53 protein-coding genes (2 of these 53 only partly in view) are annotated in these 57,671 nt (G+C 54.8%); 25 read left to right on the plus strand and 28 right to left on the minus strand.

Features of this window, described 5'->3' with window-relative positions; genetic code table 11:
• The 5 genes from AACY09_RS17320 to AACY09_RS17340 all read right to left on the minus strand — a co-directional run.
• Nucleotides 1-416 carry the 5' end (the start) of an SdiA-regulated domain-containing protein gene (locus AACY09_RS17320; protein WP_339489772.1) on the minus strand. It extends 493 nt beyond the left edge of the window, so the window shows 416 of its 909 coding nt (coding positions 1-416); its start codon is at nucleotides 414-416; its stop codon lies off the left edge, out of view.
• A 136-nt stretch (nucleotides 417-552) separates the two neighbouring features.
• A complete protein-coding gene (locus tag AACY09_RS17325; protein ID WP_339489773.1) occupies nucleotides 553-900 on the minus strand; it encodes a NirD/YgiW/YdeI family stress tolerance protein in 348 nt (115 codons plus the stop codon).
• A gap of 88 nt (nucleotides 901-988) precedes the next feature.
• On the minus strand, nucleotides 989-1,876 hold the full coding sequence (locus AACY09_RS17330) for an SdiA-regulated domain-containing protein (protein ID WP_339489774.1): 888 nt from the start codon (nucleotides 1,874-1,876) through the stop codon (nucleotides 989-991).
• A gap of 140 nt (nucleotides 1,877-2,016) precedes the next feature.
• Nucleotides 2,017-2,682 carry a fumarylacetoacetate hydrolase family protein gene (locus AACY09_RS17335; protein WP_339489775.1) on the minus strand — a complete coding sequence of 222 codons (666 nt, stop codon included), beginning with the start codon at nucleotides 2,680-2,682 and terminating at the stop codon, nucleotides 2,017-2,019.
• A gap of 76 nt (nucleotides 2,683-2,758) precedes the next feature.
• Nucleotides 2,759-4,153, minus strand: coding sequence for an FAD-binding oxidoreductase (locus AACY09_RS17340; protein ID WP_339489776.1), 1,395 nt, complete (start codon nucleotides 4,151-4,153; stop codon nucleotides 2,759-2,761).
• 187 nt (nucleotides 4,154-4,340) lie between these two features.
• On the opposite strand from AACY09_RS17340, the gene serA reads away from it, so the two are divergent.
• A complete protein-coding gene (gene serA, locus AACY09_RS17345; RefSeq protein WP_339489777.1) occupies nucleotides 4,341-5,570 on the plus strand; it encodes a phosphoglycerate dehydrogenase in 1,230 nt (409 codons plus the stop codon).
• A gap of 105 nt (nucleotides 5,571-5,675) precedes the next feature.
• On the opposite strand, the gene AACY09_RS17350 is transcribed toward serA, so the two are convergent.
• From AACY09_RS17350 to AACY09_RS17360, 3 genes are all read right to left on the minus strand, one after another.
• A complete protein-coding gene (locus AACY09_RS17350) occupies nucleotides 5,676-6,038 on the minus strand; it encodes a DUF4399 domain-containing protein (protein ID WP_445323875.1) in 363 nt (120 codons plus the stop codon).
• A 145-nt stretch (nucleotides 6,039-6,183) separates the two neighbouring features.
• A complete protein-coding gene (locus tag AACY09_RS17355; protein WP_339489780.1) occupies nucleotides 6,184-6,675 on the minus strand; it encodes a DUF523 domain-containing protein in 492 nt (163 codons plus the stop codon).
• A 38-nt stretch (nucleotides 6,676-6,713) separates the two neighbouring features.
• A complete protein-coding gene (locus AACY09_RS17360) occupies nucleotides 6,714-7,337 on the minus strand; it encodes a 2OG-Fe(II) oxygenase (RefSeq protein WP_339489782.1) in 624 nt (207 codons plus the stop codon).
• 85 nt (nucleotides 7,338-7,422) lie between these two features.
• Here AACY09_RS17360 and AACY09_RS17365 point away from each other — a divergent pair, with 85 nt between their 5' ends.
• Nucleotides 7,423-8,190, plus strand: coding sequence for a hypothetical protein (locus AACY09_RS17365; RefSeq protein WP_339489783.1), 768 nt, complete (start codon nucleotides 7,423-7,425; stop codon nucleotides 8,188-8,190).
• 47 nt (nucleotides 8,191-8,237) lie between these two features.
• Here AACY09_RS17365 and AACY09_RS17370 read toward each other — a convergent pair whose 3' ends face one another.
• On the minus strand, nucleotides 8,238-9,179 hold the full coding sequence (locus AACY09_RS17370) for an alpha/beta hydrolase (RefSeq protein ID WP_339489786.1): 942 nt from the start codon (nucleotides 9,177-9,179) through the stop codon (nucleotides 8,238-8,240).
• Between the two features lie 120 nt (nucleotides 9,180-9,299).
• Between AACY09_RS17370 and AACY09_RS17375 the strand changes: the two genes are divergently transcribed.
• Nucleotides 9,300-9,878, plus strand: coding sequence for a DUF6436 domain-containing protein (locus tag AACY09_RS17375; protein WP_339489788.1), 579 nt, complete (start codon nucleotides 9,300-9,302; stop codon nucleotides 9,876-9,878).
• A 38-nt stretch (nucleotides 9,879-9,916) separates the two neighbouring features.
• Here the strand turns inward: AACY09_RS17375 and AACY09_RS17380 are convergent, their stop codons facing one another.
• The gene (locus AACY09_RS17380; RefSeq protein WP_339489790.1) at nucleotides 9,917-10,936 is read right to left on the minus strand and encodes an AraC family transcriptional regulator; all 1,020 of its coding nucleotides are present in this window, start codon (nucleotides 10,934-10,936) and stop codon (nucleotides 9,917-9,919) included.
• A gap of 143 nt (nucleotides 10,937-11,079) precedes the next feature.
• Between AACY09_RS17380 and AACY09_RS17385 the strand changes: the two genes are divergently transcribed.
• Together AACY09_RS17385 and AACY09_RS17390 are read left to right on the plus strand one after the other, a co-directional pair.
• On the plus strand, nucleotides 11,080-13,461 hold the full coding sequence (locus AACY09_RS17385) for a penicillin acylase family protein (protein WP_339489791.1): 2,382 nt from the start codon (nucleotides 11,080-11,082) through the stop codon (nucleotides 13,459-13,461).
• A gap of 73 nt (nucleotides 13,462-13,534) precedes the next feature.
• Nucleotides 13,535-13,975, plus strand: coding sequence for a YtoQ family protein (locus tag AACY09_RS17390; protein WP_339489794.1), 441 nt, complete (start codon nucleotides 13,535-13,537; stop codon nucleotides 13,973-13,975).
• A gap of 142 nt (nucleotides 13,976-14,117) precedes the next feature.
• Here the strand turns inward: AACY09_RS17390 and AACY09_RS17395 are convergent, their stop codons facing one another.
• On the minus strand, nucleotides 14,118-16,331 hold the full coding sequence (locus AACY09_RS17395) for a TonB-dependent receptor (protein WP_339489797.1): 2,214 nt from the start codon (nucleotides 16,329-16,331) through the stop codon (nucleotides 14,118-14,120).
• Nucleotides 16,332-16,852: 521 nt separating this feature from the next.
• On the opposite strand from AACY09_RS17395, the gene AACY09_RS17400 reads away from it, so the two are divergent.
• Genes AACY09_RS17400 through argE form a run of 4 tightly spaced genes read left to right on the plus strand, consistent with a single transcriptional unit; the run spans nucleotide 16,853 to nucleotide 20,453 of the window.
• Entirely contained in the window at nucleotides 16,853-18,184 is a 1,332-nt protein-coding gene (locus AACY09_RS17400) for a flavin-containing monooxygenase (protein WP_339489798.1), read from the plus strand.
• Nucleotides 18,184-18,603, plus strand: coding sequence for a RidA family protein (locus AACY09_RS17405; protein WP_339489799.1), 420 nt, complete (start codon nucleotides 18,184-18,186; stop codon nucleotides 18,601-18,603). Before AACY09_RS17400 ends, AACY09_RS17405 begins: the two co-directional genes overlap by 1 nt.
• Complete coding sequence (locus AACY09_RS17410) at nucleotides 18,600-19,277, plus strand: DUF1028 domain-containing protein (RefSeq protein WP_339489800.1); 678 nt, start codon at nucleotides 18,600-18,602, stop codon at nucleotides 19,275-19,277. Before AACY09_RS17405 ends, AACY09_RS17410 begins: the two co-directional genes overlap by 4 nt.
• A 24-nt stretch (nucleotides 19,278-19,301) precedes the next feature.
• Nucleotides 19,302-20,453, plus strand: a complete 1,152-nt coding sequence (gene argE, locus AACY09_RS17415; protein WP_339489801.1) for an acetylornithine deacetylase — start codon at nucleotides 19,302-19,304, stop codon at nucleotides 20,451-20,453.
• A 69-nt stretch (nucleotides 20,454-20,522) separates the two neighbouring features.
• Here argE and AACY09_RS17420 read toward each other — a convergent pair whose 3' ends face one another.
• Entirely contained in the window at nucleotides 20,523-21,425 is a 903-nt protein-coding gene (locus tag AACY09_RS17420) for a LysR substrate-binding domain-containing protein (RefSeq protein ID WP_339489802.1), read from the minus strand.
• Nucleotides 21,426-21,801: 376 nt separating this feature from the next.
• On the opposite strand from AACY09_RS17420, the gene AACY09_RS17425 reads away from it, so the two are divergent.
• From AACY09_RS17425 to AACY09_RS17445, 5 genes are all read left to right on the plus strand, one after another.
• Complete coding sequence (locus AACY09_RS17425) at nucleotides 21,802-23,292, plus strand: aldehyde dehydrogenase (RefSeq protein WP_339489803.1); 1,491 nt, start codon at nucleotides 21,802-21,804, stop codon at nucleotides 23,290-23,292.
• A gap of 55 nt (nucleotides 23,293-23,347) precedes the next feature.
• Nucleotides 23,348-24,730, plus strand: a complete 1,383-nt coding sequence (locus tag AACY09_RS17430) for an aspartate aminotransferase family protein (RefSeq protein WP_339489804.1) — start codon at nucleotides 23,348-23,350, stop codon at nucleotides 24,728-24,730.
• A 138-nt stretch (nucleotides 24,731-24,868) separates the two neighbouring features.
• Entirely contained in the window at nucleotides 24,869-25,852 is a 984-nt protein-coding gene (locus AACY09_RS17435) for an ABC transporter substrate-binding protein (protein WP_339489806.1), read from the plus strand.
• A gap of 61 nt (nucleotides 25,853-25,913) precedes the next feature.
• Nucleotides 25,914-26,717, plus strand: coding sequence for an ABC transporter permease (locus tag AACY09_RS17440; RefSeq protein ID WP_339489807.1), 804 nt, complete (start codon nucleotides 25,914-25,916; stop codon nucleotides 26,715-26,717).
• Nucleotides 26,705-27,532, plus strand: a complete 828-nt coding sequence (locus AACY09_RS17445) for an ABC transporter ATP-binding protein (protein ID WP_339489808.1) — start codon at nucleotides 26,705-26,707, stop codon at nucleotides 27,530-27,532. The genes AACY09_RS17440 and AACY09_RS17445 overlap by 13 nt, the downstream gene beginning before the upstream one ends.
• 62 nt (nucleotides 27,533-27,594) lie before the next feature.
• Here AACY09_RS17445 and AACY09_RS17450 read toward each other — a convergent pair whose 3' ends face one another.
• The 9 genes from AACY09_RS17450 to AACY09_RS17490 form a co-directional block, all read right to left on the minus strand.
• Nucleotides 27,595-28,914 (minus strand): methyl-accepting chemotaxis protein, encoded by a 1,320-nt coding sequence (locus AACY09_RS17450; protein WP_339489810.1) that lies wholly within the window; start codon nucleotides 28,912-28,914, stop codon nucleotides 27,595-27,597.
• 399 nt (nucleotides 28,915-29,313) lie between these two features.
• Nucleotides 29,314-30,192: an ABC transporter permease subunit gene (locus AACY09_RS17455; protein WP_339489811.1), complete on the minus strand. Its 879-nt coding sequence runs from the start codon at nucleotides 30,190-30,192 to the stop codon at nucleotides 29,314-29,316.
• Entirely contained in the window at nucleotides 30,189-31,070 is an 882-nt protein-coding gene (locus tag AACY09_RS17460; RefSeq protein ID WP_339489979.1) for an ABC transporter permease subunit, read from the minus strand. The genes AACY09_RS17455 and AACY09_RS17460 overlap by 4 nt, the downstream gene beginning before the upstream one ends.
• Before the next feature lie 26 nt (nucleotides 31,071-31,096).
• A complete protein-coding gene (gene potA / locus AACY09_RS17465) occupies nucleotides 31,097-32,239 on the minus strand; it encodes a polyamine ABC transporter ATP-binding protein (protein ID WP_339489812.1) in 1,143 nt (380 codons plus the stop codon).
• A gap of 53 nt (nucleotides 32,240-32,292) precedes the next feature.
• Nucleotides 32,293-33,390 (minus strand): polyamine ABC transporter substrate-binding protein, encoded by a 1,098-nt coding sequence (locus AACY09_RS17470; RefSeq protein WP_445323865.1) that lies wholly within the window; start codon nucleotides 33,388-33,390, stop codon nucleotides 32,293-32,295.
• Nucleotides 33,391-33,716: 326 nt separating this feature from the next.
• A complete protein-coding gene (locus tag AACY09_RS17475) occupies nucleotides 33,717-34,811 on the minus strand; it encodes a polyamine ABC transporter substrate-binding protein (RefSeq protein WP_339489813.1) in 1,095 nt (364 codons plus the stop codon).
• Nucleotides 34,812-34,973: 162 nt separating this feature from the next.
• Complete coding sequence (locus tag AACY09_RS17480) at nucleotides 34,974-36,347, minus strand: aspartate aminotransferase family protein (RefSeq protein WP_339489814.1); 1,374 nt, start codon at nucleotides 36,345-36,347, stop codon at nucleotides 34,974-34,976.
• A 60-nt stretch (nucleotides 36,348-36,407) separates the two neighbouring features.
• Nucleotides 36,408-37,766, minus strand: coding sequence for a glutamine synthetase family protein (locus tag AACY09_RS17485; RefSeq protein ID WP_339489815.1), 1,359 nt, complete (start codon nucleotides 37,764-37,766; stop codon nucleotides 36,408-36,410).
• Between the two features lie 44 nt (nucleotides 37,767-37,810).
• On the minus strand, nucleotides 37,811-38,563 hold the full coding sequence (locus AACY09_RS17490; RefSeq protein ID WP_339489816.1) for a gamma-glutamyl-gamma-aminobutyrate hydrolase family protein: 753 nt from the start codon (nucleotides 38,561-38,563) through the stop codon (nucleotides 37,811-37,813).
• A gap of 277 nt (nucleotides 38,564-38,840) precedes the next feature.
• On the opposite strand from AACY09_RS17490, the gene AACY09_RS17495 reads away from it, so the two are divergent.
• The 8 genes from AACY09_RS17495 (at nucleotide 38,841) to aguA (ending at nucleotide 46,617) form a co-directional block, all read left to right on the plus strand.
• Entirely contained in the window at nucleotides 38,841-40,220 is a 1,380-nt protein-coding gene (locus AACY09_RS17495; RefSeq protein WP_339489817.1) for a glutamine synthetase family protein, read from the plus strand.
• Nucleotides 40,221-40,389: 169 nt separating this feature from the next.
• Nucleotides 40,390-41,445 carry a polyamine ABC transporter substrate-binding protein gene (locus tag AACY09_RS17500; RefSeq protein WP_339489818.1) on the plus strand — a complete coding sequence of 352 codons (1,056 nt, stop codon included), beginning with the start codon at nucleotides 40,390-40,392 and terminating at the stop codon, nucleotides 41,443-41,445.
• A gap of 189 nt (nucleotides 41,446-41,634) precedes the next feature.
• Nucleotides 41,635-42,246, plus strand: a complete 612-nt coding sequence (locus AACY09_RS17505) for a LemA family protein (protein WP_339489819.1) — start codon at nucleotides 41,635-41,637, stop codon at nucleotides 42,244-42,246.
• A 1-nt stretch (nucleotide 42,247) separates the two neighbouring features.
• Complete coding sequence (locus AACY09_RS17510) at nucleotides 42,248-43,108, plus strand: TPM domain-containing protein (RefSeq protein WP_339489820.1); 861 nt, start codon at nucleotides 42,248-42,250, stop codon at nucleotides 43,106-43,108.
• Nucleotides 43,108-43,611, plus strand: a complete 504-nt coding sequence (locus AACY09_RS17515; RefSeq protein WP_339489822.1) for a TPM domain-containing protein — start codon at nucleotides 43,108-43,110, stop codon at nucleotides 43,609-43,611. The genes AACY09_RS17510 and AACY09_RS17515 overlap by 1 nt, the downstream gene beginning before the upstream one ends.
• A gap of 89 nt (nucleotides 43,612-43,700) precedes the next feature.
• Nucleotides 43,701-44,369, plus strand: a complete 669-nt coding sequence (locus AACY09_RS17520) for a TetR/AcrR family transcriptional regulator (RefSeq protein WP_339489824.1) — start codon at nucleotides 43,701-43,703, stop codon at nucleotides 44,367-44,369.
• A gap of 184 nt (nucleotides 44,370-44,553) precedes the next feature.
• Nucleotides 44,554-45,432 (plus strand): N-carbamoylputrescine amidase, encoded by an 879-nt coding sequence (gene aguB / locus AACY09_RS17525; protein WP_339489826.1) that lies wholly within the window; start codon nucleotides 44,554-44,556, stop codon nucleotides 45,430-45,432.
• 78 nt (nucleotides 45,433-45,510) lie between these two features.
• Complete coding sequence (gene aguA / locus AACY09_RS17530; protein WP_339489828.1) at nucleotides 45,511-46,617, plus strand: agmatine deiminase; 1,107 nt, start codon at nucleotides 45,511-45,513, stop codon at nucleotides 46,615-46,617.
• Between the two features lie 237 nt (nucleotides 46,618-46,854).
• On the opposite strand, the gene AACY09_RS17535 is transcribed toward aguA, so the two are convergent.
• From AACY09_RS17535 to AACY09_RS17565, 7 genes are all read right to left on the minus strand, one after another.
• Nucleotides 46,855-48,114, minus strand: a complete 1,260-nt coding sequence (locus tag AACY09_RS17535; RefSeq protein WP_339489829.1) for an OprD family porin — start codon at nucleotides 48,112-48,114, stop codon at nucleotides 46,855-46,857.
• A gap of 476 nt (nucleotides 48,115-48,590) precedes the next feature.
• Entirely contained in the window at nucleotides 48,591-49,562 is a 972-nt protein-coding gene (locus tag AACY09_RS17540; protein WP_339489831.1) for a GGDEF domain-containing protein, read from the minus strand.
• 122 nt (nucleotides 49,563-49,684) lie between these two features.
• A complete protein-coding gene (desA, locus tag AACY09_RS17545; protein WP_339489833.1) occupies nucleotides 49,685-50,872 on the minus strand; it encodes a delta-9 fatty acid desaturase DesA in 1,188 nt (395 codons plus the stop codon).
• A 321-nt stretch (nucleotides 50,873-51,193) separates the two neighbouring features.
• Nucleotides 51,194-51,718, minus strand: coding sequence for a chalcone isomerase family protein (locus AACY09_RS17550; protein ID WP_339489835.1), 525 nt, complete (start codon nucleotides 51,716-51,718; stop codon nucleotides 51,194-51,196).
• A gap of 44 nt (nucleotides 51,719-51,762) precedes the next feature.
• On the minus strand, nucleotides 51,763-53,109 hold the full coding sequence (chrA, locus tag AACY09_RS17555) for a chromate efflux transporter (protein WP_339489837.1): 1,347 nt from the start codon (nucleotides 53,107-53,109) through the stop codon (nucleotides 51,763-51,765).
• Nucleotides 53,110-53,194: 85 nt separating this feature from the next.
• Complete coding sequence (gene ppk2 / locus AACY09_RS17560; protein WP_445323876.1) at nucleotides 53,195-54,001, minus strand: polyphosphate kinase 2; 807 nt, start codon at nucleotides 53,999-54,001, stop codon at nucleotides 53,195-53,197.
• 142 nt (nucleotides 54,002-54,143) lie between these two features.
• A complete protein-coding gene (locus AACY09_RS17565; RefSeq protein WP_339489839.1) occupies nucleotides 54,144-55,748 on the minus strand; it encodes an inorganic phosphate transporter in 1,605 nt (534 codons plus the stop codon).
• 411 nt (nucleotides 55,749-56,159) lie between these two features.
• Between AACY09_RS17565 and modA the strand changes: the two genes are divergently transcribed.
• The 3 genes in view from modA to modC are tightly spaced (at most 16 nt apart) and all read left to right on the plus strand, a layout consistent with a single transcriptional unit that may run on beyond the window.
• A complete protein-coding gene (gene modA / locus AACY09_RS17570) occupies nucleotides 56,160-56,918 on the plus strand; it encodes a molybdate ABC transporter substrate-binding protein (RefSeq protein ID WP_339489841.1) in 759 nt (252 codons plus the stop codon).
• Nucleotides 56,919-56,934: 16 nt separating this feature from the next.
• Complete coding sequence (gene modB / locus AACY09_RS17575; protein ID WP_339489842.1) at nucleotides 56,935-57,618, plus strand: molybdate ABC transporter permease subunit; 684 nt, start codon at nucleotides 56,935-56,937, stop codon at nucleotides 57,616-57,618.
• Nucleotides 57,615-57,671: the beginning of a molybdenum ABC transporter ATP-binding protein gene (gene modC / locus AACY09_RS17580; RefSeq protein WP_445323866.1), read on the plus strand. 1,077 nt of this gene lie beyond the right edge of the window; only the first 57 of its 1,134 coding nucleotides appear in the window; the start codon lies at nucleotides 57,615-57,617; its stop codon lies off the right edge, out of view. The genes modB and modC overlap by 4 nt, the downstream gene beginning before the upstream one ends.

Genomic DNA, 57,671 nt, shown 5'->3' on the forward strand with positions numbered 1-57,671 from the left:
TTGACTTTCAGCAGCAACTGACGGCGTTCATCGGTGATCACAAAGACATTTGGGCTGATGTACTCAACCGCCTCGGCATCACCAAATCCCTTTAGAGCGATGCTGCGCAGTACCCGTCCGTCGAGTGATAGCTCGATTAACTGGGGGTTCTGGTTGGTGACTGTAAACAGCGTGCGCCTATCAGGATCGAACGTCAGGGCGGAGATATCCTCCTTGAGACCCTCGATTTCTTTGGCCTCAAGACTAACGCGGTAATCTGGCAGCCAGACCGCTTCCATGTCGGTGCTGCTCGCCGATGTTGCGTTAAACCAAACCCGTTCAAACAAGCGAAATTGCTGAGCGGCGACCGCCAGCACTATCACCAGCAGCACTATGAAGGCCAGCAACACACGTTTAATCGAAAACAAAGAACGCATCTTTGAGTTACTCAGAAATTACGCACAAAAAACGCCGCTCAAGCTCCGCTTGCAGCAGCGTATCACCCTAGAGGCTGACTCCGGGTGCACCCTGTAATGTGCACCCGGAACGCCAATCACAGAAAGCGCGCGAGGCTTACTTGACCAGCTCTACGCGGTCGACTTCAACTTCGACGCCGCTACGGCCCTGATCAACTTCACCAAACAATTTGACGGTAGCTTTATCGTCAACGCTCTGGCTCGGCCAGTCTTCATCATCGATTTCTACTTCGACGGAGCCAGTGGAGTCTTTGAAAGTGTAGTGTTCGCCGCGCAGACGCTCAACAATTTGGCCTTGCAACACCACCTGAGTATCATCAGTAGCCTTCAGGGCCTCAGCGACTGTGGTCACTTGAACGTTGGCGCTAGGACCGTTGTAGCTCTGAGCCATAACGGCAGTGGAAAACAGCGGAGCAATAAGCAGTGCAAGAGTAGTGCGTTTCATAGTCTGAATCTCTAATCAGTGAATGACAGGGTCAGATTAACGAGCCTAGCTGAAGCCTTGCTGAATTTTGCCTTAAGCCAAACTTAAATCACTCCACCTTATTCTCAGACTTAGTCAGCACATAAAACAGATTTGGCTCGCTGATGATATAGATGCTGCCATCAGCGCCGATAGTGACACCCTCGGGCTGTTTAATACCCCTCCCCAAACCGTTGAACCCAGCCGCTAAGCTGATAAAGCTGCGCGGTTTTGCATTGGCATCAAGCTCAACCAGCACACGGGACTCGTCAGATAGCATCAATGAATGGCCCGTACGCGAATCAAAACTCACAGAAGAAATATCGCGGACGAAGACATCATCAATGTTGATTGCTTGAATGCCCTGCGCTGGGCCACTCTTGCTTGGCAATGGCAAGCTATAAAAGCCACGAGGGTCTCGCTCTTTAGCCAATATCACACGCTGTCGGCGACTGTCCCAACCGAGCCCTTCAAAGCCTTTGTTGCCAGCTTCCGGAAACCCCAGGTCCACCTGAATTTGCTGCCTAGCGTTAACTTCAGTAGTGGTATCGGTTAACGGGAAAACCGTTAGCGTGCGCTGACGTTCATCGACAATACCCATCAGGTCGCCGGAAAGTACTTCAACCCCTTCCGGGTTTTTCAAGCCGGTCATAGGGATACGCCGCAGCACATTACCAGTCAGTGACAGCTCAACCAACTCGGGATGCTTACCCAATATGGTAAATAAAGTATTACTGCTTGCCCGGTAGGTCAGCCCAGAAACTTCACCCTCTTCAAGCCCCGCAATCGGCTTACCCGGCACCGTCACGTGGTAGCTGGGCAGCCAGATGCTCGCCGCTTGCGCCTCAGCTGTGACTTGCAGTTCGCTGATCCAGAACAGAAAACGTTCATCCCAGCGTTGGTAGAGACCCACACTGACAAACACCACAAGCATTAAAACCAGCAGACTGCGAAACACAGTGCTGAACACCTTTGAGCTTTGAGGCACCGCTACTACTCGATGAAAACGATACCGCTCAGGCTAGGCGTATCCTTCGGTTCAAATACCGCTCAACGTGCATCCGTGCACGTATCAAGAAAGGTGGTTAAGGCCAGTTACTAAAGGACTTTGCTGGTAAAACTGCTAAAGCCAACCAACTCTAGCTGCAAGTCATCGCCCTTGTTCAGAGGACCAACACCGACAGGCGTTCCGGTGAGAATGACATCGCCAGGTTGCAAATTGAAGTTAGCCGCCATGTTCTGAATCATAGGCACGATCGGGTTAAGCATGTCGCGGCTGTTGCCGTCTTGGCGAACCTCACCATTAATGCTTAAGCGGATACCCATATCAGTCAGGTCATCAATGGCATCGCCGCTGACGAAAGGGGCGAGAACGCAGGCGCCATCGAATGACTTGGCGATTTCCCACGGATAACCCTTCTCTTTGAGCTTGGCCTGAACATCACGCAGGGTCAGGTCCAAAGCCGGGGCGAAGCCAGAAATGGCATCTCGCACTTCTTCGTTGCTCGGCGAGCGTGACAGGGGCTTGCCGATTAACACGGCAATTTCGGCTTCGTAATGCACCGCGCCGCGGTCATCAGGGATGCTAAAGCCACTATTGATCGGCACCACACAGCTGCCCGGTTTAATAAACAGCAGCGGTTCAGTGGGAACCGGATTGTTCAATTCTTTAGCATGCTCGGCGTAGTTACGGCCTATACACACCACCTTACCTAATGGAAAATGAATAGACGTGCCGTCGACATACTGATGTTGGTAGCTCATAAACACTCCTCAAAAGGCAAAACTGCCTGAACCGCACCCAAGGATACTGGCAGCGGCTCAGCGGTTATCTAAACAATCAAAGTGGAAAAATCTTACCGGGGTTCATGATGCCATTCGGATCAAACACCGCCTTGATGGCTTTCATGTAGCTAATCTCTGCAACTGAACGGCTGTAGCCCAAGTAATCGCGTTTGGTCATGCCGACACCATGCTCAGCGGAGATTGAGCCGTTGTACTTCTCCACGATCTCAAACACCCACTTATTAACAGTTGCGCACTTGGCGAAGAATTGGTCTTTAGTCAAATTCTCCGGCTTAAGGATATTCAGGTGCAGGTTGCCATCGCCGATATGGCCAAACCAGACAATTTCAAAGTCGGGATAGTGCTTCCCGACTATCTCATCAACCTCTGCGAGAAATGCCGGGACTTTCGAGACAGTCACCGAGATATCGTTTTTGTACGGCGTCCAATGGGAAATGGTCTCGGAAATATATTCGCGCAGCTTCCACAGGTTTTGCAGTTGCTGCTCGCTCTGGCTCATCACACCATCAAGCACCCAGCCTTGTTCAACGCAGTGCTCAAAGGTTTCAAGCGCGGCATTGGCAACGTCTTCAGTGCTGGCTTCAAACTCCAGCAATGCATAGAAGGGGCAATCGGTTTCGAAGGCTGGTGGCACATCGCCGCGCGCCATGACCTTGGCCAGGGCTTTGTCGGAGAAAAATTCGAACGCGGTCAAATCAAGCTTATTCTGGAAGGCATGCAGCACGGGCATGATCGAGGCGAAATCAGCCGCGCCAAGCACCATCGCGGTCAGGTTCTGTGGGGCACGATCAAGACGCATGGTTGCTTCGACAACAAAGCCAAGCGTGCCCTCGGCGCCAATAAACAACTGACGCAAATCGTAGCCAGTGGCGTTCTTGATCAAATCCTTATTCAGCTCAAGCAGATCACCGGTGCCCGTGACTACCTTGAGGCCGGCGACCCAGTTACGGGTCATGCCGTAGCGAATTACTTTGATACCGCCAGCATTAGTGCCGATATTGCCGCCAATCTGGCTTGATCCTGCAGATGCGAAGTCCACCGGATAGTAAAGGTTTTGCGCTTCAGCGAAGTTCTGCAGTTGTTCAGTGACAACCCCTGGCTGGCAGACCACGGTGCGGTCAAATTCATTGAATCCGAGAATTTGGTTCATATAGTCAAATGACACAACAACCTCGCCATTGGCCGCGACCGCAGCAGCTGACAAGCCCGTTCGGCCGCCCGATGGCACCAGAGCAACCTGCTTCTGGTTTGCCCAGCGAACAATGGCCTGCACCTGCTCAATGCTCTTGGGAAAGGCGATAGCCAGCGGTGCCGGGGCAAAATGCTTGGTCCAGTCTTTGCCATAGGCTTCAAGGGAGTCGGCGTCCGTCAGGACTTTTCCGGCTTCAACGAGGGACTTCAACTCATCAATCAGGGCAGGGTTGGTCATCTACAGAACTCTCAAACGATTCATGGTCACCCTGAGCACGCTTCATCTGTCAGGGTAGGTGTTTCGCGGGGTACGTATGCTAGCATACGCACCCCGTTAATCAGTGCCCAGCACTAACCCACGGGCCTATCAGCAGTCGCTGCTGAGAACTTTCCTGACACTCTATTGTGGGACTACAGGTACTCCGATGAGCAAGACCTCACTCGACAAGAGCAAGATCAAGTTCCTTCTTCTCGAAGGCGTCCACCAAAATGCTGTGGACACCCTCAAGGCTGCCGGCTACAGCAATATCGAGTACCTCACCGGCTCGTTACCTGAGGCTGAACTAAAGGAAAAGATCGCCGAGGCGCATTTTATCGGCATCCGCTCACGCACCCAGCTGACCGCTGAGGTGTTTGATTGCGCAAACAAACTGGTTGCAGTGGGCTGCTTCTGCATCGGCACCAACCAGGTTGACCTCGATGCGGCCCGCGAGCGCGGCATTGCTGTATTCAACGCACCGTTCTCGAACACCCGCTCGGTCGCCGAACTGGTATTGGCTCAAGCCATTTTGTTGCTACGCGGCATTCCAGAGAAGAACGCCTCTTGCCACCGTGGCGGCTGGATCAAAAGCGCGGCGAACTCCTTCGAAATCCGGGGCAAGAAGCTGGGTATCGTCGGTTACGGCTCGATCGGCACGCAGCTGTCGGTACTTGCCGAAGCCTTGGGCATGCAAGTGTTCTTCTACGACGTGGTCACCAAATTGCCGCTGGGCAACGCCACTCAAGTTGGCAAGCTGCACGACTTGCTGGGCATGTGCGACATCATTTCCCTGCACGTTCCTGAGTTGCAATCGACTCAGTGGATGATCGGCGAGAAAGAAATTCGCGCAATCAAACAAGGCGGGATTTTGATCAACGCCGCACGCGGTACTGTGGTTGAGCTGGATCACTTGGCGGCAGCGATCAAAGAAGAACGTTTGATTGGTGCGGCCATCGACGTGTTCCCGATTGAGCCACGTTCAAACACTGAAGAGTTTGAAAGCCCGCTGCGCGGCCTGGATCGGGTAATTCTGACCCCGCATATCGGCGGTTCAACGGCTGAAGCCCAAGCTAACATCGGCCTGGAAGTGGCGGAGAAGCTGGTCAAGTACAGCGACAACGGCACCTCGGTGTCCTCGGTTAACTTCCCGGAAGTGGCTTTGCCGTCACATCCTGGCAAGCACCGTTTGCTGCACATCCACGAAAACATTCCGGGTGTGATGAGCGAGATCAACCGCGTTTTTGCCGAAAACGGTATCAACATCTCCGGTCAGTTCCTGCAGACCAATGAGAAAGTGGGTTACGTGGTCATCGATGTCGACGCCGAGTACTCCGACCTGGCATTGGAAAAACTGCAGCACGTAAACGGCACTATCCGCAGCCGCGTTCTGTTCTAAAACTGAACGGCGTTGCACAAAAATGGGAGGCCTCGGCCTCCCATTTTTTATTGCTCGCGGTATAAGTCTGGATCGACTAGCTCCGCGTTGTCACAACCGCCTCGTTTATTTAACCGTGACGGTGATTTTTTTCGACATCAATGGCGGATCTAACGGCACGTGGTTCTTATCGCCCACCAGCAGTTGCAAGGTGTGCTTGCCCGGCGCGAGGGTCAGCTCCGTTTCAGTCTGACCTTTACCGAAGTGAACCAGGTTCTCTGTAGCTGGCAGCGGTGCATTCATGGCCGGCAGCTTGTCGAGGTCGATCAGCAAGTGGTGATGGCCGGTATCTGGAACATCAACCCCCGCAGGGGCAACGCCCATACCTTTCAAACCAAAACGCACGGTGAAGGTCTTGTCGACGGTGGCACCGTCCTTGGGCTCAACGATATACACCGATGCATTCGCCGGTGCGGCTGTGCGTGGCATTTCAGCGAGGGCAACAAAGCTCGCCCCGAGCAGGCCAAGACTTAGCGCGAAAGCAGGTACTAACTTATTCATCATGAACACCTTGTGAATTGATTCATGCGATTGACGCTGCTTCAAACAGGTTTGTTCCCTGCAAACAGCAGCTCTAGTCTAGTTCAAGCTCAGCCAGCCTCTGCATTGCAGCGTCTAACTGCTCCTCGTTGAACACTGCAACCCCCGCACGCCTTAGCTGAGCGGCAGTTACTCCCTCGCCCGCGACCTTGGTGCCGGTGAAGCTGCCATCGTAATTCTCAATATTTCCGCAAGACGGACTGCGCGCCTTTAGCAGCGCCATGCGAATGCTGTGTTGCTTGACCAGCACCAAGGCCTGTTCGGCACCTGAGACAAATTGAGCAGTGAAATCCTCACCCTCAATACTGATCACCGGCAGCAATCCATCCAGTACCTGCGCACCTTGGCCAGTTGGAATTTCAGCAGCTGGGCGCGGGGTCGGCAAGCCGCCAGCGACTTCTGGGCACAGGGCGACAATCCGCCCCTCAGCCTGCCAGCGCGTCAACACATCATAGGGACCATGCGCACCGCCGTCATAGCGCACGCGATGGCCCAACAAGCACCGACTGACCAAGATTTTCTGCATGTTCATTTCCAGCATTTATTGGCCGCGAGGCAACCTTGCTAAAGTACGGAGGCTCCGCGCCGCCGAAACCAACCGGTTAGCGACAAACGCTCGCGCTGGGCGGGTAAGACCTCATGGGGCATATCGGCAGAAAGAAATACCGCGAGCACACCAGCTTGCGGTTGCACATCACGCAGTTCGCCATCTGGCAGGTGCAAGCGCAACTCGCCCCCCTCTTCCGCCTGCCACTCCTGATTAAGGTATAACACCACTGAAACCGCCCGCCGGTCGTCATCACGAAAGCGGTCCAGGTGTTTTTTGTAGAATGCCCCCGGTGGATACAAGGCGAAATGGCTTTCGTAATCTTCAAGCCCCAGATACAAACCTTGATTAATGGCCACGCGCAGCAATTCGAGTTTGCTTAAATACTGATCACAGGCCTGCGATTGCCCGGGTTCCAGCCACTGAATATGATCACCCCGAATGCCTTCCAGCACCGCCAGTGCTTGGCCACGGCCTATACTCGCAGGCAGCAATGCACCCTGCGCGGCACGTTTACGGCACTCTTGCGCTAGTTCGAGGGTCAGAGCCTGTGAGATAAACGCAGGCTGGAGTGACCAGCCCTGCTCTGCCAGGTCGTCGACAATGCTCGATAGCTGCTCTAGGGAAGGATGTTCAGACATGCAGATATTCTATCAGCGACGCTTCTGCTTCTCGACAAGCATCGACCGGCCAATGAAAATAGCCGCACGCCAGACAGGAGTCCTTATGCGCGCCCTATGTGTTGTACTTTTTATGTTTATCAGCCTGCCATCGTTGGCGGCTTCATCTGTCGAGCTGTATCAGGCTGCGGGCTGGCCCGAACAACGCGCGCACTTCAACGACGCCCTGACTGCCGCGCAGGCGCGCTATCGCAGCACTCTGCCGCCTGCGGTTTATCAAGCGCTCGTCGATAACAGCAATAAGCGTTTTGCGCCACAGGCAATGGACCAGCGTGCGCAAAAAGCCATGCAAGACAACTTGGCGGACCCGGCGCCAGCGCTCACCTTTTTCGATTCGCCGCTGGGCAAGAAAATCGTCACCGCAGAAACACTCGCCACCCGCAAAGACCAACTCGCGCGATACGCCAATGGTTTGCCGCAAGTTGAAGCCTCGGATACCCGGCGTTTGCTGATTGGCCATTTGGCGCAGGCCTTGCCCGCCAAGGAGGCCGGTGCCGAAGTGAGCCTCGCACTGGCTGGCGTTGCGGCGGATAGCCTTAGCCAGATGATTCCCGGCCTGCTTGGCGGCGGCGCGGCACAAGCGCTGCTCAGCTCGCAACGGCAGAACCTGATGAGCCAGATCGGGGCTGAGCTGGATAACACCTTGCTGTTTGTTTACCGCGACCTCAGCGATGCTGAGCTGGAAGAGTTTGTCAGCTTCACTCAATCAGATGCGGGCAAAGCCTATTACCAGGCCGCACTGGCCGCGATGCGCGCAGGCTTGGCCGTCGGCCAGAACACCTCTGACCTGGCGCCCGCCCCGCAAGGCATCTAAGGATGCATCCAACAGCAGGGCGCCGCAGCCGCGCCTTGCTGTACTTATCAGGCTGAGTCTTTGAGCTGCTCGGTCAGATAAGCAAAGAACTGGTCTCGAAACAGCGGTGACTCATTGGCCATATGATGGCGCCCCTCCGCCAAGCGTAAAATTTTCGGCTCGGTGAACTTGGTCTTGAGCATCTCGAGGTTGTATTCCCAATCAACCGTCATATCGCCTTCGCCTTGTACGATCAACGGGCTTCGCGGACTGCGCGGAGCTGCCTCGATATGCGGCACCCAGCGGGTTAGCGCGCCCACCCAGGCAGTCGGCAAGCACAGTGGTTGCAACGAATCGTGATGATGTAGAAAGTCGATAAACTCGGCATCGTGCGAGTTCTCGGTAAAGCGTCGGGATATCTGACGAACAAATGGCTTGAGTACGCGATAACTCAGCTTCGACCAGCCCCAGGCACGGGGCCGCACCAGCGGCGAGAACAGGATCGACTGGCCAATTTCCGGCCCTGGATTGCCGGTGAGCAAGTAATCAATGACAATCGCCCCGCCCGTACTCTGACCAAACAGGTGCCAAGGCTGCGGAAGTTCCAGCTGGGCGGCCTGCGCCAACGCTGCCTTGAGTACAACCTGATACTCCGCAAAGTCGCCGATACTGGCCCGCGCACCACTGGATAAGCCATGCCCCGGCAGGTCAAACGCCAGCACTGCATAATCCATGCTCAGTGCCCACTCAATCACATGGCGGTACAAGGCTGTGTGGTCATAATAACCATGCAGCAACACCAAGGTTGCCTTGGGAGCGGACGGCCACCAGACCTGAGCCGCAATGCGGTAACCGGCAGCATCAAAAAAACCCAGGCGCACCTGCTGCGCCGTTAGCTTGTCGAGACCATAGAACGAGCGGTACATCTGCTCGTGCGGCAGGCTCATCGCGGCGGCAGCTAGGGGGCGTAGTCCGGCGACCACGCTGTCAGGGGCGAAACGCTCTGGCATTAGACTTTCCAAGATTAATAGGCCTGTACTGCGATTATTTCACGTCATTGGTTACACTGCGGATAATTTGCTGCCACTTACATCGTGGCAAGCTACACAGCCTTGAACAGACGCCTAACCATGCCAGCAAGCCGCCGTAAAATCATCATTGCCACTACCGCCGCCGTTGCAGTGATTGTCGCGCTAGGGTCGGCGTTCTTGTGGTTCGAGGCACGTTACCTGCGCCCATTCAGCGAACGCACAGCGATATTTTCGGGCGCAGCTATACGCTTGCCTGCTGATATTGCCGGTCCGGGACCAATCCGACTGGTGCATTTCTGGGACCCGGCGTGTCCGTGCAATGTCGGCAATCAACAGCATTTGGCTGAATTGGTCGAGCACTTCTCCGCACGAGGAGTTGAGTTCTACGGGGTGCAAAAACCGGGGAGCCACGGCCAATTGCCGGAAACTCTGAAGGACTTGAAACCCTTGGCACAACTGCCCGGCAGTGAAAAGCTGCCAGCCAGCCCAGCGGTAGCAATCTGGGACAAAGCAGGCAACCTCGCCTACTTCGGCCCCTACAGCTCGGGGCTGACCTGCAATTCAAGCAATAGCTTTATTGAGCCAATCCTCAATGCATTGGCTGAAGGGCGCTCAGTCAATGCCAGCAATAATATGGCGGTCGGCTGCTTCTGCGACTGGACCGTTGAGGCTGAATAAACCCGTCCATCAGGCATGCACCGAGCAACCACCCAGAACTAACCTTGATGCTTTGGCGTACAGCCCTGCCAGCGTTTGAAGGCCCGGTAGAAGGGCGACAACTCAGCGAAACCACACGCCCGCGCAACATCTCGCGTGACCATGCCTTGCTCGAGCAGCGCCAGCGCACGTTGCCTGCGCACCTCATCATGGAGCTGGCGAAAGCTACTGCCTTGGACTGCCAATTCGCGCTGCAACTCAGCCGGTTTTAGATTCAGCGCCGCAGCGCATGCCCCTAAACCACACAGTTGCTGCCCTAGGCTCGCCTCCAACCAGTTACGTACCCGGTCGAGCAACAGGTTTTCACTCAACTCGGCCAGCTCCAGAGTCGCTTGTTCGCTCAGCAATTTGAACAACCGCGCATTAGCACTGCGCGACGGACGCGCCAGCAAGGCTTGGGGAAATAACAACGCATCGTGGCGCTGGCCAAAGTGCGGGGTAATCCCAAACAGCCGTTTATGTTCACTGATACGACGCGGCTGCGGATGCCGAAACTCGACACCCGTCAACCTGAACTCATCATCGGTCACACTCTTGAGTTGCTTCTGCCAAAGCAGCGCCAAACACTCTATTTGCTGACGGAGCGAACCGAAGCCTCGGTAGTTAAGATCGATAATCAAGCGGACAGAGTCGCCCTGCTCTTCCAGCCGGGCAGCAAAACCACCAGAAAGAATGTGCTGAAAGCGTACAAAACTGTCCAGCGCTTGGCGCAAATCACGACTGGCCAATAGCAGGTAACCCACTACATCCATCGGACGCGGCTTCATCACCTCACCGAGATGCAGGCCTATATCCGCATCACCGGTTAGTTGCTCCAGCGCCTGCCAGAAGCGGGGCGCGTGGTCATGCTCCTGACGACTATCCAGTAGGGGTGGCGATAAACGCGCACCGTCATAAGCGCGTCGATAAGTATCGGTAGGATCGAAACCGAGGCTGCTCAACCCTTCGTACAACAGGCGGCGCATGGTTGCCGAGTGCGTCAGGCTAATAGTGGCTGGCAGCGATTGATCAACTGTCATGGATGCCTTACAGATAAACAGTGACTAATTGACCAGATAATTTCAGTAATTATGTATTTGGTCAATGTCGTGCAGCTGTCTATTCCGCACAATAGCTGGATAAAGCGCGGCTAAAAGCGCCACACAATAATAAGGACAATTACATGAAGCGTTCCCTCACTGCACTCGCCGTTGTTGTTGCGCTAGCCGCTGCTGGCGGCGGTTGGTATTACACCAGTAAGCAACCACAGCGCGGGGGAGACGTTGCGCTGCAACACTTGCAAGCAGCTGTCAGCGTGCGCTACGACGAACGTGGCGTGCCACATATCAAGGCCCAAAACGAGGCGGATATGTACCGTGCACTGGGTTTTGTCCATGCCCAGGACCGGCTATTCCAGATGGAGCTTATGCGCCGATTGGCGCGCGGCGAACTGGCCGAGGTGTTAGGCAGCAAGCTGGTAGACACTGATCGCTTATTCCGCACCCTGGAAATCCGTCAACACGCCGATGAATATGTGCAGAAGATGGATAAAAACAGTGCATCTTACAAAGCACTGGCAGCCTATCTCGACGGTATCAACCAGTATCAAGCCAACAACCCGGCACCGATCGAGTTTGACTTACTGGGTATTAACAAGCGCCCCTTCACCGTCGCCGATACCATCAGCGTCGCGGGATATATGGCGTATAGCTTTGCCGCTGCCTTTCGCACCGAGCCTGTATTGAGCTACGTGCGCGACCAACTGGGCGCTGACTACCTCAAGGTGTTCGATCTCGACTGGCACCCGCAAGGCGTCATGCAGCAAGGGCTGGCTGGCAATGATTGGAAAGACCTCAACAGCATCGCCCGCCTGAGCAACGAAGCACTCGCTGAAGCCGGTTTGCCACAGTTCGAAGGCAGCAACGCTTGGGCTGTATCAGGCAGTCGTACCGCCAGTGGCAAGCCCCTGCTGGCGGGCGATCCGCATATTCGTTTCTCGGTACCGGCGGTGTGGTATGAAGCTCAGTTGAGTTACCCAGGCTTTGACTTATACGGCCACCATCAGGCGCTTAACCCAGTTGCGTCCCTGGGCCACAACAAGGACTTCGCCTGGAGCATCACCATGTTCCAGAACGATGACCTCGACCTGATCGCTGAAAAAGTTAACCCTGAAAACCCCAATCAGGTCTGGTACCACGGCCAATGGGTTGATTTGCAGACCCGCACCGAGACGATCCAAGTCAAGGATGCCGAGCCCGTCACCCTGACTTTGCGTCACTCACCCCATGGCCCAATCATCAATGACGCCTTGGGCGAGTCAGCGGGCAAAACGCCAATCGCCATGTGGTGGGCATTTCTGGAAACCGACAACCCGATTCTCGAAGGGTTTTACCAGCTCAATCGCGCCGATACGCTGGAAAAAGCACGCAACGCCTCCGAGAAAATAGAATCACCGGGGCTCAACATCATATGGGCCAATGCCAAGGGTGATATCGGCTGGTGGGCAGCAGCCAAACTGCCGAAACGACCTGCTGGAGTGAACCCAAGCTTTATCCTTGATGGCGCCACGGATGAGGCAGACAAACTCGGCTTTTACCCCTTCACCGATAACCCGCAGGAAGAAAACCCGCAGCGCGGCTATATCATCTCGGCCAACTTCCAACCGGTGGCGCCCAACGGCATGGAAATTCCCGGTTACTACAACCTCCCAGACCGCGGCCAGCGCTTGAATCAACGCCTGGCTGATAACGCCATAAAGTGGGATCTGAAAAACAGCCAAGCCTTGCAGCTTGATCTCGGCACCGGCTACGCGCCGCGCCTGCTCGCGCCGATCATCGATGATTTGCGCAAGGCTGCTGGTGATGATCAGGAACGGGCGTTGGTTGAGCAATTGGTGACCTGGAACGGTGATCACACACTCGATGCCACGGCACCCACCTTGTTTAACCAGCTTGTCTACGAGTTAGCCAAGCAAGCCATGGGCGATGAACTGCAAGGGCCGTTTTTCGAAAACTTGCTAAGCACCCGTGTGCTTGATGTTGCATTACCGCGCCTGACTGCAGATGCGAGCTCGCCTTGGTGGGATAACCGCAGCACAGACGCCGTCGAGACGCGCGCGCAAACCGTCAAAGTGGCATGGCAAGCGAGTATTGCCCACCTCAAGCAAATCCTCGGCGACGACCCGGCGAACTGGAAATGGGGCACCGCACACACCCTTACTCACAACCATCCACTGGGCCAGAAAAAACCCTTGGATCGCCTCTTTAACGTCGGCCCATTCGCTACGCCTGGCGGCCATGAAACGCCGAACAACCTGTCACACCGCGTGGGTCCGGCGCCATGGTCAGTAGTCTATGGCCCATCAACCCGCCGCTTGGTCGACTTGGCCGATGCCAGCACCGCATTGGGCATCAACCCTGTTGGACAAAGCGGCGTGCCGTTCGACAGCCATTACAGCGACCAGGCCGAACGCTATATGCAAGGTGTTTACCTGCCTATGCACCTGAGTGACAGCGATGTCGCCGCCCACACCAGCAGCACGCTGACCTTAGAACCAGCTCGCTGATCCACCCGGCGCGCCGTCATTGGCGCGCCATGCTTGGTATAGTGGTGGTTTTCCACAAAGCATTGAGGTTCTGATGACTTGGACAGTCTACTTATCCGGTGAAATTCACAGCGATTGGCGTGAACGCATCATCAACGGCGCAGCCCAAGCGCAGCTTGATATCCGCTTCACTTCGGCCAACACCGACCATGAAAGCAGCGACGCCGCGGGGGATGTACTCGGCGCAGAAAGCCAAAGCTTCTGGCGTGATCACAAGTCCTCCAAGGTCAACGCGATTCGCACCAAGACACTGCTGGAACAGTGCGACGTGGCGATCATCCGCTTCGGCGACAAATACAAGCAATGGAATGCGGCCTTTGATGCGGGCTTCTGCGCCGCACTCGGTAAGCCATTTATCACCTTGCACGCAGACGACATCATCCACCCGCTAAAAGAAGTCGATGCCGCCGCAATGGCTTGGGCGCAAACCCCTGAACAAGTGGTTGAACTGCTTAAGTACGTGACGCAGAAATAAAAGCCGGCACCAGCCTCTGCAAAGATCCCTAGCCTCGCCATTGCGGGGCTTTTTATCGCCTCAGTTATCGCAGTCTTTACCCCGCCAATGAAAAGGCCCCGTTACGGTGAAGCAGCGGGGCCTTTTCACCATGCGCTGGTGGTCAGAAGTCGATGGACCCCGATAACTTGGCTATCCGTGGCTCGCCTTGTGTCAGGTAGCCACCCTGGGCCGATTCCCAGTATTCCTTGTTCGCCACGTTCTCCACGCCAAAGCGCAGGGTCACGTCTTTTTCCTGGGCCTTGAAGGCGTAACGGGCACCAATGTCGAAACGGTTCCAAGTCGGCAGGCTAAGGTTGTTGGCGGCATCGGCGTACTGACCACCGTTGCGCAACATCCGTCCATTCAGGGCGACCCCTTGTAAGCCTGGAACATCCCAATCGACACTGGCGTTGAACTGGAAAGTCGGCACGCCAATCGCGTGATTGCCATCATTAAGACCGCCCTGGGTTTTCTTCAGCTCGGTGTCCATCACCGTCACGCCACTGAGCAAGCGCAGGCCATCGATCGGCTCGCCAAACACATTGAGTTCGACGCCTTTGTTGACCTGTTCACCTTCTCGTACATAACGCGCAGTGTTGGCGTCAATGATTTCGGTGTAGCCATCAGCCGGTTGTTCGATGCGGTAGACGCCGAGTGTGGCGCCGTAACTGCCCATATCGACTTTAACGCCGGCTTCAATCTGCTTAGAACGAGCCGGGGCGAAGACTTCGCTGCCGTTGACCACCACCCGCGAGCCGGAAGTGGTCGGTGAAGTCGGGCCTTCGGCCAAACCTTCGATGCGGTTCGCGTAAAACGACACCTGCTCCCAAGGTTTAAAGACGATGCCATACACCGGGGTCGTGATCGACTCATCGTAGTTGGAGGTACGGCTGCCGGTACCATAAGCGTAGCCTTGGACCACCAGCTGCTGGCGGCGAACGCCGACGGTCACCAGCAGGCGATCGTCAAAGAAACCAAGGGTATCGGACACTGCTCCGCTCCGGACGAAGGTTTTGCCGGTAATGCCCGGGTCGTTCAAATCGCCGCCGGAAAATCCGCCCTGTGGCTCCGGAACCTCGACCGGGTGGTAAATATTGTTCGGGTAGCGGGTCAGATCGAAATCGTAGGCGCTGCGCTGTTCGGCCCAGATGCCGGTCAGGCCGAAGTTGAGTTGATGACTGACCGGGCCGGTGGCGAATCTGCCGTTGAGTCCGGCCATGACGCTTGTGTTGTCCTCGTCATGGGGGATAAACGAGCCGGTCGTCACAGAGTTACCATCGTTGCCGACCAGGGTCGTGGAGTTATAGTTGCCCACTTCACGGGTATGTTTGGCACCGCCGGCGGCATAAGCGGTCCAGCTGTCGTTCAGGTCGTACTCGGCGCGCAGCATGCCGAAGGTGTCTTCGATCTGAGTGAAGCCCCATTTCTGCGCATAATTGGTGTCGGCCGATGGCGCATCCGGAATGTGCGTCGCATTACCCAGATTGACCGAGTTGCGGCCGCCATTGATACGTTGTTTCGAATAAACAAAATCGCCGGAAAGGCGCAATGCATCGCCACGATAGTCGAGGCCAACGGCGAACAGTTTAGAACGCTGGTTTTCATCATCAATGGCGGTGTCGCCTTCGCGCTGGGACAGGTTGATCCGCGCGCCGAACTGGTTGCCCTCGCCAAAGCGCTGGCCGAGGTCCAGGTGTTCGCCGATGCGCCCGTCATCACTGATGTCGGCGCTGAAACGACGCAGCGGCACATCACCGGCACGCTTGGGTTGCAGGTTGACGCCGCCACCGATGCCGGAACCGGTCGGGGTTACCCCGTTGATGAACGCGTTCGGGCCTTTGAAAACCTCAACACGCTCAAGCGCATCTGTGGAAATGATCTGCCGCGGCAATACGCCGTACAGCCCGTTGTACGAAATATCATCACCGTTCAGCGGCAGGCCGCGAATCATGAACGTCTCGGCTTGGTTGGAAAAGCCCGATGCTTGACGCACCGACGAATCGTTGAGCAACACATCGCCTACGGTTTCGGCCTGCTGATCACGGATCAGTTCTTCGGTATATGCGGTCATGCTGAACGGCACGTCCATGATGTCCTGGTTGCCCAGAACGCCCAACTGTCCGCCTCGCGCAACTTGACCGCCGGCATACACCGGGGGCAGATCGCTTGGCAGAGGCGCTTCGGCACTGATGTAAACATCACCCAGCTCCACTGGCTTTGCGTCGCTTTCAGGTGCGGTCGCAGGAGTTTCGGCATAAGCGGTGGCGGATAACGAACAGAGCAAGGCGAGCAGTGTTGGGCGAAATGGAACGCCAAGTCGGGCTGGATTGGTCAAGTTTGGTTCCAGGGCGGCGCGCCGCCATTAAAGAAAAATTGAACGGCGCCGGAACTCCTTGCGCAAATAAGACTCCACGCGCAAATGATAGTTGTTCTCAGTAGAGCCATGCAATCAGTTTGTCATCACACTAGGCCGGCGGTGAAGTTCGATGCCTGCGCCTGAGTCCATGGCGTAGGGCTAGCAAGCACCTGGGGATTGAGCACAGGTAAATCTTCTTCCCTGAGTCTTTCACGACCGGCGCTTTTCCGACTCAACTGCATTGGCGGTTTCTTGTTCGCATGGAAGCTATTGACGATAAGTTTCCTCTGCGGTGACAAAAGTCATCCCTCCACACGTTCGGCTACCCCGCACAATCACTGGTCTTGAAGCACATAAGCCCAAGGCAAAGCAGCTTTTAGATAAGCAACAACGACAAAAAACATAATTTCGCTAATCCCTCCCTGTGGACAGAATGCGGACGTAGACAGTTTGTCGCCTTCGCGCAATACCGCGTAGACGCAACCGACCCCGCTTTCCACATGGGCGCAGATATGACAGTTGAAAAAATTCAAATCGATACGCTTGTAGTGGGCGCCGGTCAGGCAGGCGTGGCCATGAGCGAACACCTGACCACGCTTGGTGTTGAGCATCTGGTTCTGGAGCGCAAGCGCATCGCCGAACAATGGCGCACGGGACGCTGGGATTCACTGGTCGCCAATGGTCCTGCTTGGCACGACCGTTTCCCCGGTCTGGAGTTTGATCTCGACCCGGATGCCTTTGCCTCCAAAGAGCAGGTTGCAGATTACTTCGTTGATTATGCCAATAGCTTTAATGCACCGATTCGCACTGGCGTGGAAGTGAAGCAGGTTGTGCGTAACAGTGACCGTCCTGGCTTTACCATTGAGACCTCGATCGGTGTGATCGAGGCCAATCGCGTGGTTGCCGCAACGGGCCCTTTCCAGCGCCCGGTCATTCCGGCGATTGCGCCGACTGACAGCCCAATTACTCAACTGCATTCAGCGGCCTATCGCAACCCACAACAATTGCCAGAAGGCGCTGTGCTGGTGGTCGGTGCCGGCTCATCCGGGGTGCAAATCGCTGACGAGCTGATGCGCTCGGGCAAACAGGTTTACCTCTCGGTCGGCGCCCATGATCGTCCTCCGCGCGCCTATCGCAACCGTGATTTTTGCTGGTGGCTGGGCGTGCTTGGCCAGTGGGATGCAGAAGCAGCACAGCCGGGCAAAGAGCACGTAACCATTGCGGTGAGTGGCGCTCGCGGCGGCCAGACCATTGATTTTCGCAACTTGGCTAACCAAGGTATGACCTTGGTCGGACTGACCAAAGCCTTCAGCAATGGCGTCGTGACTTTCCAGCCGGACTTGACCGACAACCTGGCCCGAGGCGATGAGAACTATCTGGCGTTGCTGGATGCCGCCGATGCCTATATTGAACGCAATCAACTTGACCTGCCGGAAGAGCCCGAGGCGCGGCACAAGTACCCGGACCCGGCATGCGTCACTCAGCCGATTCTTGAACTGGACTTGGCAGGGGCTGGGGTGACTTCAATCATCTGGGCCACTGGTTATTCGGTCGATTTCAGCTGGCTCAAGGTCGATGCCTTCGATGCCCAAGGCAAGCCGCAGCACCAGCGTGGCGTGTCCAGTGAACCAGGCATTTACTTTCTCGGTTTACCTTGGCTGTCCCGTCGTGGCTCGACCTTTATCTGGGGCGTGTGGCACGACGCCAAGCACATTGCCGATCACATCGTCACCCAGCACAAGTACCGCGACTACCGCGATGCAGCGCAACGTCAGGCTGACGCTGATGACGCGCCACCACCACAAGCACTTCGTATGATGGGAGCCAGCTGATGCCCACTCACACTCGCATCCGCATGTTTAACACTAAGGACACTTATCCTAATCAGACGTTGGATAACGACCTCTGCCAAGCCGTTCGCGCCGGTAATACCGTGTATGTGCGCGGCCAAGTCGGCACCGATTTTGACGGCAACCTGATTGGTCTGGGCGACCCACGCGCGCAAGCTGAGCAGGCGATGAAGAACGTCAAGCAGCTGCTTGAAGAGGCCGGCAGCGACATGAGCCATATTGTGAAAACCACCACCTACCTCACCGACCCACGCTTTCGCGAGGCGGTCTATCAGGAAGTTGGCAAATGGCTCAAAGGGGTGTTCCCGATTTCAACCGGGCTGGTGGTATCGGCACTTGGCCAACCGCACTGGTTGATGGAAATTGACGTTATTGCAGTCATCCCGGAGGAGCTCCTATGACCTTTTCAATTGTCGGCCGTTGCCCTGAAACCGGCCAGCTAGGCATTGCCATCAGCTCATCAAGCATAGCGGTTGGCGCCCGTTGCCCTTGGCTGAAAAGCTCTGTTGGTGCGGTATCGACTCAGAACATTACCTTGCCAGCCCTTGGCCCGGAAATTCTCGACCTGCTGGAGGCAGGAGAATCGCCGGCCAGCGCACTCGACAAGGCCTTATCACGTCACGGCTATAGCCAATACCGGCAAGTGACCGTGATCGATATGCAGGGTGAAACCGCGCATTTCACCGGCAATCAGGCGCTCGGCGTAAACCATGCTTTCGCGGGAGATAACTGCGTTGCAGCGGGCAATCTGTTAAGTAATCAGGCGGTGATCGAAGCCATGGTCGCGGCCTTCGAACACAGCGCTGGCGAACCCCTTGCCGACCGCTTGTTGACTGCGATGAAAGCAGCAGTCACGGCGGGTGGTGAAGCCGGGCCGGTTCATTCGGCGGCGCTTTCAGTGGTCAGTGATCTGCTGTGGCCAATTGTCGACCTGCGCGTAGACTGGTCAGAGCAAGATCCAATCGCTGATCTGGATAAGCTCTGGCAAGCCTACCGCCCGCAGATGCAGGACTACGTAATCCGCGCACTTGACCCTACCCAAGCACCGACCTACGGCGTGCCCGGCGACGAATAACAGCAGCACCGGGAGAAAGCACTGATGCATAACAGTCGCCAATTGCTGGCCAAACTGATCGAGTTCAATACCGTTAGCCGCGAGTCTAATCTGGCGCTGATCGAGTTTATCGGCGCCTACCTGAAGGGCTTTGATATTCCCTGTCAATTGTTCTTCAACGACGAGGGCAGCAAGGCTAATTTATTTGCCACCATTGGCCCGGATATCGCAGGCGGCGTGGTGCTTTCCGGGCACACCGATGTGGTGCCGGTTGACGGCCAGGCATGGACCTTACCCCCCTTCTCAATGACTGAGCGAGACGGTGATTTATTTGGCCGCGGCAGTGCTGACATGAAAGGCTTTATCGCCTGTGTGCTGGCCGCGGTGCCGCAGTTTCTGGCAGCGCCTCTTAAGCAGCCGGTGCACTTTGCGTTTTCCTACGATGAAGAAGTCGGCTGCTTGGGTGTTCGTTCATTACTTGCCGATTTGCAGCAACGGCCGCACCAGCCACGTGTGTGCATCATCGGCGAACCAACGCTGATGAAACCCGTATTGGGCCACAAGGGCAAGCTGGCCATGCGCTGCAATATTCAGGGAGCAGCCTGTCACTCGGCCTATGCCCCTCAAGGCGTGAATGCCATCGAATATGCTGCGCAACTGATCAGCAAGCTCGGTGAAATTGGCCAGGGCTTGCGGGCGCCAGAGCTACAGGACACCCGTTTCGACCCGCCTTTCTCAACGGTTCAGACTGGACTGATCAGTGGCGGTCGCGCCTTGAACATCGTCCCGGCTGAATGCCAGTTTGATTTCGAAGTGCGGGCCTTGCCGTCGGATAATCCACAAACAGTCGCCGATCAACTGGAGCAATACGCCAACAGCGAACTGTTGCCGATAATGCATGCCGTCAATCAGCAAACGGCCATCGAATTCAGCCAACTATCAGCCTACCCGGGCTTGGCCACCGCCGCCGAAAGCCCGGCCGCGCAATTAATCGCCCTGCTCAGCCAGTGCGATGAATTCAGCACAGTCGCTTTCGGCACCGAAGGCGGTTTATTTGATCAAGCGGGGATTGCCACCGTAGTCTGCGGACCTGGCAGCATCGAACAAGCGCACAAGCCCGACGAGTTCATCAGCATTGAACAGTTGGAACAATGCGACGCCATGCTCGGCCGGCTCGCCCAATGGCTCCAAGCCTAGGACGGACAACGCTCTTTTGTCCGCCGTTCAGTCAGCTAATCCTGGCGGGCAAGCTGCGCGCGTCGCACGCTAGGATGCCAAATGTTCTTTGCAATAATCGACAAACAATTGCGCCGGTTTGGTCAGCTGCGCACGCTTTAGCCAAGCAGCAACTAAGCCGGAACCGGTAACTGACTCACTGATGTCGACCATCACCACTTTTTGCCCGTCGTAGGTGCATTCCGAGCGCGGCCGGGTAACCAGTACCGAGAAACCAAAACCCTGGCCAACCATGCCGCGCACCATCTCGATTGAAGGTGAGCTAAAACCAATATTCGGGCTCAGGCCAAGCTCTTCAAACAGGCTGACAAAATAGGTACGACTCGGCTGCACATCGAGCAGGATCATCGGTTCAAGCACCAAATCACGCAGTGAAACCTGAGCCTGCTGGGCAAACCGGTGATGCTCTGGAAGCAATGCATACGGCGGCTGCGGTGGCATTAGCGGCTCTACCTCGATGGTCGCGTCAAGGTCATGGTCATACAAAATCGCCAAATCAAAGCGGCCACCGGTTAGCCCTTGCACCAGCTCTTGCTGTTCGCCATCAAAGATGCGGATTTCCACACCGGGATACAGCTTACGAAACCCAGCAATCAAACCCGGCAAATACAGCGGTGCGACGGTTTCGAAACAGCCAATATCAATCTGTCCGCAAACCACATCGTTATCCGCCAGCGCGTTCTGCTCAAACTCATGGGACATGCGCAGCAGCTCTTGAGCCTTGCGATAAAACCGTGCGCCGCTGGGTGTTAGCGATACGCCTTGCGCGTGATGGCGAATAAACAGCTGCACGCCAAAGCTTTCTTCCAAGCCCTTGATAGCGGTGGAGATAGATGGCTGCGCGATGTAAAGCTTGCGCGATGCTTCAGCCACGCTGCCGCATTCGACAGTGGTTACAAAGTACTTCAATTGACGCAGGGTATAAGCCGCCACGGTAAACCTCGTCTGCCACTCCAACGACCCGCAATGGGGCATTGCAGGGGTTAATTATGGGTTTTCAAACATCCACAGCTGCAAGCAATTTACGCGCCCTGAACCGCAAAACACTTGAATAGGCCACTGTTTTTATTGAATTTATTAGCTATTTCCAACCCATAACACCAGCCACGATTGCCAGTGCGCATGAATAAAACCACCTTACTGCACAATCACCCGGCGTGGCGCGCCTTATTGGTGCTGCCTTAACCAGCTTTTTCATATACCCCGAAGACATATTTAATAATTTTCCTTGGGGCGCGCTTCAGCCACCATCAACCTACTGCAATCAATAACGCCTATTCAGTGTGGGCAGTGATCGAGGGTTAATCCGGTGTTTGAACTCAGTGACTGGCAACAACGTGCGCAGCAGCAGCGCTTTATAACCACCGCACTGATTGCAGGCCAGCCGGTAACCCCTGCGTCTGGATTGACCTTCGCCGCTATCAACCCGGCCACACAAGAGGTACTTGCAGAGGTGAGTGCCTGCGCAGAGGCTGAGATTGATCTCGCCGTAAGCGCTGCACGTGAGGCCTTCGAGAACGGCCCCTGGCCGCGCATGGCCCCAGCGGAACGCAAGGCCGTGCTGCAAAAGCTGGCGGCCTTGATTCTAGACAACCGCGATGAACTGGCGCTGCTCGACTCATTGAACATGGGTAAGCCGGTAATGGATGCCTGGAATATCGATGTACCAGGCGCTGCGAACGTCTTTGCCTGGTACGCTGAAAGCATCGACAAACTCTATGATCAGATTGCGCCCACCGCCGCCAATACCCTAGCCACTATCACCCGCGAGCCCCTTGGTGTAATTGGTGCCGTCGTGCCGTGGAACTTCCCGCTGGATATGGCTGCATGGAAGCTGGCACCGGCATTGGCCGCCGGTAACAGCGTGGTGCTCAAGCCAGCAGAACAATCACCTTTCTCCGCGCTGCGTTTAGCCGAACTGGCAATTGAAGCGGGTATTCCCGCCGGTGTGCTCAACGTCGTACCGGGTTTGGGTGAGACCGCAGGTAAAGCCCTGGGCTTGCATGCCGATGTCGACAGCCTGGTTTTCACCGGTTCCACCGAGGTGGGCAAATATTTTATGCAGTACGCCGCGCAGTCCAACCTCAAGCAGGTGTGGCTCGAATGCGGCGGCAAGAGTGCCAACCTAGTGTTTGCTGACTGCCAAGACCTTGAACTGGCAGCAGAGAAAGCGGCCTTCGGTATTTTCTTTAATCAGGGCGAAGTCTGCTCAGCCAATTCACGCTTGTTGGTTGAGCGCTCAATTCATGATCAATTCGTTGAGTTACTGATCGAAAAATCTCGTGCTTGGTTGCCGGGGGACCCGTTGAACCCTGCAAGCACGGCGGGCGCCATTGTTGATGCACGCCAGACCCAACGCATCCTCGACTACATCGGGCAAGCGCGCAGCCAAGGCGCACAGGTGGTGTGTGGCGCCAAGCAACTTGAGTTCAACGGTTCATCTAACTTCATTGAGCCAACCATTTTGTGCAATGTCAGCAGTGATATGCAGATCACCCGCGAAGAGGTGTTTGGCCCCGTGCTGGCGGTGATCCCATTCGACACTGAAGAACAAGCCATCAAGCTCGCCAACGACAGCATTTACGGCCTCGCTGCATCAGTGTGGAGCGATGACCTGAACCGCGCACACCGCGTCGCAAAAAGACTCAAAGCCGGTACTGTTTCAGTGAATACCGTCGACGCACTGGATGTCACCGTGCCCTTTGGTGGCGGCAAACAGTCTGGCTTTGGCCGTGATTTGTCGCTACATGCATTCGATAAATTTACCCAACTAAAAACAACCTGGTTCCAACTGCGCTAGCACTTCGCTGCCTGCATTGAGCGATGTATCCACTGGCCAAAAGAGGAGTTTAGTAATGACTGCCCCATTCACCCCTAAACGCACAACCGAGGACTATCAGGCGCTGGATGCGGCACACCACATTCATGCTTTCCTCGACCAAAAAGCGCTCAACGCAGAAGGCGCGCGCGTCATGGTCAAAGGCCAAGGCCTCAACCTTTGGGACAACGACGGCAACCGCTTCCTCGATGGCATGTCCGGCTTGTGGTGCACCAACCTCGGCTACGGTCGGCAAGACCTGGTAGCAGCAGCGACCAGCCAGCTTGAGCAATTGCCTTACTACAATATGTTTTTCCACACCACGCACCCGGCCGTGATCGAGCTTTCCGAGCTGTTGTTCAGCCTGCTGCCCGCTCATTACAGCCACGCGATTTACACCAACTCCGGCTCCGAAGCCAATGAGGTGTTGATCCGCACTGTGCGTCGCTACTGGCAGATTCTTGGCAAGCCGCAGAAGAAAATCATGATCGGCCGCTGGAACGGCTACCACGGCTCGACGTTGGCCAGCACCGCATTGGGTGGCATGGGCTTTATGCATGAAATGGGTGGCATGTTGCCTGACTTCGCCCACATCGGTGAGCCTTACTGGTACGGTGAGGGCGGCGACCTGAGCCCAGCCGAGTTTGGCTTGAAGGCCGCGCGCGAACTGGAAAGCAAAATACTCGAGCTTGGTGCAGAGAACGTCGCCGCATTTGTTGCTGAACCCTTCCAAGGCGCTGGCGGAATGATCTTCCCGCCAGAGTCTTACTGGCCAGAAATCCAGCGTATCTGCCGCAAATACGACGTCCTGCTGTGCGCCGACGAAGTGATTGGCGGCTTCGGCCGCACCGGCGAGTGGTTTGCCCACCAACACTTCGGCTTTGAGCCCGACACCCTGAGCATCGCCAAAGGCCTGACGTCGGGTTACATCCCAATGGGCGGCTTGGTGCTAAGCAAGCGCATGGCAGAGGTTTTGGTCGAACAAGGCGGCGTCTTCGCCCATGGCCTGACTTATTCGGGCCACCCAGTTGCCGCTGCGGTGGCCATTGCCAACCTGAAAGCGATTCGCGATGAGCAAATAGTCACCCGAGTCAAAAATGACACCGGCCCTTACCTGCAGAACGCCTTGCGTGACGTATTCGCTGAGCACCCGTTGATTGGTGAAATCCAAGGTACGGGCCTGGTCGCAGCGCTGCAGTTTTGCGAAGACAAAGCCACGCGTAAACGCTTTGCCAATGAGAGCGATATCACCTGGCAGTGCCGCACTTTTGGCTTTGAGGAAGGGGTGATTATCCGCTCAACCTTGGGCCGCATGATCATGGCGCCCGCGCTGGTTGCAGACCATGCAACCCTGGATGAACTGGTCGAAAAAACCCGTCGTGCAGTTGATCGAACGGCAAAACAGCTGGGCCTGCTCTAAAGACTAAAAAACCCCATAGAGGGTAAAGAAACACACCTGCGTCGGCCGCTTGCAGCCGGCGCGACGGACACTTATTGGTCGCTGACCAGCCCTGCCACTACAAACCAATAACAAGCCGAAAGGCTGTGGGAGTGCTCCATGAACAAGTCCTTGCGCAATTACTTCGCCCCAATGCTGGTCTGCGCTGCATTGGCAGCCGGCGCTACAACCGCTCAAGCTGGCACCTTGTCTATCGGCCACACCACATGGGTCGGCTACGGCACGCTGTATCTGGCCCGTGACCTTGGCTACTTCAAGGAACAAGGTCTTGAAGTTGAACTGACCACCATCGAGGAAGCAGCCATGTACATGGCCGCTCAGGCTTCTGGTCAGCTGTCTGGCTCGGCTTCGACCATCGATGAAGTCCTCAAATACCGTTCCAAGGAGTTCTGCTTCAAGGCCGTTGCAGCGCTGGACGAAAGCGCCGGCGGTGATGGCGTGTTGGTCGGCAATGACGTCTCCAGCCTGAGCGACCTGAAAGGCAAATCAGTCGCGGTCAATGAAGGTTCTGTATCGCAATTTTGGCTGTCTTACCTGCTTAAGCAAAAAGGCATGAGCATGGCTGATCTGGATATCCAGAACATGACCGCCGATGACGCGGCCACGGCGTTTATTGCCGGACGCATTCCTGCGGCTGTGACCTGGGAGCCGCATCTGTCGATGGTTCGCGCCAAGAAACAAGGCAAGGTGCTGATCGACAGCAGCGAGACCCCGGGGGTGATTGTCGACGTTGTGGCATTGAGCTGCGATGTCATAGACAAGCAGCCGGACGACGTCAAAGCACTGGTCAGTGGCTTGTACAAAGCCGTTGAGTACACCAAGGCTCACCCAGCCGAGGCCTATAAAATCATGGCCAAGGGCGTTGGGGGGTATCTTTCCGACCCAGCAGAGCTCGCTGAAGCCGCTAAAGGCGTGCATTTCTACGACCAGGCCATGAGCGAAAAACTGCTCGGCACACCTGAAGCCCAAGGCGATATCGCCACCATCATTACCTTGGCCAACGAGACCTGGAGTGAGCTGCAGGGCAAGCCGTATAACGTGAGCTATAGCGATCTGGTCGATAACCGTTTCGTCAAAGAATAGTCCCGGCGCCCGCCAGTTGTGGTTACAGCGGCGGGCTTTGTTATTCTCCAGGAGACGCCGCATGGCTACTCAAAAATCTACCTTGCAACGGTGCCTGACACCTAAAGTCGAGCTTCCTGCTGCACTGACTCTGACCGCCAGCATCACCTGCTGGATATTGGTCTTTGGCTTATGGGCGCTGCTGTCATATGGCGGCGGCGTCCCCACCATGTTTTTGCCAACACCCGGCGCCGTGCTCGACGCCGCCGTGCGCCTCAGCGCTGACGGCACACTGAGCAAACACGTAATAGCCAGTGTTGAAGTTGTGGTGATCGGCTTTCTCGTATCGTCAATCGTCGCTGTACCGCTGGGCCTGCTGATGGGCAGCTTCCGCATTGTTCAGGCACTGCTTGAGCCGTTGGTTAACTTCATTCGCTATCTGCCAGTGACCTCATTCGTCCCACTGTTTATTTTGTGGATAGGTATCGGCTTGGAACAACGAGTGACGGTGATTATCTTCGGGGTGTTCTTTCAACAGCTGGTGATGATTGCCGACGTGTCGAAAGGCGTCGCCAAGGATCTGATAAACGCCAGTTACACCCTGGGTTCCAGCCGCCGTGATGTGGTTATGCATGTGCTCGGCCCGGCTTCTCTGCCGGGCATACTCGACACCTTGCGCGTCACCATGGGCTGGGCCTGGACTTACCTGGTGGTCGCTGAACTGGTCGCGGCGTCCAGCGGTTTGGGCTACATGAGCCTCAAGGCCATGCGCGGCTTTCAGGTAGATGTGATTTTTCTAGCGATCGCGATCATCGGCCTGCTGGGCTTGATGACCGATCAACTGTTCCGACTCTTACGTTTAAAGGTGGCTTCATGGGCGCAGTAGCAGCGGTGCGATACGACACTGAGGCACCTTCAACAATTCAATCTGCACGTCTGCGGGTGAACAACGTCAGCCTGCGTTACAACACACCATCAGGTGGCGTTTTCACGGCGCTGGATAATGTCTCGCTGGAAGTGCCTGATCAGCAGTTCGCGGTCATAGTCGGACCGTCTGGATGCGGCAAGTCCAGCCTGTTGTATTTAACAGCGGGGCTGGCTGAGCCCAGCGACGGTGAGATCCATGTGGGCGGTCAACGGGTTGATGGCCCGGGAGCAGACCGCGGCATGGTTTTCCAAAGCTATACCCTGTTCCCATGGCTGACCGTGCGCCAGAACATCGAGTTTGGTCTGAAACGTAAACGCATGCCCGCCGCTGAACGTAAAGAGATAGTCGAGTTCTACCTCAACGAAGTGGGCTTGACACCCTTTGCGGATAATTATCCGAAACAGTTATCCGGCGGCATGATGCAGCGCGTGGCGATTGCTCGCGCACTGGCCAATGACCCGCAGATTCTGCTGATGGATGAGCCCTTTGGTGCGCTCGACAGTCAGACGCGCATGCAAATGCAAAAACTGTTGTTACGCATCTGGGAGCACAGCAAGAAGACCGTGGTCTTTGTCACTCACGACATTGACGAAGCGATTCTGCTCGGCGACCGGGTTTACGTCATGGGCGCACGTCCAGGTCGAATCAAGCAGATTCTTGATGTGCCCATCCAGCGCCCACGGGATCTCGACATGGTTATGGATCACCAGTTTATCGACATGAAACGCCAGATCCTCGGCCTGCTGCACGACGAATTGGAAGAAGCGCACTAAACAAGTGCCACAACAACGCTCGTGGCTGTAGCTGCGAGCGCTGCTGCGGCCTGGTAGTTTGGTTACTGCAGTCGCAGGGATGTACTGAATTGGCTAATGGCATCGACCACATGCCGTGAGCCTTGCTGGATCTCCAGAATCACCTCGCCCGCCTCATTGGCAAGCCCAACACCCTGCTCAGTCCTGCCCAGGCTTGAGCGCATGCTTTCAACCGCGCTCAGCGACAGTTCGTGGTTCTGGCGCACCACCTCGACAATCTCAAGCGTTGCCTTGCTGGTGCGTGCCGCAAGACTTCTGACCTCATCGGCAACCACAGCAAAGCCACGGCCGTGTTCGCCTGCACGCGCCGCCTCAATAGCGGCGTTTAGTGCCAGCAGGTTGGTCTGGTCGGCGATACCACGAATGGTCTGCACAATATTGCCGATTACCTCGGACTGCTTGTTCACCGCATCAATGCTCTTCGCCGCATCGTTCAAGTCATTAGAGATATTTTCAATCACCTTGACGGTCTGCTGCACCACCGAAGAGCCCTTTTGCGCACAGGTATCAGTTTGCAATGAGGTGGCGTGCGCCGCATCTGCAGCACTTTGCTGACTGTTCATTTGCTCGGTGATGTCGCTGGCAAACTTAACCACCTTGTACAGGCGGCCCTTTGCATCAAAGATCGGATTATAAGAGGCTTCAAGGAAGATCCGCTGGCCACGACTGTCTACCCGCTGGAAACGCCCGGAATGAAACTCGCCGCGATTCAATGAAGCCCAAAAGTTTCGGTATTCGATCGACTCACTTTCGCTGCGGTCACAGAAAATGCGGTGGTGCTGGCCTTTTACTTGTTCCAGTGAGTAATGCGTTGTTTTCAGAAAATTTTCATTGGCATTAAGGATGTGGCCATCCGGGGAAAACTCAATTACGGCCATTGAACGGCTCAGCGCATTCATCAGGCTTTTGCCTTCACGCTCCCGATGTATCTGCTGGGTCACATCGGAGGCAATCTTGATCACACTGACGACGTGGCCATGAGCATCTTTAACCGGCATGTAACTGGCCTCGAGCCAGAGCTCACGCCCCGATTTATCCAAGCGCATAAAGGTGTCGCTGATAGGTTCACCACGCGCCAGATCAGCCCATAGCTTGGCATAGGCATCACTGCGATAATAAGCCTCTTCGCAAAAAATCCGATGATGCTTGCCGCGAATTTCTTCAGCGCCATAGCCCATGGCCTGACAAAAATTTGGATTGGCATCGAGGATAATGCCGTCTGGTTGAAACTCGATCATCACCATGGAACGGCTGATGGCCGCTAATTTTGCGGTAACTTCAGCCAAAGCAAAGGTCGCGCGCTCTTGTTCTAAACGGTCTGTTTTACGCAATGAATTAAACATGGAATGACCCTCGCCGGCCTTGCATTCAATTGGAAGTTGCACGCTGTTATTACATGGCCTACTACGCACCCAGCAGTGATTAATACTTAATAGTTAATCCACTACTTGCACTATCGGCACAGAATTTAAGCGCAAAAAACCTGTACAAGTAGCCCTTAAAAACTTGTACATAGTGTCGAAAGCCGTATAACTCTTGGATCTTGGCGGATCGCCATTACTTTGCCATTACTGACGATTCAACTATGCAGGCTTAATTAACTTTCGTCAGCAGTACAATAGTATTAATCAGCCACAGGTGTACAAAGCACAAACTTATTAATCGACACGGCGCAGTAAAACTTTAAATTCAAGGGATAAAAAAACGGGCCATAAGGCCCGTTTTTTCTCAGCGCGTTCCAGTCAACTGTTGGCGCTCGTGGGCGCTTCCTTCCACGTTGTCTTGGTACCTTCATCAATGGCTTGCTGGACTGCTTTCTTGCGTGCATTTTCGGCACGACGGGTAAACACCCATGCCAAGAAGGTCACCAGCGATACCGAGAGTAGGATCAAACTGGCAATGGCATTGATCTCAGGCTTAACCCCAAGGCGCACAGCCGAGAACACCTCCATTGGTAAGGTTGTCGAGCCCGGTCCAGACACAAAGCTTGCCAGCACCAAGTCATCGAGTGACAGGGCGAAGGACATCATTGCGCCGGCTGCCAGCGAAGGCGCGATCATTGGAATGGTGATCAAGAAGAACACCTTTAAGGGCCGCGCGCCCAAGTCCATTGCCGCTTCTTCGATTGACAGGTCCAACTCACGCAGGCGCGAGGAGACAACCACAGCCACATAAGCCGTACAGAAGGTGGTGTGGGCAATCCAGATGGTGACGATGCCACGCTCTGATGGCCAGCCTAACAGCTGCGCCATGGCGACGAACAACAGCAGCAAAGACAGACCGGTGATCACCTCTGGCATTACCAGCGGCGCAGTGACCAAGCCACCGAACATGGTGCGCCCTTTAAAACGAGTAACTCGGGTTAGCACAAAGGCGGCCATGGTCCCCAATATCACCGCAGAAATTGCAGTGTAAAAGGCGATTTCCAATGAACGCATAACCGCACTGATCAACTGGGTGTTGTCGAGCAAACCGACATACCACTTCACCGACCAGCCGCCCCAAACAGTCACCAAACGCGAGCTGTTGAACGAGTAAATGACCAGGATGACCATCGGCAAGTAGATAAACAGGAAGCCGACCCAGAGCATGATGTTGGAGAAACTAAAGCGCTTATTCATGCTCGGCCCTCCATCTCTTTCGCTTGGTTACGGTTAAACAGGATGATTGGCACAATCAACACCGCCAGCATCACCACAGCCAACGCCGAAGCTACCGGCCAATCACGGTTATTGAAGAACTCTTGCCAGAGCACTTTACCGATCATCAGTGTTTCCGGGCCACCCAGCAGCTCTGGAATCACGAACTCACCGACCGCAGGAATAAACACCAGCATGCAGCCCGCGATAATGCCGTTTTTAGACAGCGGCACGGTGATTTTCCAGAAGCTATTGAAGGTGCTTGAGCCGAGGTCTGATGCAGCTTCCAGCAAGCTATGATCGTGCTTAACCAAGTTGGCAAATAGCGGCAAAATCATAAATGGCAAGTAGGAGTAAACAATACCGATGTACACTGCGAAGTTGGTATTAAGGATCTGCAACGGCTCGCTGATAACGCCAATCGACATCAGGGCACCGTTGAGCAAACCATTATTACTGAGAATTCCCATCCAGGCATAAACTCGGATCAGAATCGCCGTCCAAGTCGGCATCATCACCAGCAACAGGTAGACCGTCTGCATTTCTTTATTGGCGCGGGCAATTGCATACGCCATTGGATAACCAATGAACAGGCAAATAAGCGTGCTGATAAAGGCCATCTTCAGCGAGCCCAAATAGGCCGCCAGATACAGTTCATCTTCGGTCAGGAAGATGTAGTTGCCTAAATTAAGAATGATCGACAACTGGCCTTCAGCCCAGGTGTAAATCTCGGTGTAAGGTGGAATCGCAACGTCTGCTTCGGCAAAGCTGATTTTCATCACGATAATGAAAGGCAGCAGGAAGAACAGAAATAGCCAAATGAACGGAATGCCGATTACGACATGCCGGCCCTTGGGCATCCGGCGACTGATGCTTCGGGATATGTTCATGAGCGCAATGCCACCCCGCTATCGTCCTCCCACCAGACGAATACTTGGTCATCCCAAGTCGGCCGTGCACCCCGTCGCTCAGCGTTCGCGACGAACGACTGGACGATCTTGCCACTCGGCAGCTGCACATGGAACACCGAGTGACCGCCAAGGTAGGCGATATCGTGAACGGTGCCGCGCGACCAGTTGTATTCGAATGATGGCTGCTCGGTGGTGACCAAGAGCTTCTCGGGACGAATCGCGTAGGTAATGCTTTTGTCCTGTACCGAGGTGCTGACGCCGTGACCCACAAAAATATTGCGTTCAAGGTCGGGACTGTCAATCAGTGCGTGGGCTTCAGCATCATCGACAACCTGACCTTCGAACAGGTTGACGTTGCCAATGAACTCGCAGACCAGGCGGCTCGTTGGGGTTTCATAGATATCAATCGGGCTACCGATCTGGGCAATCCAACCCAGGTGCATAATTGCAATGCGCTGGGCCATGGTCATGGCTTCTTCTTGGTCGTGGGTCACCATTACGCAGGTCACACCTACGCGCTCGATGATTTCAACCAACTCCAACTGCATTTCTGAACGCAGTTTTTTATCCAGTGCGCCCATGGGCTCATCGAGCAACAGCAACTTCGGGCTTTTTGCCAGCGAACGGGCCAGCGCCACACGCTGACGCTGACCGCCTGACAACTGATGCGGCTTGCGTTTGGCGTACTGGGTCATATGCACGAGCTTGAGCATCTCGGCAACACGCGCCTCAATGTCAGCCTTTGCCATCTTGTCTTGCTTTAGACCGAAGGCAATGTTTTCCGCCACGGTCATATGCGGGAACAATGCATAGGACTGGAACATCATGTTGATCGGACGCTCGTAAGGCGGCATGTCGGTGATGTCTTCACCGTCGAGGAAGATTCGCCCTTCCGTTGGCCGCTCAAAACCTGCGAGCATGCGCAATAGGGTTGATTTGCCCGAGCCAGAACCGCCCAGCAAGGCGAAAATTTCGCCTTTATTGATAGTCAAAGAGACATCGTCGACAGCAACCGTTTCATCAAACTTTTTGGTCACACGCTCGATTCTGACCAGCACCTCTTTCGGTTGCTGATCGCCCTCAAGGACCTTTTTATAGGTACTAGAAGCAACTGCCATTACCAAACTCCCGCGAAATCGCGCCCGCCGACTTGGCAGCGGGCTGCTTAAAATTATTGTCCAGACTTAATCTTGGTCCAGCTGCGTGTCATCAGACGCTGGATCTTGCGAGGCATTTCCTGCTGGATATACAAGCGATCCAGCACCTCTTGAGGAGGGTAAACCGATGGATTTGTGCTGACTTCCTCGTCCATAAACTTAGCGGACTTAATATTTGGGTTGGCATAGCCCACGTAATCACTCACACCGGCAATCACTTCAGGTTGCAGCAGGTAGTTGATAAACGCGTGCGCTTCTTTAACATTTTTCGAGTCCGCTGGAACTGCAAGCATGTCGAACCACAGGTTGCCACCTTCTTTCGGAATGGCGTAAGCGATATCAATGCCTTTGCCTGCTTCTTCAGCACGGTCTGCGGCTTGCAGAACATCACCGGAGAAACCCGCCGCTACACAGATATTGCCATTAGCCAGGTCGCTGATGAATTTCGAAGAGTGGAAATAAGTCACGTAGGGACGCACTGTCAAAAGCTTCTCTTCAGCTTTCTTGTAGTCGTCCGGATTCTTGCTGTTTGGGTCAAGGCCCATGTAGTTGAGCACTGCCGGGATCATCTCGTCCGCGGAATCAAGGAACGACACCCCACAGGTGCTGAGTTTCTTCATGTTCTCGGGTTCGAACAACACGGCCCATGAATCAATATGGTCAACCCCGAGCACTTCTTTGACTTTCTCGACGTTGTAGCCGATGCCGTTCGTGCCCCACAGATAAGGCACTGCATACAGATTGCCTGGGTCATTGGTTTCCAGCTGCTTTAGCAAGCGCGGGTCCAGGTTCTTCCAGTTACTGAGTTGGCTGCGGTCCAGTTTTTGGAAGGCGCCAGCGCGGATTTGTTTACCCAGAAAGTTATTTGACGGCACCACAATGTCATAGCCGGTGTGGCCAGACAGTAATTTACCTTCCAGGGTTTCGTTGGAATCGAATACGTCGTACACCGGCTTGATGCCAGTGGTTTTCTGGAAGTCGGCCAAGGTGTTCTCGCCGATGTAATCACTCCAGTTGTAGATGTGCACGGTCGACTCAGCAGCTTGGGCTGCGGTCGCTACACCAAGTGCTAGTAAGCTGGCTGTCAGAGTTTTGCTTATTGAGAATCGCACACGTATGTCCTCTTATTATTGAGCGGCCAAAAAAGGGCCGGCACTGTATCGGATAAGATTGCTTCTGTTCAGTGGTCCATTGCTTGTCAGGCTGAACAACACGGCTTTACCCGCGCTCCCTGGCGACCCAACAACTGATCGCGAGACCTCATACTGAACGCGCTTAGTGGCGAACAGAAGAATTGAACAATACATGCAAGCTTCCATTTCCCAGCCGACCGAGCACAGAAAAGGCCAAGGCAACTGTTTCCATTTTAGATACCACTCTTCTGTGTCAGGCAGATAAACCCGCCTGACACAGAACTACAGGCTTACATCAGTAAGGCTTAACGGCCCGACTTGACCTTGGTCCAGCTACGCGTCATCGCACGCTGTACCTTCGGCGACAGCTCGGAGAAGGTGTACAACTTCTTCGAAGCTTCTTCAGTTGGGTAGATGCCTGGGTTGTTACGGATTTCTTCCGACACCAAAGGTGTCGCAGCAGCGTTACCATTTGGGTAAGCCACGTAATCAGAAATCGGGGCAATTACCTCAGGCTTGAGGATGTAGTTAAGGAAGGTATAAGCCTCATCAGCGTTCTTTGCATCTGCCGGGATGGCCATCATGTCGAAGAATGCCGCAGCGCCTTCTTTAGGAATGACATAGCTGACTGGCACGCCATTTTTGGCCTCTTCCGCACGGGCTTCAGCTTGGAAGACGTCACCGGACCAACCCAAGGCTACACAGATGTTGCCGTTTGCAAGATCGGAGATGTATTTGGATGAGTGGAAGTACGTGACGTCAGGGCGAATTTTGAGCAGCAGCTCTTCAGCTTTTTTAACATCCTCGACACTTTGCGCGATTGGATTCAGACCGAGATAGTGCAACGCGGCGGCGTAAACTTCCTCAGGCGCATCGAGCATGGCAACGCCGCACGACTTGAGCTTATCCATGTTCTCAGGTTTGAAAATAATGTCCCAAGAGTCGATTTTATCGGTACCCAGCGCGGCTTTCACTTTCTCTGGGTTGTAACCGATGCCCGTGGTGCCCCACAGGTAAGGGAAAGCATATTGGTTGCCTGGATCAGCCGCTTCCAGGGACTTCATCAGGTCTGGGTTGAGGTTTTTCCAATTTGGCAGCTTGGATTTGTCCAGCTTCTGGAAAACGCCCGCCTTGATTTGCTTCGCCAAAAACTGGTTCGACGGCACTACAACGTCATAACCCGAGGTACCGGCAAGTAACTTGGCTTCCAAGGTTTCGTTGCTGTCGAAAACGTCATAAACCACTTTTATGCCGGTTTCTTTCTGGAAGTTTTCCAGTGTGTCTTCAGCGATGTAATCGGACCAATTGTAAACATGTAGAACTTTATCCTGTGCGTGCGCTGCTCCCACTACAGCACCCGCCAAAGACAACGCGAGAAGGGTTTTACCGAAAAATTTCATGCGTAAAGCTCCTGTTGTTTTATAAGTTATTCCAGAAGATGGCGCAGCCTGTTTGCACCACCTTCCGGCGAGCCTGGCCAACGCACTGGCGCAGTCTGGCAATTTCATCGACTTTTTTAAACACTCAACTGATTCCAGCTGCGAGTTATTTACGTTGATGCCTTAACCCATTACCTCAGCAGCCGTCAGATCAAGGCATTGACGGGCCTTGGCAATCAGTTCATCGATCTCTGCCTTACTGATAACCAGGGGTGGCGAAATAATCATGGTGTCGCCAACGGCACGCATGATCAAACCATTACTGAAACAGTGTGTGCGGCAGATCATGCCAACACCTGTATCACTCGGATAACGTTCACGCGTCGCTTTGTTCTTCACCAGTTCAATAGCGCCGAGCATGCCAACACCGCGAACTTCACCTACCAATGGATGGTCAGCCAGCTCTCGTAAACGTTTCTGCAAATACGGTGCCGTTTCTTCTTTAACTCGCTCAACAATTTTTTCTTCACGCAAAATACGCAGATTCTCCAACCCCACAGCTGCCGCAACCGGATGTCCGGAATAGGTGAAGCCATGGTTGAAGTCACCGCCTTGATTGAGCACTTCGACGATCTCGTCGCGGACGATCAAACCGCCCATTGGGATGTACCCAGAGGTCAGGCCCTTGGCAATCGTCATCATGTCCGGGGCGTTACCGAAATAATCGCTACCAAACCACTCGCCGGTACGGCCAAAGCCACAAATCACTTCGTCAGCCACAAACAGAATCTCGTACTTGGCGAGAATCTCACGGACCTTTGGCCAGTAGGTATCAGGCGGAATGATCACGCCGCCGGCGCCCTGAATTGGTTCAGCAATAAAGGCTCCAACATTGTCAGCGCCGACTTCAAGAATCTTCTTTTCCAGCTCTTCTGCTGCCCAAATACCGAATTCGTCAGGCGTCATGTCGCCGCCATCAGCGAACCAGTACGGCTGGGCAATATGGACGATGCCTGGGATCGGCAAATCGCCTTGCTCGTGCATATAGGTCATACCACCCAAACTCGCACCGGCCACGGTTGAACCGTGATAACCGTTGAGGCGGCTGATGATGACTTTCTTATTTGGCTTGCCCTTGACCGCCCAATAGTGGCGGACCATACGCAGCATGGTGTCATTGCCTTCAGAGCCCGAGCCGGTGAAGAAGACATGGTTCATACCTTCAGGGGCCAACTCTGCAATCGCCTTGGCCAACTCGAGTGCTGGCGGCGTGGCAGTCATGAAGAACATGTTGTAGTACGGCAGTTCTTGCATCTGTTTATAAGCAGCTTCGGCCAGCTCTTTACGACCGTAGCCCACTGCCACACACCACAGACCGGCCATGGCATCGAGGATTTTGTTGCCCTCGCTGTCCCACAGATAAACCCCGTCTGCTTTGGTGATAATGCGCGGCCCTACTTCCGCCAATTGTTTGAAGTCGGTGAACGGTGCGAGGTGATGCTCGCGGCTCATCGCCTGCCACTCAAGGGTTTTCGGGTTAGTCGCTTGGTTAGTCATATCCACCTCTAAAAATGCATGTAGCGAGCGCCGGGCGGGTTATGCCCGGCGCGCGTTCAATTACACAGACAGCAGCAGGAATTCACGCTCCCAGGAGCTGATCACCCGCTTGTAGTTCTCATGCTCTGCACGCTTCACCGCGACATAGCCGCTGATGAACTTGCGGCCCAGATATTCCTCGGCCAGCTTGCAGTTTTCCATACGCTCCAGCGCAGCTTCCAGGGTCAGTGGCAAGCGCAGGTTGCGGCGCTCATAGCCACGCCCTACTACAGGCGCACTCGGCTCAATGCCTTCAACCATACCGATATAACCGCATAACAGACTAGCGGCCAGCGCGAGATAGGGGTTGGCGTCAGCGCCGGCCAGTCGGTTCTCGACGCGGCGATTCTCTGGGTCGGCATCAGGTACACGCAGACCCACAGTGCGGTTCTCTTCACCCCACTCCACGTTAACCGGTGCAGAAGTATCCGGCAGAAAGCGGCGGAACGAATTAACGTTAGGCGCGAACAGCGGCAGCAACTCAGGAATCAGCTTCTGCAAACCACCAATGTGGTTCAAGAACAGCTGGCTCATGGTGCCGTCTTCATTAGAGAAAAGGTTCTTGCCGGTTTTCTTGTCGATGATGCTTTGGTGCACATGCATCGCGCTGCCAGGCTGATCAGTAATCGGCTTGGCCATGAAGGTCGCCGTTACATCGTGCTTGAGCGCCGCTTCACGCATGGTGCGTTTAAACACCAGCACCTGGTCGGCCAAGTGCAGGGGCTCGCCATGGCGGAAGTTGATTTCCATCTGCGCCGGCCCTTCTTCGTGGATCAGGGTATCGAGGTCCAGGCCCTGAATCTCACACCAGTCATACATGTCTTCAAACAGCGGGTCGAATTCGTTCGCGGCATCAATGGAGAACGACTGGCGGCCAGTTTCCGGACGTCCGGAGCGGCCCAATGGGGCTTCCAGGGGGAAATCCGGGTCAGCATTACGCTTGGTTAGATAGAACTCCATCTCCGGCGCCATGATCGGCTGCCAGTCTTTGTCAGCGTAGAGCTTGAGTACTTTCTTGAGAATGTTACGCGGCGACAATTCAATCGGATTGCCTTGCTTGTCGTAGGTGTCGTGGATCACCTGCGCAGTCGGCTCAATGGCCCAAGGCACAAGGAACACAGCGGTCTCGTCGGGACGGCAAACCATGTCAATGTCTGCGGCGTCGAGCAGGTCGTAATAGATGTCATCCTCGACATAGTCGCCCGTCACGGTTTGCAGCAGCACACTTTCCGGGAGGCGCATGCCTTTTTCCGCGATGAACTTGCTGGTCGGCGAGATCTTGCCGCGGGCGATGCCGGTAAGATCACTTACCAGACACTCAACTTCGGTGATTTTGCGTTCTTTCAGCCAGCTGGAAAGCTGGTCTATTTTGGTACTCATAGAGACCTCAGGGTTGGTTGAGCCGACTATTAATTAAGTCGACCTCAGCGTTGCCCCGCCCTCTTCCTGCAAGCCTCACCAAAGGCCTGGAAGATGGCGAGATAATTCGGATTAGATCGTACCTGCCATTCAGGATGCCATTGCACCCCTAAAGCAAAGCTTTTAGCACCTTCGACGGAAAAAGCTTCGATTAACCCGTCAGGCGCCAGCGCTTCAACTCGAAGGCCCGGCGCCAGACGCTGAACGCCCTGGCCATGAATAGAATTTACTTCAATCTCTGCTGGCAAGCCGATGCCAGCGAGAATGCCACCCGGCTGCACATGCAGCGCGTGGCTAGGTGCGTACTGCACCTCGAGCGGTTGATTTTGCGGCTCGCGATGATCCATAAAACCGGGGACTTCGTGCACTTTCTGGTGCAGCGTGCCACCGTAGACCACATTCATTTCCTGAAAACCGCGACAGACACCGAGCACTGGAAGACCTGCTTCGATAGCAGCTTTCAACAACGGCAGCGCCGTACTGTCGCGTGCAGGATCATGCAAGGTGCCAGGCTCGCTTGACGGTCCATTGTAGTGATGAGGTTCAACATTAGACGGTGAGCCGGTAAACAACAAACCGTGCAGATTATTGAGCAGAGCCGGCTGATCGAGCAGCTCGCCAATTGAAGGAATGATCACTGGCAGACCACCGGCACCCAGCACCACAGCGCGAACATATTTATCGCCGGTAACGTGGTAGGGATGAGGGCCAATCTGTTTTGTATCAGAGGTAACGCCGATTATCGGCAGGCGTGACATGGGACACCCGTTTTATTGCTGTTAGTGGGTTTGAGCCGAGCTTAGCCTTGTTCATTTTTTTTCACAATAGCCATGTAAAAAATTAAACACACACCGCTGAGCACCGCACAGGCAAAGGGCTCTAAGCCCCACGAAATGCCCCGAAACGCCCTAAAATTGGCCATGCAGCCCCTTTTTGGGGCAAAATACGCCTCTCTTGACAGCGTCAGGTGTTTAAGATTGACTCACACCTGTGCATTCGCATGATTGATATTTTTAACAAGAAAGGTGTTGCATCATGTCGGTACCCCCGCGTGCCGTTCAGCTTAATGAAGCGAACGCGTTCCTTAAGGAACATCCTGAGGTCCAGTTCGTCGACCTTCTTATTGCAGATATGAATGGCGTGGTGCGTGGCAAACGCATCGAACGCGCCAGTCTTCATAAAGTGTACGAGAAAGGTATTAACCTTCCCGCGTCTTTATTCGCACTCGATATCAATGGCTCAACGGTAGAAAGTACCGGCCTGGGTCTGGATATTGGCGATGCGGACCGTATCTGCTTCCCGATTCCCGACACCCTGTGCAATGAACCATGGCAGAAGCGCCCAACCGCGCAGCTGTTGATGACCATGCACGAACTCGATGGCAAGCCATTCTTTGCCGATCCACGAGAGGTGTTGCGACAGGTAGTACAGAAGTTCGACGAACTAGGCCTGACCATCTGCGCCGCTTTCGAATTAGAGTTTTACCTGATTGATCAGGAGAACGTGAACGGCCGTCCACAGCCGCCACGCTCGCCGATTTCAGGTAAGCGCCCACACTCGACTCAGGTTTACCTGATTGATGACCTCGACGAATACGTAGATTGCCTGCAAGACATGCTCGAAGCTGCAAAAGAGCAAGACTTGCCTGCAGATGCCATCGTCAAGGAAAGCGCGCCGGCTCAATTCGAAGTCAACCTGCATCACACGAAAGACGCGATCAAGGCCTGCGACTATGCGTTGCTGCTTAAGCGCCTGATCAAGAACATTGCCTACGACCACGAAATGGACTCGACCTTTATGGCCAAGCCGTATCCGGGTCAGGCAGGCAATGGTCTGCACGTGCATATTTCCTTGCTCGACAAGAAGACTGGCGAAAACATCTTTACCTCGGAAGATCCGTTGGAAAACGATGCCCTGCGCCATGCGATTGGCGGCATTCTGGAAACCATGCCAGCGTCAATGGCGTTCCTCTGCCCTAACGTCAACTCATACCGCCGCTTTGGCGCACAGTTTTATGTGCCAAACGCACCGAGCTGGGGGATTGATAACCGCACGGTCGCAATCCGCGTACCCACCGGTAGCCCGGATTCGGTAAGGATTGAGCAGCGTGTTGCCGGTGCTGACGCCAATCCATACCTGATGATGGCCTCGATTCTGGCCGGTATTCACCATGGTTTGACCAATAAAATTGATCCAGGCGAGCCGATTGAAGGCAACTCCTACGAGCAATGTGAGCAGAGCCTGCCCAACAACCTGCGCGATGCATTGCGCGAGTTGGACGACAGCGAAATCATGGCCAAGTACATCAGCCCTGAATACATCGACATCTTCGTCGCCTGTAAAGAAAGTGAGCTGGCCGAATTTGAGCACTCGATCTCAGACTTGGAGTACAACTGGTACTTGCATACTGTATAAAATCAGTTGATACCCGACGCCGGCCATAGAGCCGGCGTCTTTTTGTGTAGTGAGGCCCTGAACAAAAAGAGGTCGTTGTTTTTCCGAAGTTACTCAGCTCGACCTGCCAAGTACCCACTTTCCAACCGCCGCCCACGCCGTGGTTGATCATGCTTACAGGAACAGATCTATGCCCCGTTTGTACGCTCTGGTTTTGCTCATATTGGCCCCATTCACGGCCAATGCCGAAGAGATGATTCGCGTCTACAACTGGAATGACTACATTGCACCGCAAGTCCTCAAGGACTTCGAAGCAGAAACTGGCATCAAGGTCGAATATCACACTTTCAGCACGGCGGATGAACTTAAAAAAGCCATGGCCAGTGGCGAAGCGATCGATGTGGCCGTGCCCTCCAATGACACCCTCCCCGAACTAATCAAAGCCAAGGCAATCTTGCCCTTGGACAAGAGTCGGTTGCCTAACCGCATCCACCTCGACAAACAATTGCTGAGCAAGCTCGCAGCGGTTGACCCCGACAACAACTACGCCGTTCCCTACTTGTGGGGCGCCGTTGGCTTGGCCATCAACACCCCCAAAGCAGAGGCGGCCTACGGCGGTCCATTACCGGATAGCTGGAGCGTGCTGTTTGACCCGCAGAACGCGGCACGCTTAAGCGGCTGCGGCATCAGCGTTCTGGATGCTTCGGATGAAACCCTGTCGCTGGTGCTTAACTACCAAGGTCGCGACTTCTCGCGCAGTGCGCCCAGCCGCATTCGACGCGCCGGCGAGGTGCTCAAAAGTATTCGCCCTACTTTGCGTTATATAGACAGCGAGCGTTACATCGAAGACCTCAACAGCGGCAAGTTGTGCATGGCCATGGCATGGGTCGGCGACGCCCTGGCAGCCAAGCAGGCCGGTCAACCCATCAATTTTATGGTGCCCGCCGAAGGCTCGGTGTTGTTCATCGATAACTTAGTGATTCCGAGCACAGCACGCCGCGCCGACCTCGCCTATCGCTTTATCGATTACCTGATGCAGCCTAAGGTTGCCGCCCAGATCACCACTGAAACGCTTTACCCGAACGCCAACAGTGACTCCAAACAGTTCCTGGATGCCTCACTGCAAGCGATGCCTGACCTCTACCCTAGTCGTGACACCAAACGTCGCCTATACACGCTTAAATCGCTCTCTGAGGAGCAAAAAGCAGTGCGCGACGAGGTGTGGCAACAGTTTATCGCTCCGTAAACCCAGCCCTCTACTTGAACCCTGTCGGGTAACGGCTACTGTTAAGGCGTTACTTCGACAGATCAGTATGAAATGAACGGGCCTCGCCAGGGTTTGCAGTCCAAAATGGCAATAAATTGACGCAATCAATCCCAATCACCTATTGTTGACAGCTACCTATCCGCCGCAATGGAATGTTCTGGAGCGCCTATGAAAACTGCACATTTATTGTTGGTCATGCTGCTGACTACCCTGCTCACCGGCTGCGGCTACAACGAGATGCAACGTCAGGATGAAGCCGTAAAGGCCGCCTGGTCTGAAGTTATCAACCAATACCAACGCCGTGCTGACTTAGTCCCCAATCTGGTGAATACCGTCAAAGGTTATGCCCAGCACGAAGAAAAAGTATTCGTCGAAGTTACCAATGCCCGCGCCAAAGTCGGCAGCGTGCAGATCGACAGCGACTCGCTCAACGATCCGCAAAAGCTTCAACAATTCCAGGCCGCACAAGGCGAATTATCCAGCGCCTTGTCGCGCTTGATGGTGGTCAGTGAACGCTACCCAGATTTGAAAGCCGACGGCTTGTTCCAGAATCTTCAAGCGCAACTTGAAGGCACCGAAAATAGAGTCACTGTTGCGCGAAATCGCTACGTGCAAGCCGTTCAGCAATACAACACGCTGATTCGCACCTTCCCCAATAACCTCACCGCAATGGTCATGAGTTATTCAGTTAAGCCAAACTTCAGTGTCGAAAACGAAAAAGAAATATCCACAGCGCCAAAGGTCGACTTCGGCAACGGCACAGCACCTGCTACGCAATAACATGAAGCTATTTTGCAGCTGGCTTCAGCGCATTGTTTTAGCGCTGCTGGTGTTCGCTCCGCTGATAGCGCATGCGGCCGACGTGCCGATAGTCACGCGTCATGTCACCGATCAAACCGGCACCCTCACCGCCGCGCAGATCGATCAGCTCGACCAACAACTGGCTGAGCTGGAGAAACGCAAAGGTGCGCAGGTTGTAGTGCTGATCGTCAGCACCACTGCACCTCAGGACATCGAAAGTTATTCATTAGCCGTTGCCGAGGCCAACAAGATTGGGCGCAAGGGCACGGATGACGGCTTGTTGCTGCTGGTTGCCAAAGATGACCGGCGTGATCGCATCGAAGTCGGCTACGGCCTCGAAGGCGCAATACCCGATGCTGCCGCAGCGCGCATCCAGCGTGAATACATTGAGTCGCGCTTTAAACAGGGCGACTTTTTCGCAGGCATTCGCGACGGGCTTGATGCGCTGACCCTGTTGATTGATGGCGAGAACCTGCCCGCACCGTCCAACGACACTACTGGCTCAGGCTCAAATCCGACAGATATCGGCATATTCGGCTTGGTCATTGCGCTGTTCCTACGCGGCATGACCCGGCGCATGCCGATAGTACTGCGTATGGGCCTGGGCGGCGTGATCACGGGCATCGTCTGCGCATTCATTCTCGGCACCCTTGGCGCAGCGTTGATCGGCGCACTGGTTGGCGCAATGATCATGCTGCTGCCCTTCGGTGGTATCAGCATGGGCGGTGGATCCGGACGCGGCGGTGGCGGTTTTGGCGGTGGCGGTTTTGGTGGCGGGGGCGGCGGCTTTAGCGGCGGCGGCGGTAGTTTCGGAGGCGGCGGTTCGTCGGGTAGCTGGTGATGACAGTGATTAAACGCGTATTCACCAATCTCTTTTCTGGCTGGTTTCAGTTGGGCCGAAGCTTTCCGGCGCCGGTGCTGGATGAGATCGGCAAAGCCATTGGCTCAGGTGAGGCGCAGCATATTGGCGAGGTTCGCTTTGCCATTGAAGCCCGTATGCACATTATTGATGTGCTTGCCGGGATGACATCGCGCGCTCGCGCCGAGCAGGTTTTTGCTGAGCAAGGCGTTTGGGATACCGAGCACAACAGCGGGATTTTGATCTACCTGCTGCTGGCCGAAAAGCGGGTTGAAATCGTCGCCGACCGCGGTATTGCTCGCCATGTTGATCAAGCACAGTGGGACGCCGTCTGCAGCAGAATGTGCGAGCACTTTGCTCAGGGCCTGTGGCGCCAGGGCAGCCTGGAAGCCATAGACCAAGCCCATGGTTTGCTCAGGCAATTCTTTGCAGACCCACGCCTCGGCAACCCAAATGAGCTGCCCGATCAGCCCATTATTCTGTAACCTGCGTTGGCCTACATACGCCAAGTCAGCTAAACGTGCATTGCGCCCGCCTGATTCGGCCGACTCACATCCCATGACCTGAGCAGACCATGCCGCGCCCGACAACTGTTCGTAAACCTCGCGCCAGCAGCCAAGCCCGAATTGCCGCGATTCTGGCGGTCGCCCGTGAATTGCTTGCCGAGCAAGGCGTTGCTGGTTTATCAATCTACAGCGTTGCTCAACGTGCACAGATCCCGCCATCCTCGGTCTATCACTTTTTCACCAGTGTCCCGGCCTTGCTTGAAGCGCTTACCGCCGATATTCATGCAGCCTTTCGGGCCTGCTTGCAGGAACCTGTTGATCATCAGCAGTTGCACTGTTGGCGTGACCTGTCCGCCATTGTCGAACAGCGCATGCTGGCAATTTACGCAAAGGACGCCGCAGCCCGCCAACTGATTCTCGCCCAGCATGGCCTCAGCGAGATCACCCAGGCTGACCGCCAGCATGACATTGAACTGGGCCAACTGATGCAAAGGTTGTTCGAGCAGCACTTTGCCCTGCCGACACTGCCTGAGGATATTGACGTCTTTGCCCTGGCCATGGAGTTGGGCGATCGCGTCTATGCCCGGTCGGTCCAACTGCATGGCCATATCAGCCCACGCCTCGCCGAAGAAGGCATGCGCGTATTCGATGCTTACCTAGGCCTGTACCTGCCGCCCTTCCTACCCAAGCGAGCATCAACGCTCGAATTACCCGCCACAGCCAACGGCTGTGGTTAGAACGCCGGATATTTATCGATATTTACCTGCCAAATTAACTGTTTTAATGCTTTAAAAATAATTATTGGCTTTTAAAGCAGATATTTATCGGCTATAAATGCACCATCTTAAAACCACCCCGCGCTGATTTCACACGCCAACAAAGAGTGCCACCACAGCGCTGACTGTTTTTCCGAGGTGTTCAATGTCACGTACCGTTACTGTCGCTGCCACGCAAATGGCTTGCTCGTGGGATCGCGCTGCCAACCTTGCCAACGCTGAAAAACTGGTGCGTGAGGCCGCCGCAAAAGGCGCGCAGATCATCCTGATTCAAGAGCTGTTCGAGACCCCCTACTTCTGTCAAAAACCCAACCCCGACTACCTGCAACTGGCGACCCAGGTTGAAGAAAACGCAGCCATCGCCCACTTTCAAAAGATCGCAAAAGAGTTGCAGGTGGTGTTGCCAATTAGCTTTTATGAGCGTGCCGGACGTGCACGCTTCAACAGCATCGCGATTATCGATGCCGACGGCAGTAACTTAGGCATCTACCGAAAAAGCCACATTCCAGACGGCCCCGGCTATCACGAGAAGTATTATTTCAATCCCGGCGATACCGGTTTCAAAGTCTGGGACACCCGCTACGCCAGGATCGGCGTGGGTATCTGCTGGGATCAATGGTTCCCCGAGTGCGCCCGAAGCATGGCACTGCTCGGTGCCGAGATCCTGTTTTACCCCACGGCCATTGGCAGCGAGCCACATGACCCTAACATCACCTCACGCGATCACTGGCAGCGTGTACAGCAAGGCCATGCCGGCGCCAACCTGATGCCACTCGTTGCCAGTAACCGTATCGGCCGTGAGGAGCAAGGCGACTATGACATCAGGTTTTATGGTTCATCATTTATAGCCGATCAATTTGGCGCTAAAGTTGAAGAACTCAACGAAAGCGAAGAAGGGGTGCTCGTCCACAGCTTCGACCTCGATCAACTTGAACATACGCGCAGTGCCTGGGGCTCCTTCCGCGACCGTCGTCCGAATTTGTATGCGCCACTGAAAACCCTCGATGGTGTGCTGGCCTCGTAACCTATTTATGCCAGCCTCTGCTCAGCGCCCTTGGCGCGCGCAAAGGTTGCTTCTACCCTTTATTTGCAGGTGATTGTGATGACCACATTGAATAGCACCCCTCGCACCGATGGCTTTCGCATGCCGGCCGAGTGGGAAACCCACAGCAAAACCTGGATGGTCTGGCCGCAGCGCCCTGACAACTGGCGCTTGGGCGCCAAGCCCGCACAACAGGCCTTCAGTGTGGTTGCCAAAGCCATTGCGGAGTTTGAGCCGGTGACCGTTTGCGTATCGGCGCAGCAGTATGAAAACGCCTGTGCGCGTCTCGACCATCGCAATATCCGCGTGGTTGAAATCAGTACCGACGATGCCTGGGTGCGCGATACCGGCCCAACCTTTGTCATTAACAGCGAAGGTGAAGTGCGCGGTGTTGATTGGCAGTTCAATGCGTGGGGCGGCTTTAACGGTGGCTTGTATTGGCCATGGAACCGTGACGACCAAGTCGCCAGCAAAGTTCTGCAGATCGAAAGCTGTGCCCGTTATCGTACCGAGGATTTTGTCTTGGAAGGCGGTTCAATCCACGTCGACGGTGAAGGCACGCTGATCACCACCGAAGAGTGCTTGCTCAATCCCAACCGTAACCCGCACATGAACCGTGAACAGATTGAGGCGGTGCTCAGTCAGCACTTGGCAATCGACAAGGTTATTTGGCTACCCGACGGCTTATACAATGATGAAACCGATGGTCACGTCGACAACTTCTGCTGCTACGTGCGCCCGGGCGAAGTCATGCTGGCATGGACCGATGACGAGCAGAACCCAAACTACCCGCGCTGCCAGAAAGCCATAGCTGTATTAGAAAGCACGCCTGACGCTAAAGGCCGCAAGCTTGTTGTGCATAAGATGCCGATTCCGGGTCCAATGTATGCAACGGATGACGAGTGCGCTGGCGTGGATCTCGTGGCAGGCTCGCAAGATCGCCACCCTGAGTCGCGGCTGGCGGGTTCTTATGTCAACTTCTTGATCGTCAACGGCGGAATTGTTGCGCCATGCTTTGATGATCCTTGCGATGAAGAAGCCAAAGCCATTCTCAGTCGGGTGTTCCCGGACCATCGCGTTGTGATGGTGCCTGGGCGTGAAATTCTCCTCGGCGGCGGCAACATCCATTGCATCACTCAGCAGCAACCTGCGGGTCAAACACGTTAAATACGGCCCCTAAAAGCCCGGCAAACGGTAGGGTGGGTGACGCTTTTTTCACCCACCATCGGTGGTGACCACGCAAGCTCAATCCTGAAGCATCCCACTGGCTGAACCTTGGTGGATAAGTTCCGCGCGGGAGAGCGCCCATCACTCAAATAAAAACGCCCGGTGCACTGCACCGGGCGTTTTAGCGAAATAGCTGTAAAGCTATATCAGAACTCGACCTAACTACAGCTTACCGACTTACAGCAAAGGCAGGGTGTAGCTCACGATCAGACGGTTTTCGTCGATGTCGTTGCCGAAGTTAGAGCGCACAGACGCATTACGCCAGCGCATGCCCAGGTTCTTCAGCGGACCTTCCTGGAACACGTACATCAACTCGGTGTTGCGCTCCCACTCTTTGCCTTCCGAGTTGTTAGCGCCGCCCTGGTCAACATTGTCGCCGCTGAGGTAGCGGGTCATAAAGGTCAAACCTGGGATGCCAATAGCCGCGAAGTTATAGTCATAGCGCGCTTGCCAGGACTTCTCGTCCTTGTTGGCAAAGTCGCTGATCTGTACATAGTTGACCAAGAACGGATCGGTGTTACCGACGTAAGCAAAGCCGCTGTCGCCGGTCATGCTCTGATAACCCAGACCGAAGCTATGGCCGCTAACGCTGTAGGTAGTCATGATGCCGTAAGCATCGTTGTCGATGGTGCTGCGACCGTCGTCAGTCGAATGCGCGTAACGCACATCAGTCTTCAAGGTCTGACCGTCAGCCACAGGCCATACATGCACCAGGTTGAAAGAGTTCTGTTTGTAGAAATCTTCCAGATTGGAGTAGTAGTAGCCAGCAGTCAGCTCTTTGGTGACCTTATAGGTGCCGCCAATGTAATCGAACGAGTCGGTGGTGTTGCCACCTGTGACCGCGATACCACGGGTGCCACCGGAGGTGACCGAGATATCTTCGTAATCGTTGGAGTTACGGTTGTTCACTTCGCGAATATGCGCAGCGTCGAGGGTCAGGCCGTCGATTTCCTGCGAAACCAACTGACCACCGCTAAACACCTGCGGCAAGAGACGGCCGTCGCTAGAGGCGATTGCCTGGTTTTTGTACTGCAGGCTACCCACCTTCAATACAGTCTTGGATATCTTGGCTTTACCGGCAACAGCCAGGCCAGAGGAAGTGTCCTGCGAGCCGCCCGAACGATCCGGAACCAGCAAACCACTGCCCGCGGTGCCGCCACCCGAGTCCAGTTTGAAACCAAAAGTGCCAATCGCATCGACACCAAACCCAACTGTGCCCTCGGTATAACCCGAGTCAGCGCGCAGAATGAAGCCTTGAGCCCACTCTTCCGATTTAGACTGAGCAGCGCCATCCTGACGGAAGTCACGGTTGAAGTAGAAGTTGCGCGCCTCAAGAGTGGCCTTGCTGTCTTTCAGGAATTCAGCGTGGGCAGTTTGGCTCAAGGACAAGCCCAAAGTGCTGGCGGTGACAGCCAGCGCCAAGGAGGTCTTTCTCATTATGATTTACTCCAGTGTTATAGGGACACACATCAACACACGCACACCATTCAGGGACGAAGACATCGCGCATGCCGAATCTTTGTTAAGCCCACACCGCTAACGCTCAGGCAGCCGAATAGGCGCCAGCAAAGCGTTAGCGGTAAGGCTAAAAATCAGGGAGTCAAGGCAGCGGGTCTAGATCTATAAGTGCGACAGAGCAAGTATTGCGAATGGCAGAAAGCTTTCATGGCACAGGTCTCTTCATTTTTTATTGTCAGCCGGTCACGGGGGACGACTCACTTATGAAGCTCGTGTTACAGATTCTGTGCCAATAATTGTAAAAAACATTAAAACCATTATAAATCAGATATTTACGTAAATTCTGAGTGTATAAACTGGCTTCAAGCACAGGCCAATGAGCGCTTTTTTGCCGAACTCAGCCTTACTGCAGGCGGAATACCGCCAGTGGCCAAAGCCAATGTGCAGCGCGCTAATCAGCCCAGTACGATCTGGTCTTTACCTTGGTTCTTGGCTTTGTACATGGCCTCATCTGCGCGGGCAAAGACACTGTCCAATGCCAAGTCGGCACTATTGATGCTCGTCAGCCCCTGACTCACAGTCACCCCGAACTGCTTATCATCATGGCTGAAGCGCAACTGGTTGATTTCGCGCTGCAGACGCTCGGCAATTTGCTTGGCTAAGGCCGTTTCACAACCCGGAAATAACGCAGCAAACTCCTCCCCACCGATGCGCCCAAACAGATCACCGCGCCGCAACACCGACACGCCACAGGCGGCCATCTTTCGCAGCACTTGATCGCCCACCTGATGCCCGTACTTGTCGTTGATCTGTTTGAAGTTATCGATATCGAGTAACAAGAACGACAAGGGCGTACCAAACTTGCGGGCATGCTCGAACTCTTTCTGGGCACACTCGAAGAAATGCCGGCGATTGCTGCTCTCAGTCAGGACATCAGTGGTCGCCAAGCGTTGTAACTCACCTTCAAGCTGCTTCTTTTCCGTGATGTCTTCGGCGATGCCAACCACAATGGTGGCCTCGCCTTCTTGGCTCAGGCGGCCCATGAAACACTTATCACTGAGCCAACGAAGCTGGCCGTCAGCCCGGATAATGCGGTATTCGCGGGACTCTACAGCACCGGTCTGCAAAACCTTGGCCAAGCTATTGGCGGCGTACTCAACATCGTCGGGATAGATCGAGTTACGCCATTCGCCGTAGTCCGCCATCAGCGATGCAGCCGGGCGCCCAAATATGCGCTCATAGGCCGGGCTGACATAAATGACTTTTTGGGTATTCCAATCAAGTGCCCAGACCACAGCATTGATACTGCCCAATAACGAGCTGATCAGCTGTTCACGCTCACGTAAGCGGGTTACCTCTGAACGGCTGTGCAACAACGCTAGCGTTAACTCTTCAAGCTCTGTTAAGAGGCGGCTCTGCTCATCCATGGGGCTGTTCCTGGCATGGGTTGGTACTAGTAAATGCCTAGATAAGAGGTGAAACATAGTGTTTAGTTCTAAAAAACAGAAAAAGCCCGCCAAGTGGCGGGCTTTTTCGACGAACGTGCTACTTAAATACTAGCAGTAGGCCGCAGCGAGTAGGTTTTTAGCTGCACAGCAAAATCGCGCAGCGACTGTATGCCACTGGCTTCAGCGTCGTGTACCCAATGCTTGATGGCTTCGAGCATCTCGTGCCCATTGGAACTGGTTTTGGCCCAGATCATTTGCAGCGCCAAGCGCTTTTCATAAATGACTTTCAGAGCCTGACTTTGCTCAAGCATGGCATCAATGCGCAGTTGGTGATGATCATTGAGCAAGCTGGTCTCACGCGACAGCAGGCGTTTGGCCCGGTGAAAGCGGTCACGTACCGAAGCATCGGCCTTGGCAAGCTCTTGCTTAACCAACGGCGCAATCACCAACTTGCGGTATTGCGCCATGATCTGAAAGCGATTGTTAAGGATCGCCATCGCGGTGTCCATGTCCAGGCTGTGCTTGCCTTCAACTCGATGGGCAATAGGCGCAACACGTTGCACCTTGGCCAAACGGAAAAAGCTGAATAGCTTGATCCATGCCCAGCCCATGTCGAACTCCCACTTACGTACCGAAAGCTTGGCTGAGTTTGGGTAGGTGTGGTGGTTGTTATGCAGCTCTTCACCACCAATCAAGATCCCCCAAGGAACCAGGTTGGTCGCGGCATCACGGCATTCAAAATTACGGTAGCCCACGGCATGGCCGAGGCCATTGATGACGCCAGCAGCCCACACCGGAATCCACATCATCTGTACAGCCCAAACCGTAATACCGGCGGCACCAAACAGCGCCAGATCGATAACCGCCATAATAGCCACGCCACCCAAACGGAAACGCGTGTACAGATTGCGTTCGATCCAGTCTTCCGGGCAGTTCTTACCGTAGATACGCAGGGTTTCCGGGTTGCTGGCTTCTTCGGCGTACAACTCGGCGCCTGTGCGCAAAACGGTGCTCAGGCCTTTGATTACCGGGCTGTGCGGGTCATCTTTGGTTTCACACTTGGCGTGGTGTTTACGGTGAATAGCCGTCCACTCACGGGTGTTCTGCGCCGTGGTCAGCCACAGCCAAAACCGGAAAAAATGCTTAAGCGCCGGGTGCAGTTCAAGTGCACGGTGCGCGGAGTAACGGTGCAAATACACCGTTACGCTGACGATCGTAATATGCGTCATCAGTAGGGTGACTGCGATCAATTGCCAGACCGACAAGTCGAGAATACCGTTGTACCACATGCGTTAGAGAACCTCTCTGAAGGTAAATACACGGTGTCTTTAGAATTATCACCGAGCAGCATTATGTCTATCTTAAAGCAGAACACCAGACGGACTTTTGCATATGAATGTTACGAGATAGCTCACGGTGACCACGCACGGGGAAAACGGGCCCTAAGCCCCCGGTGTAATGGGCGTATTGGCGATTTTCGCGCACAACCGTTCAACGTCTCAAATAGACGACCGGTTATATTGGATATGCTGTCTAAATCTGCATAAACAAGGTTAACAAGAGGGTTTCGTGCAATTTAAGGGTCGATCTCCCGATAAATTAGCCTCGAGCTAACGGCGGCCTAGCAGCTGCTCGCGCAGAGCGGAGTCACGGGTTTTCGGGTCGAACCAGATGCCGAAAAAAGCCTTGACAAATGCGCTATCCCGCACTTCGTGGTGCAAACGGCCATCCACATAGAACTGACACCCCTCAGCCAAGTTTACCCCAGTAATGCGCTGCCCCTCTTTTATGTCAACAAATGCACGCTGCATCTCACCACGCCATTCCACCAATTGCGCTGGGCTGACCTGATTACCTGATGTACGTCGGATTTCATCGAGGCTGGCGTCGACAAACTGTTCACGACTGATATCACGGTGATAAATCAGTTCGAGGGCAAAGGGTTTCGTGCTATCGAAGGGTTGTTGAGCGCTCCACAGCCGCGCGGTGTAGATGCGCAAACCCCAGATGCGCAAATCGCCTTGGCCAACCAACTCGGTGTCTGGCAGCACAGTGCGCCAACCGGCTGTGGCGCTGAGCGGCACCACGATCAAGCAGCATATGAGCCACAGGTGCACAAGGGTCGAGCGACTCATCAAAAGTGCTCCCGGTGAGATTACAGGCTGCTGCCTTGATCGGACTAAAAAAACAGATGCACCAGCAAACCACAACAGGCGCTGAGGATAATCACCTCTATTACGCCACGTTTGTAGCGTAGCAAGGCCACAACAGCCGCGGCGGCTAGAACCGCCGATGGCCAGTCAAACGTAGCGTTTAAGCCTTGGGGCCAGAATACATGATAGGCAAAAAACAGCGCTAAATTAAGGATCACCCCAACCACTGCGGCGGTAATTGCCGTCAATGGCGCAGTGAATTGCAACTGGTTATGGGTCGACTCAACCAGCGGCCCGCCCGCAAGGATAAACAGGAACGATGGCAAGAAGGTAAACCAACTGACCAAAATGGCCGCCACAGCACCCGCCAGAAATAGCTGTTCCGCGCCGAACACATGCTGCACATAGGCGCCAATGAAACCGACAAAGGCAACCACCATAATCAGCGGTCCCGGCGTGGTTTCGCCCAGCGCCAGACCATCAATCATCTGCGCAGACGTCAGCCAGCCATACTCGGCAATCGCGCCCTGATAGACATAGGGCAACACCGCGTAGGCACCGCCGAATGTCAGCAGCGCCGCCTTGGTGAAAAACCATGCCATTTGCGTTAGCGTGCCGTCCCAGCCAAATGCCGAGATTAAAAGCGCCATCGGCAGCAACCACAGAACCGCACCCATCAAGACTAATTTGATCAGCTTAGTCATTCGAAAGCGCGCATGGGCCGGGGTTGGCGTTTGATCATCGATCAAGGCGCTAAAACCTGTCCTCGGCGTCTTGCTTTCACTGTGCGGGGTGCTAAACCAATGCGGCCAATATCGCCCCGCAAAGTAGCCGGTCACCGCTGCTGCAAGAACAATCAGGGGAAAGGCAAGGTTGAGGGCAAAAATCGCCAAAAAAGCAGCACCGGCAATCAACCAGAGCGCGGGGTTAGTCAGGCTCCGCGAGCCAATCCGATAGGTGGCCTGGATCACAATGGCGGTGACCGCAGGTTTGACCCCGTAAAACACGCCTGCGACTAGCGGCAAGTCGCCAAAGGCAATGTAAAGCCACGACAACAAGATCAAGATAAACAGCGACGGCAGAATAAACAGCAACCCAGCAATGACACCGCCCCAGGTGCGATGCATAAGCCAGCCAATATAGGTCGCGAGTTGCTGTGCCTCTGGCCCCGGCAGCATCATGCAGTAATTCAGCGCGTGCAAAAAACGGCGTTCGGACAACCAACGACGGCGCACCACAAGCTCGTCATACATGATTGAAATTTGCCCCGCCGGGCCGCCGAAACTGATCAATCCCAGCTTCAACCAGAAACGAAACGCCTCGAACAGGCTGACAGCTTGAGGCGCTTGTTGGGTGCAAGGTGTCGAAGGCATATACCCACTGCGGCTTGGCAATCACTGCGGACGGTCAAATCTCCATCACGCAGCGGTTTATGGGCGTTTAGCCCCGGAGTTCGACTCAGTATACCTGCGGCACCAGCATCTCTTGTGGAACCGGTGAGCGCAGATAATCCGTATTGTAGACGCGGGCAGGCAGCACGACCTCCGACTGCTCGGTTTGGCCATACGGAATCTGCGTCAGTAAATGTTGGATACAGTTGAGTCGCGCACGCTTTTTATCGTCAGCTTCAACGATCCACCAAGGCGCTTGCTCCGTGTGTGTGCGGTTGAGCATTTCTTCCTTTGCCCGGGTGTAATCCTCCCAACGACGACGTGACTCCAAATCCATTGGCGACAGCTTCCACTGTTTAAGCGGGTCGTGAATACGCATCAAGAAGCGACGGTATTGCTCGTCATCGGTGATCGAAAACCAATACTTAACCAAGATGATCCCCGAGCGGATCAACATCCGCTCGAACTCCGGCACGCTGCGATAGAACTCTTCGGACTCAGCGTCGCTACAAAAACCCATCACCCGCTCAACGCCTGCGCGGTTGTACCAACTGCGGTCGAACAGCACCATTTCCCCTGCAGCGGGCAGATGCGCCGTATAGCGTTGAAAATACCATTGCGTGCGCTCGCGCTCACTTGGCGCTGGCAAGGCAGCAACCCGGCAAACACGCGGGTTCAGACGCTGAGTAATACGCTTGATCGCCCCGCCCTTGCCGGCCGCATCACGGCCCTCGAATAAGACCACAACTTTGAGTTTTTGCTCGACAACCCATTCCTGCAGCTTGACCAGCTCGGACTGCAGGCGCAACAACTCGCGCAAATACACGCGCCGGTCCATGCCCACAGGTACGTCGTGCCCCAGATCCTTGAGCATGGGATCGAGACGAACATCGTCGAATTCCATCTCAAGTTCTTCATCAAAACTGTCAAGAATATCGGCATGTAAGCGTGACGCTTGCTCGGCGAAATCCAGATTAGCGTTATCAGTCATGACAGATCCTCAGGTTCAGGCCGGGTTAGAAGATATTTCTCAACACGAGGAAGGCAATCGCCGCAAGAACTGCAGCCGCAGGCAAGGTGATCACCCACGCCAGCGCAATTGGCTTCATCAGCCCCCAGTTGGTTTGCCGGTTTACCAGGCCAATGCCCAACACCGCGCCAATCAGAATGTGAGTGCTCGATACCGGCAAGCCCATGACTGAGGCCAGCATCACCACCGCCGCAGCCGCCAGCTCAGCGGAGAAACCCGAGGCCGGGTGCAGGGCTGTAAGGTTGTGGCCCACGGTTTGAATCACTTCTTTACCGATGAACCACAGGCCAGCAATCAAGGCCACGCCAAAGGTAATCATCGCCGCCGGCGGGATAGCCGCTTCGGAACCGATGGCGCCCGTGCGCAGCACCTCCAGAATGGCGACAAAGGGGCCGATGGCGTTGGCAATATCGTTGGAGCCATGGCTGAAGGCGAAACCGCAGGCGGTAAAGACCTGCATCCAGCTGAACATGACGAAGGTCGCCCGGCTCAGCGATTCGGCCTTGAGAGTTTTGGCGAAGATAAATGTGGCCAGCCACACCAGCGCCCCAATCATCACCATGATCAGGTAGCTGTTAAGTGTGCTGAGGCCCAAGTGCATGTTCTTCAAGCCCTTGAACAGCAGCATTGAAGAGATAATCACCGCACCCATAGCAGCAATCATCGGCACCCATGTTTCCAAGGCATTGTGGGTCCGCAACTGTCCGCGTTTATTCTCGATCTTCTGCAAGTCACGGTAGTAATCAGACTCAAGATCTTCTGCTTGAAAATCACGGTCGTTGACCACCTGCATGTCGCGCGCCATGGACTGGGTGTAGGAAATTTTCTGAATCTCAGACAGCCGCTCGAATGCTTCCTTGTGGCGGCGCTTGTGGTCGCGTTTTTCTTCGCGGATCTGAGTTATCTGGCTTTCAGCCTCATCGTTGTATGTGAGGATGTATTTTTTAATCTGCGAATACAGCAGATACGCCACAACGCCGCCCAAGAGCGGTGAGAGCACCCAAGAAATGGCAATTTGGCCAATTTTGTCCCACTGCACCAGCGCCAACGCCGACTCGGTGCCATTCATCAGAATGCCCAAGGCGATCGAACTACCGACAATCGCGCCAATAATGGAATGCGTGGTGGAGACCGGATAGCCCTTTTTGGTTGCATACAACAACCAAAGACCAGCGGCGATCAGCGCTGACATCATGATGTACACGAAGTCCATCGGCGATACCGCCATACCGCCCAAATCCACAATGCCGCCGCGGATGGTCGATGTCACTTCACCACCGGCGATGACCGCACCGCTGACCTCAAATACCGCCGCCACCAGCAAGGCCTGGCGAATCGTCAGCGTGCCGGCACCCACACTGGTGCCAAAGGAGTTAGCGACATCGTTACCGCCGATATTGAAGGCCATGAAGATGCCAAACAGCGTCGCCAGGATGAATAGAAAAGCATAATTACTGTGGGTGTACTCCATCCCCCAGACCATAAAGTACAGGGTGACAGCTATCAGCAAGGCCGCGAATATCAGGCTGATTTTCGAGATCCCACCTGCCGGATTTGCGACAACGCCACTCGATGTTGAGGAGCCAGCCATTTGAATCCCTCCAGACTAAAGCGCCTGTTTCCCCATTATGGGGAGGTCGTTTTGGCTGACAATTTATTCACCTGCCGATGACAGTCTGATGAAGTAAAAATGACCGAACACTGCAGGCGGACGCCCGGTAGCGGCTCCAGGTTGTACGCATCACCATGAAATATCCCAGACCCTGCCAAAAATCGCTGTATATCTATGTATAGAGCGATATAAGCTGAGCCCAGCAGAATGCCGCTTCGGGGCGCCTCAATCGGCGCAAATTTGAGCAAAAAGATTTGTTGACCTAAAAGTCAGCTTTAACCACTATGCACACAACCCTGTCGCACTGCCCTATGAACAGGCCGATTTTCGCCAAGCGCTATATATAAAAATATACACCGCTAGCCACCGCCAAACCTGAAGGAGAAGTCCATGTTCCGCCATCCGCTAAAAGCCCTCTGCGCCCTGCTCGCAATCGGCACACTGAGCACTCAGGTACTCGCCGCAGAGGTTAATGTCGCCGTTGCCGCCAACTTTACCGCGCCGATGAAGGCCATTGCCGCCGCCTTTGAGCAGGACACCGGCAACAAGGTGGTGGCTTCATTCGGCGCGACCGGCCAACTATTCGCACAGATCAACAACGGCGCCCCCTTTGAAGTATTTTTTAGCGCCGATGACACCACCCCAGCCAAGCTTGAACAGGCGGGTAATAGTGTTGCTGGCTCGCGCTTCACCTACGCCACGGGTGCCTTGGTACTGTGGTCGGCCAAGCCCGGGTATGTCGATGATAAAGGCGAAGTGCTTAAGCAAAACAACTACAGCCATCTGTCGATGGCAAACCCCAAAGCCGCGCCATATGGCCGTGCAGCGAGCGAAACCTTAGAAGGGCTGGGCCTGACGGATAGCCTCAAAGGCAAAATTGTTGAGGGCCAGAGCATTACTCAAGCCCTGCAGTTTGTCTCCACAGGCAATGCCGAGTTGGGGTTTGTTGCGCTGTCGCAGGTCTACAAAGATGGCAAAATCACCGGCGGCTCCGCTTGGCTGGTGCCAGAGTCTTACTATCAACCAATCAAACAAGACGCGCTGATCCTTAAGAAAGGTGCGAACAACCCGGCAGCCAAAGCCCTGACTGATTACCTCAAAGGCCCCAAAGCCCAGGCAATCATCAAGTCTTATGGCTACAAAATCTAAAAGCTGAGCGTGCGCAATGCCCCTGAGCAACGATGACTTAAGCGCCATTTGGCTGACCCTTGAACTGGCATCGCTAACCACTGTGATCTTGCTGCTTATTGGCACGCCAATCGCCTGGTGGCTGGCCCGTACCGGCTCATGGTTAAAGCGCCCCATTGGCGCCATCGTTGCGTTGCCGCTGGTATTGCCGCCCACCGTCATCGGCTTTTACCTGCTTATTGTGCTTGGCCCCAATGGTTACATCGGCCAACTGACAGAAAGCCTCGGGCTAGGGATTATGACCTTTAGCTTTACCGGGCTGGTGATCGGCTCGGTGTTCTATTCCCTGCCCTTTGTTGTGCAACCTCTGCAAAACGCGTTCGAGGCAATAGGCAATGCACCACTCGAGGCCGCAGCGACACTGCGGGCAAGTAAGCTCGATACCTTTTTCACTGTGGTCATCCCCTTGGCCCGTCCGGGGTTCGTCACCGCCTCGATTTTGGGTTTTGCCCATACCGTAGGCGAGTTTGGCGTGGTACTGATGATTGGCGGCAATATCCCGGGCAAGACTCAGGTGGTTTCCGTACAGATCTACAACCACGTCGAAATTCTGCAATACACCCAAGCGCACTGGCTGGCGGGCGGCATGCTGTTGTTCTCGTTTGTTGTACTGCTCGCGCTGTACTCGAGTCGCCATGTTAAACAAGGCTGGCAATCATGAGCAGCCATACCCGGCTGGATATGCCAGACGCTCCAGCGCTGGCACCTATCGAG

This window comes from Pseudomonas sp. EL_65y_Pfl2_R95 (genome assembly GCF_963971045.1).
Lineage (GTDB): Bacteria > Pseudomonadota > Gammaproteobacteria > Pseudomonadales > Pseudomonadaceae > Aquipseudomonas.

What these genes read in the sequence shown, in the direction of transcription:
- AACY09_RS17535 (WP_339489829.1), bottom strand. Translation starts at nt 48,114, where the DNA reads ATGAGAAAGACCTCCTTGGCGCTGGCTGTCACCGCCAGCACTTTGGGC.
- AACY09_RS17375 (WP_339489788.1), top strand. Translation starts at nt 9,300, where the DNA reads ATGCCAGCAAGCCGCCGTAAAATCATCATTGCCACTACCGCCGCCGTT.
- AACY09_RS17325 (WP_339489773.1), bottom strand. Translation starts at nt 900, where the DNA reads ATGAAACGCACTACTCTTGCACTGCTTATTGCTCCGCTGTTTTCCACT.
- AACY09_RS17455 (WP_339489811.1), bottom strand. Translation starts at nt 30,192, where the DNA reads ATGAATAAGCGCTTTAGTTTCTCCAACATCATGCTCTGGGTCGGCTTC.
- AACY09_RS17435 (WP_339489806.1), top strand. Translation starts at nt 24,869, where the DNA reads ATGAACAAGTCCTTGCGCAATTACTTCGCCCCAATGCTGGTCTGCGCT.
- AACY09_RS17495 (WP_339489817.1), top strand. Translation starts at nt 38,841, where the DNA reads ATGTCGGTACCCCCGCGTGCCGTTCAGCTTAATGAAGCGAACGCGTTC.
- AACY09_RS17430 (WP_339489804.1), top strand. Translation starts at nt 23,348, where the DNA reads ATGACTGCCCCATTCACCCCTAAACGCACAACCGAGGACTATCAGGCG.
- AACY09_RS17540 (WP_339489831.1), bottom strand. Translation starts at nt 49,562, where the DNA reads ATGGATGAGCAGAGCCGCCTCTTAACAGAGCTTGAAGAGTTAACGCTA.
- AACY09_RS17500 (WP_339489818.1), top strand. Translation starts at nt 40,390, where the DNA reads ATGCCCCGTTTGTACGCTCTGGTTTTGCTCATATTGGCCCCATTCACG.
- ppk2 (WP_445323876.1), bottom strand. Translation starts at nt 54,001, where the DNA reads ATGCTCAAGGATCTGGGGCACGACGTACCTGTGGGCATGGACCGGCGC.
- AACY09_RS17565 (WP_339489839.1), bottom strand. Translation starts at nt 55,748, where the DNA reads ATGGCTGGCTCCTCAACATCGAGTGGCGTTGTCGCAAATCCGGCAGGT.
- AACY09_RS17410 (WP_339489800.1), top strand. Translation starts at nt 18,600, where the DNA reads ATGACCTTTTCAATTGTCGGCCGTTGCCCTGAAACCGGCCAGCTAGGC.
- AACY09_RS17365 (WP_339489783.1), top strand. Translation starts at nt 7,423, where the DNA reads ATGCGCGCCCTATGTGTTGTACTTTTTATGTTTATCAGCCTGCCATCG.
- modA (WP_339489841.1), top strand. Translation starts at nt 56,160, where the DNA reads ATGTTCCGCCATCCGCTAAAAGCCCTCTGCGCCCTGCTCGCAATCGGC.
- AACY09_RS17445 (WP_339489808.1), top strand. Translation starts at nt 26,705, where the DNA reads ATGGGCGCAGTAGCAGCGGTGCGATACGACACTGAGGCACCTTCAACA.
- AACY09_RS17505 (WP_339489819.1), top strand. Translation starts at nt 41,635, where the DNA reads ATGAAAACTGCACATTTATTGTTGGTCATGCTGCTGACTACCCTGCTC.
- AACY09_RS17550 (WP_339489835.1), bottom strand. Translation starts at nt 51,718, where the DNA reads ATGAGTCGCTCGACCCTTGTGCACCTGTGGCTCATATGCTGCTTGATC.
- AACY09_RS17440 (WP_339489807.1), top strand. Translation starts at nt 25,914, where the DNA reads ATGGCTACTCAAAAATCTACCTTGCAACGGTGCCTGACACCTAAAGTC.
- AACY09_RS17510 (WP_339489820.1), top strand. Translation starts at nt 42,248, where the DNA reads ATGAAGCTATTTTGCAGCTGGCTTCAGCGCATTGTTTTAGCGCTGCTG.
- AACY09_RS17460 (WP_339489979.1), bottom strand. Translation starts at nt 31,070, where the DNA reads ATGCCCAAGGGCCGGCATGTCGTAATCGGCATTCCGTTCATTTGGCTA.
- AACY09_RS17485 (WP_339489815.1), bottom strand. Translation starts at nt 37,766, where the DNA reads ATGAGTACCAAAATAGACCAGCTTTCCAGCTGGCTGAAAGAACGCAAA.
- AACY09_RS17390 (WP_339489794.1), top strand. Translation starts at nt 13,535, where the DNA reads ATGACTTGGACAGTCTACTTATCCGGTGAAATTCACAGCGATTGGCGT.
- serA (WP_339489777.1), top strand. Translation starts at nt 4,341, where the DNA reads ATGAGCAAGACCTCACTCGACAAGAGCAAGATCAAGTTCCTTCTTCTC.
- potA (WP_339489812.1), bottom strand. Translation starts at nt 32,239, where the DNA reads ATGGCAGTTGCTTCTAGTACCTATAAAAAGGTCCTTGAGGGCGATCAG.
- modB (WP_339489842.1), top strand. Translation starts at nt 56,935, where the DNA reads ATGCCCCTGAGCAACGATGACTTAAGCGCCATTTGGCTGACCCTTGAA.
- AACY09_RS17475 (WP_339489813.1), bottom strand. Translation starts at nt 34,811, where the DNA reads ATGAAATTTTTCGGTAAAACCCTTCTCGCGTTGTCTTTGGCGGGTGCT.
- aguA (WP_339489828.1), top strand. Translation starts at nt 45,511, where the DNA reads ATGACCACATTGAATAGCACCCCTCGCACCGATGGCTTTCGCATGCCG.
- AACY09_RS17370 (WP_339489786.1), bottom strand. Translation starts at nt 9,179, where the DNA reads ATGCCAGAGCGTTTCGCCCCTGACAGCGTGGTCGCCGGACTACGCCCC.
- AACY09_RS17480 (WP_339489814.1), bottom strand. Translation starts at nt 36,347, where the DNA reads ATGACTAACCAAGCGACTAACCCGAAAACCCTTGAGTGGCAGGCGATG.
- AACY09_RS17360 (WP_339489782.1), bottom strand. Translation starts at nt 7,337, where the DNA reads ATGTCTGAACATCCTTCCCTAGAGCAGCTATCGAGCATTGTCGACGAC.
- AACY09_RS17385 (WP_339489791.1), top strand. Translation starts at nt 11,080, where the DNA reads ATGAAGCGTTCCCTCACTGCACTCGCCGTTGTTGTTGCGCTAGCCGCT.
- chrA (WP_339489837.1), bottom strand. Translation starts at nt 53,109, where the DNA reads ATGCCTTCGACACCTTGCACCCAACAAGCGCCTCAAGCTGTCAGCCTG.
- aguB (WP_339489826.1), top strand. Translation starts at nt 44,554, where the DNA reads ATGTCACGTACCGTTACTGTCGCTGCCACGCAAATGGCTTGCTCGTGG.
- AACY09_RS17380 (WP_339489790.1), bottom strand. Translation starts at nt 10,936, where the DNA reads ATGACAGTTGATCAATCGCTGCCAGCCACTATTAGCCTGACGCACTCG.
- AACY09_RS17350 (WP_445323875.1), bottom strand. Translation starts at nt 6,038, where the DNA reads ATGCCACGCACAGCCGCACCGGCGAATGCATCGGTGTATATCGTTGAG.
- AACY09_RS17400 (WP_339489798.1), top strand. Translation starts at nt 16,853, where the DNA reads ATGGGCGCAGATATGACAGTTGAAAAAATTCAAATCGATACGCTTGTA.
- AACY09_RS17335 (WP_339489775.1), bottom strand. Translation starts at nt 2,682, where the DNA reads ATGAGCTACCAACATCAGTATGTCGACGGCACGTCTATTCATTTTCCA.
- AACY09_RS17450 (WP_339489810.1), bottom strand. Translation starts at nt 28,914, where the DNA reads ATGTTTAATTCATTGCGTAAAACAGACCGTTTAGAACAAGAGCGCGCG.
- AACY09_RS17490 (WP_339489816.1), bottom strand. Translation starts at nt 38,563, where the DNA reads ATGTCACGCCTGCCGATAATCGGCGTTACCTCTGATACAAAACAGATT.
- argE (WP_339489801.1), top strand. Translation starts at nt 19,302, where the DNA reads ATGCATAACAGTCGCCAATTGCTGGCCAAACTGATCGAGTTCAATACC.
- desA (WP_339489833.1), bottom strand. Translation starts at nt 50,872, where the DNA reads ATGTGGTACAACGGTATTCTCGACTTGTCGGTCTGGCAATTGATCGCA.
- AACY09_RS17515 (WP_339489822.1), top strand. Translation starts at nt 43,108, where the DNA reads ATGACAGTGATTAAACGCGTATTCACCAATCTCTTTTCTGGCTGGTTT.
- AACY09_RS17355 (WP_339489780.1), bottom strand. Translation starts at nt 6,675, where the DNA reads ATGCAGAAAATCTTGGTCAGTCGGTGCTTGTTGGGCCATCGCGTGCGC.
- AACY09_RS17405 (WP_339489799.1), top strand. Translation starts at nt 18,184, where the DNA reads ATGCCCACTCACACTCGCATCCGCATGTTTAACACTAAGGACACTTAT.
- AACY09_RS17520 (WP_339489824.1), top strand. Translation starts at nt 43,701, where the DNA reads ATGCCGCGCCCGACAACTGTTCGTAAACCTCGCGCCAGCAGCCAAGCC.
- AACY09_RS17340 (WP_339489776.1), bottom strand. Translation starts at nt 4,153, where the DNA reads ATGACCAACCCTGCCCTGATTGATGAGTTGAAGTCCCTCGTTGAAGCC.